Source organism: Dyella sp. (assembly GCF_036384435.1).
Classification (GTDB): Bacteria; Pseudomonadota; Gammaproteobacteria; order Xanthomonadales; family Rhodanobacteraceae; genus GSA-30.
In genome coordinates this window covers 1-44,301 of sequence record NZ_DASVMI010000002.1, presented here as the reverse complement: position 1 = coordinate 44,301, position 44,301 = coordinate 1, and the positions used below count along the sequence as shown (strand labels likewise).

The window sequence follows — 44,301 nt, the reverse complement described above, 5'->3', positions numbered from 1 at the left end:
GGAAAGGAGCATCCTTGTCAACGTCGATCAGATCGGACATACGCTCACGATAGAAGCGTGCACATTAAGTCAGTCCGACAACAGAGACGATCTGGTTCGCTGCATCGATTGGGGGGTGAGTTTTGGCGATCTTGCGTTTCGTTTTGAAGCATTTACGAGCATGTCGTGGGCACATCAATGTTTACTTCCGTTTTGGTCCTGCATGAGGGTGGCCAGGACCATCATGTTGTCGCGCTGGGAAAATGCCGAAGTATCGACGCGCCTGTTTATTGAGGTAGCGCACAAGGATCAAGCAACGTATGCAGCGATCACCCGCAAGGACGACTGGGGTAACGGCACGAACACGGCATTCCTGATCTATCTGACGGCCGATGCCTTTGGCATTCCCACGCATTACAAGCCCGCCAAGCCGTTTCTTCCTGCCTATCAATCCCTGCTGGAAGCATGGCGCACCACCGACGAAGCGATCTTTCAGGACGCGATGCTTGCGGCAATCGAGTTTCATATCAGTCGTAGTAAGAACGCGACAGAGCGAAACAACTACGAATTCGACGACTACTTTGACCGCATCTATCCGGCCGAACTGCTCGCCGTCCAGGCCTTGCGTCGCCGCGATGGCCTGCCGGAATTCCAGACAGGTCATCTGCTGGTCGATACGCCCTGGTCGATCATCCGCGACGCCGAGCCTGTCGAGCCGCATCCGGTCTTCGTGGCTGTCCAGGACCGCATGCGCCAGGACTATTCCGGGTTCGTGTAGATACCGCCTCGCGCCGATCTAAACAAGAGCGATATTGGGATCAAGCGGCTTGCCGGATCGGATGACACCCCAGGCGATGTGAAGGAGTGACTTCAGTCGCGAAGCCATCTGCGATTCAGTGGCAGATGGGGGTTTTAAAACCTCCAAGCCGCGACCTCGTTGCGTCCTGCTTCGCGAATGAATTCGCTCTTACGTGGTGACGCTACCGGCGATACCGTTGCCGATGAGGGGAAAACCGCCAGGACTCGACCTAAGCGGCGGCAAAACCGTGGCCGCGGGGCCTCAAGAACCCGTGTCCGCCACAAGATCGCGCTCTGTCAATCGAGCGCGATCTGTTCGAGCGGTTCTTTTTCGGCGGGAAACTCCGCCCACAGACTGGCCATGCTGCGACCACTCAGGGGATGGCGCAGCGTGGGCGCGATGTCGGCGATGGGACGCAGCACGAAAGCATGCCGCAGTTCCTTGCGGGGAATCTGCAAATGCCCTCCGCCTTCGAGCACGAGATCGTCGTAAAGCACGATATCCACATCCAGCGTGCGATCGCTATAGCGTGGCACATCACGGCGGCGACCGTGGCGATCCTCAAGCGCATGCAGCCAGTCATTGAGCGCTTGCGGCGTGAGATCGGTATCGATCGCGACGGCAAGGTTGACGAAGTCGGCGCCGTCGAAACCTACCGAACGGCTGCGATACGCGGGCGAAACGGCCATGTCGCCGAAACGCTCACGCAATTCGGCCAACGCAGCGGCGAGGTAACGCAGCGGCTCCAGGTTGGAACCCAGGCTCAAGTACGCGCGCGCCATCGCGATCAGTCCGGCCGCGTGCCGCGTTCGATGCGCACGCCCACCGCACGCGCGCCACGCACCGCACCGGGCTTGGACAACTTCAGGCGCACCCATGCGACACCGAATTCGTCGCGAATGATCGCCGCGCAACGCTCAGCCAGTGTCTCGACCAAACCGAAGCTGGATTGGCCGACGTATTCGATCAGCCGCTTGGAGATGCTCTTGTAGTTGAGCGTGTGCTCGATATCGTCGCTGGCGGCTGGGCGCGTGTTGTCGAATGCCATCTCGATGTCGAATGCCAGGGTCTGGCGCACGCGCCGCTCCCAATCATAGATACCGATGACGGTTTCGATGCGCAGGTCTTCAATGAAAACGATGTCCATGGGTAAACGGCCAACAGTCGGGGTTGAACGGAAAATCGAGCGCTGTCGCGACGCCTACGCCGCCGGGAGGCTTTCCAGGTCCCAGCGTGGAAATACCTGGACGGTCTCGTCCTGGTGCTGGCCATGGGCCAGCCGGATGGCTCCGGCCAACGCGATCATGGCACCGTTGTCGGTACAGAACGCCAGCCGTGGGAAATAGGTGCGGAAACCATCTTTTTCACCCGCTGCGGCCAGTTCGGCACGCAGGCGCTTGTTGGCGCCCACCCCGCCGGCGATGACCAGGCGACGGGCACCGGCCGCTTCGAGCGCGCGCCGACACTTGATGATCAAGGTGTCGACAATGGCTTCTTCGAAAGCGCGCGCGACGTCCGCTCGTGTCTGCTCGCTCTGGTCCGATTGCTGCCACGCGAGCAAGACCTGGGTCTTGAGGCCCGAAAAGCTGAAATCCAGCCCTGGCCGATCAGTCATGGGCCTGGAGAACCGGAAGCTGCCCGCTCGCCCCTGCTGCGCCAGCGCGGCGAGCGCCGGGCCCCCCGGATAGGGCAGGCCCATGAGCTTGGCAGTCTTGTCGAATGCCTCACCGGCCGCGTCATCCAGGGTATCGCCCAGGATCCGGTAGCGGCCGATGCCCTGCACTTCCACCAGCATCGAGTGGCCGCCGGATACAAGGAGCGCTACGAACGGCGGCTGCGGCGGGTCATCTTCCAGCAAGGGGGCCAGCAGATGCCCTTCCATGTGATGCACCCCGATCGCCGGAACACCCAACGCCCAGGCCATGGCTCGGGCCGCCGCTGCCCCGACCAGCAAGGCCCCGACCAGGCCCGGCCCCGCCGTATAGGCCACGCCTCCGAGGTCCTGGGGTGTCATTCCGGCCTGGGCCAGGGCTTCGCGCACCAGCGGCAGCAGCTTGCGCACATGGTCGCGACTAGCCAGTTCCGGCACCACCCCGCCATAGTCGGCATGCAGCTTGATCTGGCTGTACAGGGTGTGCGCCAGCAACCCCTCCCCCGGCCGCTCCGGCTCCCAGCGCAGCAACGCGACACCGGTTTCGTCACAGGAGGTTTCGATGCCGAGGATCGGCGGGTTGGGGGTTTGAGGCGACATGTGTGGCAGTTTAGCGGGGAATTAGGCACATTGTGCCTAGAAGGCCTGCTGCGCCCCGGTCTGGAAGACCAGCGGCTGCGCAGCCTTTGGAGTCACGCCACGGGCGCTGAAAAGGACAACAAAGGCCCGCTGCTTGCCGCTTGGGGCTGTTCCTGTTTACCCTTTCCAGGCCGCGCCAGCCACCGGCTGCCCAGGTTGCAGAGCGACCGACTTTACGCATAGACCCGACCGAGGCTATACTTAGCGGCTCGCCCGATTCCACGGGCCGTATTCAGTCACTCGGAGTTTCCATGCCCAGCGTAAAAGTCCGCGAGAACGAGCCGTTCGAGCTTGCCCTGCGCCGCTTCAAGCGCACCTGCGAAAAGGCCGGCGTTCTGGCCGAGACCCGCAAGCGCGAGTTCTATGAGAAGCCGACCCAGGAGCGTAAGCGCAAGCGTGCCGCCGCGGTGAAGCGCCATCTGCGCCGCCTGTCGCGCGATACCTCGCGTCGTACGCGGATGTACTGAGCTTTACCTGGCTCGGTGTCCTCGTGACGCCGGCCCTGGCGCTCTCCAGCGCCCCCAGGTAGCTTTGGCAGTCTGGCGCGTTGATCCGCCGCCGCTGCATTCAGCACATGCATAAGCCGGCGTTGCCTTGCGCAACGCCGGCTTTCTGCGTTTCCCCGATTTTTACTTTTTATTGTCCCTCGGAGCATCCGATGTCACTTAAGCAGCAGCTCACCGAAGACATGAAGGCCGCCATGCGCGGTGGCGACAAGGCGCGCCTGGCGGTCATCCGCCTGATCAACGCCGCCATCAAGCAGCGTGAAGTGGATGAACGCATCGAACTGGACGACAGCCAGGTGCTGAATGTGCTTGAGAAAATGCTTAAGCAACGCCGTGATTCGATCAGCCAGTATGAGGCTGCCGGTCGCCAGGATCTGGCCGATGTCGAAAAGTCGGAAATGGCAGTGATCGAGACCTATATGCCGGCCAAGCTGACCGATAGCGAGATCGATGCCCTGATCGACGACGCGATCGCCCAGACCGGCGCCACCTCGCCCAAGGACATGGGCAAGGTCATCGCCGCGGTCAAGGACAAGGCTGCCGGCGGGGCCGACATGGCCGCGGTGTCCGCGCGCATCAAGGCCAAGCTGGCTCTTCACATTTCAGCCACCGCGCCATATCGCGCCTGAATCACCACGCGGCGCGTGCATGGGTGATGCGGCTCCTTCACGTTGCGGGCTCTACAAGTAGTGCCTGCAACGTCACTGAGGGAGAACACCCATGCTCAAGTGGGCCATTATTTTCGGCATTATCTCGCTGCTTTCCGGCTGGCTGGGTTTCGGTACGCTATCAGGCGTTACCGGCACCATCGCCAAGGTCCTGTTCGTGATCTTCGTGATCATCTTCCTGGTGATCTTGCTGGGCCTGGTCGGCATCGTGCATCTGGTTTGACGGGCATGGCGAGTGAGGCCGGCTGCGGACGCAGCCTGTGAAGAGTCAAGAGCGCGGAGAGCTTCGGCTATGACCTTGCTCACTCCTTACAGCGAGCACCAGCGGCCGGCCTCACTTGGCGGAAGCCACAAGCAACGCCTTACGCGCCCGCTCCACCGCAGCATCCTTCCCGCGACGAACATCGGCTACCGTCGGCTTCACCTCGATCGTCGGCGCGATGCCGCTACCGACGAATTCACGGCCATCGGCGTAACTGTCCCACTTCACACAGATGCGCGCCGAGCCGCCACCGGGTAGACCGAACGACATCGGCATGCCGGTACTACCACCTGTCTTCTGGCCCACCAGGATGCCGCGTTTGAGGGTGTCGAAAGACATGACGAAATCCTCCGCGGCAGAGAACGTCTGCGGCCCGATCAAAAGCGCTACCGGTCCCCGGAAGATCGGCGAGGTGAGGTGCGGATAGGCTTGTCCGCTGTCTTCAAGCGGCTGCCATTCGAGGCTCAGGCCACCGCCAGCGCGAGTCACCGCCGATACTGACAATTGCCGTGAAGCCGGGCCCGGAATCGGCGCCTCGGTGAGATGACTGAGAATCTGGAAAGCGTAGCCATCCGAGCCACCGCCGTTCTGGCGCACATCGAGAATCAATCCCTTGGCCTGCATGATCTGCGGAAGGTGTTGCTCAAACGCCTTGACGGGGGCATCGCTCTCCAGGTCGTCGATGGCGAGATAAGCGACCTGTCCGGGCAACATGCGAAAAACGAACTCGTCCGGCTCTTTGCGATCGGCGTATTTGCTACCGTCACGCCAGACCAGAACGGTGCTGCGATGACCACGGCCATCGACCAGCGACAACGATACGGGCGTGTCCTTGTCACCTGAAAGCAGGCCGTAGCTGTACACGCGTACGTCCCGGTCCTGCGGGGTGGAGCTGCTTTCATAGGGAGCCACACGTTCGGTCGCATATTTGCCGACCTCGATACCGTCGATGGCAGTGATCTGGTCACCTACGTGGATGCCTTGGTGCTCCAGTGTCGAACTGCCGACGAAGGTTACCAGCACCCTGCCCTCGACCAGCGCCGTGCGCAAAGGCGGGCGCGCGTAGAAGTGCGCGCGCAGCTCCTTGGGAGGGTAGATGTTGGTGTGCCCGTCTTGCAGCAGCGGCGCGAAGCGCATCATCACCTCGTAGTACGAGGCGGTGTCATGCGCGGCGATGACTTGCGGCAGGAAATCCAGATAAGCCTTGTCCCAATCCAGGTTGGGTACGTTACCGAAATGCACGAAGTTGTACTTGGCTTCGGACCAGAACAGCGACAGGCCGGCAATGCGCAGGGATTCGTCCAACTGCGGCGTGTACGGTGTGGCAATGGCCTTGGCATGCCACATGCTGGCAGCCATGTCGGCGCGGGCCAGCATCGACTGGTAGCGCGGCTCATCCTTCAGCAGGGCCTGCGCCTTGGGTGTGCGGTACACCGCATCCAACGGTGCGCCATCCTGGGCCAGGTTCGCCGCCATCATGTCCAGCGCCTTGGTCTTCTCGCCCTCGTCGACGTACAGCGCGAACAGGTCGTCGCGGATGTTGAAGGCGCGATAGCGCAGCGCCTTGCTGCCCTCGCCAAGATCACGCGTGGCCGGCGACAAGGAATCGTCCAGCGCTTTGCGCAGGATGTCCTCGGCCTTGCGCCGCGTCTGCGGCGTATCGTTGTCCTTACGCGCCGCCTCGGCCTGTTCGCGCGCCGCCGAGAGCCTGTCGTATGCCTGCATGGCCGGCCGCTCCTGGGCCGCCACCGTGCCCGCTGCCAGCCAGCCCATCCCTATCATCCACACGCCTGCACGCACCATGCTGTCCCTCCTCCGGTTGTCACGACCGAGCTTAGCCCGGCTCTCGAGCGGACGGACCATTCCATCGACTAAACTGATGTCCTATGCGCGGCCGCATCCCTGACAGCTTCATTGACGAACTTCTCGCTCGCGTCGACATCGTCGACGTGATCGAGCGGCGCGTGCCTTTGAAGAAGGCAGGCCGCGAATGGACCGCCTGCTGCCCCTTCCACAACGAACGCTCGCCTTCGTTCTATGTCAGTCCGGCCAAGCAGTTCTTTCACTGCTTCGGTTGCGGCGCCCATGGCACGGCGATCAAGTTCCTGATGGATTATGAGCGGCTGGAGTTCCCCGACGCGATCGAGGAACTGGCCCAGGCCGTGGGCTTGAAGGTGCCTCGCGAGGGCGGCAACGAGGCGCCGCGCGAGGACAAGACCGATCTCTACGCCCTGCTCGATAGCGCCGCGCGTTGGTATCAGGGCGAGTTGCCCAAAAGCACCGAAGCCAAGGCCTACTGCAAGAAACGCGGCCTGGATGCCCAGACCATCGAGCGCTTCCGCATCGGCTGGGCGCCCGCCGGGTACGACGGCATCATGAAGGCGCTGGGCGGCAATGATCGCCGCATGCAGTTGCTCAACGAGGCTGGCATGGTCGCCAGCAACGAACGCGGTAGCAAGTACGATCGTTTCCGTGAGCGCCTGATGTTTCCCATCCTGGACCGCCGCGGCCGCGTGATCGCCTTCGGCGGACGCGTGCTACAAGCGGAGCAAGGGCCCAAATACCTCAACTCGCCCGAGACCCCGCTCTTCCACAAAGGCAGGGAGTTGTTCGCGCTGTGGCAGGTCAAGCAGGCCAACAGCAACTTGCAGCGTATCGTGGTGGTCGAGGGCTACATGGACGTGATCGCCATGCATCAGGCCGGCCTGCCGATTGCGGTCGCCACGCTGGGCACCGCGACCACGCCCGACCACACCGAGGTGTTGTTTCGCGCCGCCCCCGACGTGGTCTTCTGCTTCGATGGCGATCGAGCGGGCCGTGCGGCCGCCTGGAAGGCGCTCGAATCGGCGCTGCCAAGGCTGCGCGATGGCAGGCAGGCCTACTTCCTGTTCCTGCCCGATGGCGAAGATCCGGACACGCTGATCCGCAAGGAGGGCAAGGACGGCTTCGAGAAGCGCCTGAAGGCCGCCACGCCCCTGTCGGAATATTTCTTTGGCGAACTGGCCCAGGACGTCGACATGGGCGCCCTAGACGGGCGTGCGCGGCTGGCCGAACGGGCACGACCACTGATCGCCCGCCTCCCCGATGGGGCCTTCCGCGACTTGATGGCGCAGGAACTGGAAAAACGCAGCGGGGCGCGCGCCACCTTCGAACCCGACGTGCAGCAACGCCGGCCGCCGCCGCGGCCGGTCAACGTACAGCGCAGCCTGGTCCGCAGTGCCATCGCCCTGCTGCTGGTGCAGCCTGGCATGGCCCAGGACGTGGAGCGCCCGTACGGCTTCCTGCGCCTGGATAAACCCGGCGTCGCCCTGCTGGCCGACCTGATCGAGACCGCCCGGGCTCGCCCCGGTATCAATCCAGCCATGTTGGTCGAGCACTACGCCGAACGCGAGGAATACGGTGCATTACAAAAATTGATGACAACACCGGTGGTCGGTGATGCATCGATGCAGCGCCGGGAATTCTTCGACGCCCTGCTGCACATGGAGCAACAGGCCGCCGTGCAGCGGCGCGAATTCCTGACCGCGAAAAGCCGGGCCAGCGCGCTGGACAATGCCGAAAAGGCCGAACTGCGCTCACTGATGGGCATTCGCGTGCAACTGCGCCGTGACGACGATTGAACCGCCACATCCCCCTGAAAAGGGTTCTGTGGGATGATGAACCGTTTTTCTGCCCCGACGCTTGCAGATGAAGGCACGCACGTAGATGGACCTGCTTGAACGACTGGTGACACTGTTCGCGGAGAACGGCTATGCCGCCGTTTTCATCGCGCTGCTTCTCTGCGGTGCAGGTGCACCGCTGCCGGAGGACATCACCCTGGTAGCTGGCGGCGTGATTGCCGGCCTGGGCTACGCCAACGTGCACATCATGTTTGCCGTGGCGATGGTCGGTGTCCTGCTGGGCGACGCAGGCATGTTTCTGCTCGGCCATCATTACGGCGCGCGTATCCTCAAGTGGCGCGTAGTCGCGCGTCTGCTTACGCCCGAACGCTACGCCAAGGTGCAAGAGAAATTCGAACGTTATGGCAATCGCCTGATGTTCGTGGCCCGCTTCCTTCCCGGCATGCGCACCGCCGTTTACATTACCGCTGGCACCACGCATCGTGTGTCGTTCACCCGGTTCCTGCTGCTCGATGGCAGCGCGGCGCTGATCAGCGTACCGATCTGGGTATACCTGGGCTACTTCGGTGCCGACAATCACGAATGGCTGGTCAAATGGATACGCCGGGGCCAGAGCAGCCTTTGGGTGCTTGGCGGCGTCATCGTGCTGGCCGTGCTGATCCTGTGGTGGCGCCACCGCCGTCGCGCGGCACGAAACTCCAATTCGTAATCGGCGTCACAGGCACTCGGTCAATCCGTCGTAGATGCTCTTGTTGCCGCCGGGCAGCAGCTTATGAAGAACATCGTGAGGGCCGATAGGCTCAAGCGCCGAGTAGAGCTGCTCGATATGTGTGCCAGGATTGATGGGTGTACGGCATTGCCATAAGCGAGCATCAACTTTCACCTTGCCGTTGTCAGGATCGATGTCCTGATAACTGCCAGCGAAGGTCCACACGCATTCGCCGATGATTCCCGACGTGCGCTCCACTGAGCAGCGATAGCTCAATGGACGCAAGTTGCTGTAATCGCCCTCGCAGAAGGTATCGCCGCATACGCTGTCGAAACCACCCGCCAGGCTGGCCTCAAGATCGAAGAACCGGTCCCAGCCACCTTCCGGGCTGGGATAGTCGATGGCATCAACGTAGTTCCCCGTCGCTCCCGCCCGCGCCTGGCCATGAGCCATGGCCAAGCAGGAAAATCCCATGGCCGCGAGCAAACCACAAGCCCAAACACGCATATCGCTCTCCTAATAAACAGCCAATGGGAGTGGCAATATGCGCTTGGCCTGCATCGATAGCCTATGGGTCGATATCCCTGTGTGGCGCCGCCCGCGGCACCCGCACAAGTCGTCCATGGCCATACCGGTTGGCGGGGATAGGTCCAATGGAAATCCAGGACTGTGACCGGAGCGAATGCTCCGGCCGAGCTGCCTCCCTCTTGCCGCTCCGCGAGAAGCATGAAGGCAATGAGCCACGGAAGACCGTCGATTGATTCGTCGCTTACGTCGCCCCGGAAAGTGAGGCACAAGACTTGTCCGCGAGCCGCAGGCTGGCGCACCACACCAAGAACAGGCCGATCCGCAGCAAGGCAAACTGGATGACGATATTCCACACGCCATCCAATTCAACCACGCCAAGCAGGTAGTTAACCAAAGGTATCAATAAGAGTGGCACGCCGACGGCATAGAGAAACCACGACGGAAGCCGTTTGAATTTGCTGAACACAACCATCAGCAACAAAAGGCAAAGCACACAAAAGCATGCCTCGACAATCAACAAGAAAACAATCGACACCATGTCTCACCGGCGGTCAAGGCTGCATCCATATGCGAGGGCCGACCACCTGATATCGAGCCCTTGTCGCAGATGCCGCACGTCAAGGCCCGTGAAAGCATAAAGGCTCATATCGATATGGCCACGACCTTGTCACGAACAACACAAGCGGATCTGATCCGTAGGCATCAAGCTCAGAGTTGGTGAGCCTTACACTTCTCCTGGGAGAATTTTGCGCAAACGCATAGGCAAAGCCTGTAGTCCATCGCCTGCTTTCATGTCAGCGTGATACATACTCTATGGCACAGCCCGCAAAACCCGTTCGGCCAAGCGCCGAAATCGGTCAGCAACCACGCCACGCCAACCCACGGCGGCTCGTCCAACGCAGGGATGCATCCTTAACGTGTGACTTCACGCTTGATGGCGGCCTGCGCCGGCAGGCAAGCCAATAGTTCGCCCAGATCATTGGGACAAGCTCGAAGGTGTGGATAGCCGTGCTCGTCTTGACGCGCCATGCGCCCCCAGCGCAAGACACACATGGGGACCAACTCACAACCGGCACGACTCCGTCCGTTGGATCGAGGTATCTCAACTGGCTAGCACTTCGGCACGCAACCACTCGCAGAAAATGCTGACCTCACTCCTGTCGGCAACGCCCTGCGCCACCGTCAGATGATATGCGTGACGCCACGGTGTTGACGCGGCGAAGGGTTCGACCAGGCGCCCCGCCGCCACGTCATAGGCGATCAGCAAGCGCTGTGCCAGCGCCACGCCCTGCCCTTCGATGGCTGCCTGCAACATCATCGTGCCATCGCCGAGCCCCAGTTCGCGCGTGGTATCGGCCAGCACCGCACCCGCGTGCGCCATCCAGGCGTTCCAGTCCGGCGCGATCGCGCTGCGGCGACCGGATCTCTCGTAGAGAAGCGTCACGGCATTGAGATCTGAAGGCTGGGTCAGTTGGGATGCAAGCACCGGGCCGCACACGGGAACGTAATCGGTAGCCACCAGCACATGGGGACCCTCCTCCCCAGCGCGTTCCTCAATGGCGATGTCCCAGGCACCCGCCTCCAGTTGCGCTTCGGTCAGTACCGCCACGTCGATATCCGGGTGCTTGCCGAAGAAACGGAACAACCGGGGCACCAGCCATTTGGTGCCAAAGGTCGCGGGCACAGCCACGCGCAGGGAGAATTTCTGGTCCAGCAACTGGGCGGTGGCGTGTTGCAACGCACGAAAAGCCTCACGTACACGCGGGAAATAGCGCTCGCCGGCTGGTGTGAGGCTGAGTTTATTGTTGCTTCGCACAAAGAGCGCCATCCCCAAATGCTGCTCCAGCAATTTCACCTGTTGGCTGACCGCTGCCGCGGTCAACGACAATTCTTCCGAGGCTTTCGTGAAGCTCAGATGCTGCGCTGCAACCTGAAAGACACGCAGTGCATTGAGGGGGAGTGAGCGCTTCATGGCAAGCTCGTTTAGAAAAACTTGGGGAAACCCCGGCGAATTTCTAGTTTGCCACGTTCGCGCGCGCCGCCAACAATCCTGATCGATCCAACCGCTCAGTTGCGCATGAATATCCTCACGATCGATACCGGCACCACCAATACCCGCGTCTGCCTCTGGCACGACGGCGAGGTCGTGGCACACGCCGCGCGCCAGGTCGGCGTGCGCGACACCGCCATCACCGGTAGCCGCGCACGCCTGGAGGCTGCCGTGCGCGAAACCCTGCAGGAGACTTTGCAGGCCGCGCAGCTTGAGGCAAACGACATCGACCGCGTACTTGCCTCAGGCATGATCACCTCGAACATGGGCCTGTGCGAAATTCCGCACGTCAAGGCGCCGGTAGCCATCCAGGCGCTGGCAGGCGCCATGCGCGAATCGACCATCGACGAAGTCTGGCAACAACCGATCTGGTTCGTGCCGGGCGTGCGCAACGCGGTGGACCACATCGGCCTGCACAACAGCGAAGCGATGGACATGATGCGCGGCGAGGAGACCGAGAGCTTCGCCATCGTGCAGTGCCTGCGCCTGACCGAACCGGCAGTCATCGTGTTGCCGGGCTCCCATTCGAAGTTCGTCAGCCTGGACGCCTCTCAGCGCATCACCGGCTGCGTGACCACTCTGGCCGGCGAATTGCTGCATGTGATATCGCACGAGACGATACTGGCCAGTTCGCTGGGGGGCGGATTCGCCGAACGCATCGATGCGGACATGCTGCTGGCCGGCGCGCGTTCGGCCAAGCAGATTGGCCTGGGGCGTGCGTGCTTCAGCGTGCGCATCCTCGATCAATTCACCGTCTACGATGCCAATGCACGCGCCAACTTCCTGCTAGGCGCAGTGCTTGGCTCGGACCTCTTGACCCTGAAGAACTCCAGCGCGATCGAGGTCATGCCCGGCGTGCGTTTCGTCATCAGTGGCAAGGCCATTCTGCGCGAGGCGATCGCGTTGCTCGTGCAAGGCGACGATTTCTTCTCCGGCCAAGTCACCGTACTCGATGACCGGCAACAGGCCAACCTTGCCGGACGCGGCGCCATCGCCGTGGCGCGTGAGCGAGGCCTGGTCGCCGCCGATGCACACGAACGCGCCTGACCATGCCAAGACATGTCCCCACGCCATGCCAGCTCGCCCGGCTTTCCTTGAGGAAGGAACGATGAACCGCAAACTCACACACGTCTTTCATGCCATCGCCATCGCGCTCGCCATGGCCAGCGCACCGGCCTTCGCGGATGATCCTGTCAAGATCGGTTTCGTGGTCAAGCAACCGGAAGAACCGTGGTTCCGCGACGAGTGGCGTTTCGCCGAGCAAGCGGCCAAGGAAAAGGGCTTCGAGCTGGTCAAGATCGGCGCCGAGAATGGCGACAAAGTGCTCAACGCCATCGACAATCTCAAGGTTCAGCACGCCCAGGGATTCATCATCTGCGCACCGGACGTAAAACTTGGCCCGTCGATCGTGGCCAAGGCACGTATCAATCGCCTCAAGTTGATGACCGTGGATGATCGCCTGGTCGACGGCAATGGCAAGCCCATCGAAGGGGTGCCGTACACCGGCATTTCCGCGATCAACATCGGCAAGCAAGTTGGCCAGGCAATCGCCGAGCAGATCAAGTCCCGAGGCTGGAATCCGACGGAAGTCGGCGCATTGCGCGTTTCGTTCGATCAGCTGCCGACCGCGCGTGATCGCGACGACGGCGCGGTCGAGGCATTGCTGGCAAGCGGATTTCCCAAGGCCAATATCTTCAACGCACCTCAAGCAAAGTCCGACACGGAAAATGCGTTCAACGCCGCGAACATTGCCATCACCCAGCATCCGCAGTTCAAGCACTGGGTGGCCTTCGGCATGAACGACGAGGCCGTGCTAGGCGCAGTACGCGCGGCTGAAGGCCGTGGCGTCGCGGCTGCGAACATGGTCGGCGTGGGCATCGGCGGCAGCAATTCGGCTCTCAACGAATTTGCCAAGCCACAACCGACCGGCTTCTACGGATCGATCCTGATCAGTCCCAAGCGCCACGGCTATGAGACGTCGCTGCAGATGTACGACTGGATCAAGAACGGCAAGGAACCCCCGATGATCACGCTTACCGATGGCCGCCTGATCACGCGTGACAACGCCAGCGCCGTGCGCAAAGCCATGGGGCTATGAGACGACGATGATCGCCGAGCAAAGTGCTGCGCCTTATCTTCAGTTCGACGCGATCGGCAAGACGTTTCCGGGCGTGCGCGCGCTGTCGGACGTAAGCTTCGCCGTGCACGCTGGAAGCGTGCATGGCCTGCTCGGTGAAAATGGTGCCGGCAAATCGACCACAATGAAGATCCTCGGTGGCGAATACGCACCGGACGAAGGCCGCCTGGTGATCGGTGGCCAGCCGCGCCAGTTCCGCTCGGCCGCCGATGCTATCGAGGCTGGCGTGGCGATCATTCACCAGGAACTGCAATACGTGCCGGACCTGTCGGTGATGGAAAACCTGCTGCTTGGCCGCCTGCCGACCCGCATGGGCTTCGTGCAGCGCAGGCAGGCCCTGGCATGGGTACGCGAAAAACTCGAAGCGCTCGGCGTGGACCTGGACCCGCGCGCGAAGATGCGCCAGATATCGATCGGTCAGAGGCAGATGGTGGAGATCTGCAAGGCAATCTTGCGCGATGCCCGCATACTTGCGTTGGATGAGCCCACCAGTTCGCTGTCTCATCGTGAGACCGAGGTGCTGTTTCGCCTGGTGCGCGACCTGCGCGCACAGGGCAAGGCAATGATCTACATCTCCCATCGCCTGGATGAAATCTTTGAGCTGTGCGATGCGGCCACCGTATTTCGTGACGGGCGCAAGATCGCCAGCTTCGACTCCCTTGATGGGGTAACGCGGGAAACGCTCGTGCAGCGCATGGTTGGGCGCCAGCTCGATGACATCTTCGGCTATCGGCCGCGTGAACTGGGCCAGATCCGTCTGGATGTGCGCGACGTGACCGGCCACAAGATTCCCTCGCCGGTGCAATTCAACGTACGCGCGGGCGAAATCGTCGGTTTCTTTGGTCTGGTCGGCGCTGGGCGCAGCGAAACGATGCGCGTGGTCTATGGCGCAGATCGGCGTTTGGGCGGCAGCGTCGCGATCGATGGCAAGCCGCTGGCCGCCACCGATGTGCGCGCCTCGATTCGCGCGGGCCTGATGTTCTGTCCCGAAGATCGCAAGGAAGACGGCATCGTCGGCGTGCGCTCGGTCGCCGAGAATATCAACATCAGCACACGCAGGAACCACTTGCGTGCCGGCCTGTTCGTCAATGAAGCCGTCGAGGCGCACACCGCCGATGACTTCATCAAGCGACTGTCCATTCGTACGCCCAATCGACGTCAGGAAATCCGACTGCTGTCAGGTGGCAACCAGCAAAAGGCCATCCTCGCTCGCTGGCTGGCCGAAGGCGACCTGCGCGTACTGATCGTCGATGAGCCCACGCGCGGCATCGACGTAGGTGCCAAGAACGACATCTACAACGTGCTTTACGCCCTGGCCGAACGTGGCGTCGCCATCGTTATGGTATCGAGCGAGCTGCCCGAGGTGCTCGGTGTTTCCGACCGCATCGTGGTGATGTGCAATGGCCGTATCGCGGGGCAGTTCGCACGTGACCAGGCCAACGAAGAAAACGTCCTTGCATGCGCGCTTCCCGAAGGCGCTCCCAAGGCGAACCAGCGCAGGAACTAAATCGAGCCATGTCGCAGACTTCTCCCGCCGTTTCTCCCGCCCCCGGTGCCACGCAACCATCCTGGCTGCGCAACGCGATCGACGACTACAGCCTGGTGCTGATCTTCATCGTGCTGTTCGCTGTGCTCAGCGGCACCGTGCAGTATTTCTTTTCCTGGGACAACATCGTCAGCGTGGCCTTGTCGGTATCGCAGATCGGCATGGTGGCTTGCACCATGATGTTCTGCCTCGCCTCGCGCGACTTCGATCTTTCCGTGGGCTCCACGGTCGCCTTCGCCGGCGTGACCTGTGCCATGGTCGCCAACGCCACCGGCAGCGTGACACTCGGCCTGCTCGCCAGTCTGGTTGCTGGCGCGGTGATCGGCTTCATCAACGGCGCCATCATCGCCAAGCTCAAGATCAACGCGTTGATCACCACGCTGGCGATGATGGAAATCGTTCGCGGCCTGGCGTTCCTTGCCTCCAAGGGACAGGCGGTGGGTGTGGCCAACGAGGCGTTCTATGTGCTGGGTACGCAGATGCTGCTTGGCCTGCCGATTCCCGTATGGATCACCGCGCTGTGCTTCGTGGTATTCGGTGTGATGCTCAACAAGACCGCTTACGGTCGCAATACACTGGCCATAGGCGGCAATCCTGAAGCCGTGCGCCTGGCTGGCGTGGCGGTGGACCGCACGCGTATCGTGATCTTCCTGATCCAGGGCGTGATCGCCGCTTTCGCCGGCGTGATCCTTGCCTCGCGCATCACCAGCGGCCAGCCCAATGCTGGCGAAGGTTTCGAACTCGATGTGATCTCCGCCTGCGTACTTGGCGGCGTATCGCTTGCCGGCGGCCGCGCTACCATCAGCGGAGTCCTGGTCGGCGTGCTGATCATGGGCACCGTGCAGAACGCCATGAACCTGATGAATATCGATACTTTCTACCAGTATGTGGTGCGCGGGGCGATCCTGCTGGCGGCAGTGCTGGTCGACCAGCTCAAGAACCGGCAGGCGGCACGCTGATGTCCGCCAGCATCCGAGCTCTCACCGACACACGACATGCCCTGGGCGAAGGCATCGTCTGGGATGATCGCCAAGGCGTGCTGCGCTGGACGGATATCCTCGCGTCCACGTTATGGCAGTGCGACCCGGTCGATCGCTCCACCCGCCACTGGGCGTTGCCGGCCCGACTGGGTTGCATGGCCCTGACACAGGATCCCGATCGCCTGCTACTGGCGCTGGAGAAACAGCTGGTGATGTTCGATCTGCGCAACGGTGCGATGGAACCCCTGGCCGACATCGAACCCGGCCTGCCAGACACGCGCAGCAATGACGGCCGCTGCGATCGCCATGGCAACTTCATCTTCGGCAGCATCAACGAACATGGCAGCGAGCGCATTGCCTCGTTCTACCGCTATAGCGCCGACGGCGTGCTTTCACGCATGGCCCTACCCCGCGCGGCGATCACCAACAGCATCTGTTTCAGTCCCGATGGCAACACCATGTATTTCTGCGATACACCAACACGGCAGATCATGGCCTGCGATTACGACGGCGCGAGTGGCGAGGTCGATCGCATCCGGGTTTTTACTGAGGTTCCCGCGCAGTTCGGCACACCCGATGGATCCACGGTGGACGCCGAAGGCTTCCTGTGGAACGCCGAATGGGGAGCTTCGCGCGTGGTGCGTTATGCGCCGGATGGGCGCGTCGATACGGTGATCATGATGCCGGCCAGCCAGCCAAGCTGTATCAGCTTCATGGGGACCGGATTGGACCGACTCGCCATCACCTCGGCCCACGACGGTATCGATGCGGCAGAGCGCGAGCGACATCCTCTGCACGGCGCAGTATTTACGCTGGAAGCTCCACGTGGACGCGGCTTGCCCGAAAGCCGCTACGGCCGAACTGCCTGACGAGATGATCCCCATGACCGCAACACGCCCCGATCCTCGCACTACCCCGCTGCCACGCCTTGCCGGCAAGATCGCCATCGTCACGGGTGCCGCGCAAGGCATCGGTGCGGCGACCGCCAGGCTCTTCGCCGAACATGGCGCGCGCGTGGTGGTGAACGTGCTCGAAGATAACCGGCAGGCACGCGACACCCTGGCCGCGATCGGTGAAGACCATGGCATGCTGTTTCAGGCCGATGTCACCGACGTCGATGCCGTGCGCCGCATGGTCGATGCCACGCTCGAACGCTTCGGGCCACCCGACGTTCTGGTCAACAATGCCGGCATCAACGTGTTCAACGATCCCCTGAAGCTGACCGACGAGGAATGGCATCGCTGCTTCGAGGTGGATCTGAAAGGCGTATGGAATTGTTCGCAGGCGGTATTGCCGCACATGATCGAACATCGCCGAGGCTCGGTCGTGAACATTGCCTCCGTGCATGGACACAAGATCATTCCAGGCTGCTTCCCCTACCCGGTCGCCAAGCATGGCCTGATCGGCCTGACACGTGCTCTGGGCATCCAGTACGCAGCCCAGGGCGTGCGCGTGAATTCGATCTCGCCTGGGCTCATCCTCACCGCGATCGCCGAGGCCGGTTTTGCCGCTGCGCCCGATCCGGCCGCCGAGCGCCACCGTCAGGAGCAGATTCTGCCGACCAAGCGCATCGGCGAACCCGAGGAAGTGGCCTACACCGCGTTGTTCCTGGCCAGTGACGAAGCCCGCTTCATCAATGCCGCCGATATCCTGATCGATGGCGGCCGCTCACAGCTCTATCATGACAACTGAGATCGCACCCTGGCCTACCCGGTTGCCGTTGGTGGCGATCCTGAGAGGTATCGAGCCTGCTGAAGTGCTCGCTCACATGCGTGAGTTGGTGGCCGCAGGTTTCGATGCCATCGAAATTCCGCTCAATTCGCCGGGCTGGGAACGCAGCCTGCCCGATGGCGTACGCGAATTCGGCGCCCAGACGCTGGTGGGTGCCGGTACGGTGCTGACCCCCGAGAAAGTCGATCGTGTCGCCGACCTTGGCGGGAGGCTGATCGTCACGCCCCATACCGATACCGCCGTGATCCAGCGCAGCCGAGAGCGTGGGCTCTATACCTCGATCGGCTTCGCCACGCCCACCGAAGCATTCGCCGCGCTGCAAGCGGGCGCGCAATCACTCAAGCTGTTCCCCTCGACTGCGTTCGGCCCGGCTTACGTCAAGGCTATCCGCGCCGTCCTGCCCAGGGGGCTGCCTTTGCTGGCCGTGGGTGGCGTGACGCCTGAAAATCTGGGAGCCTTTCTCGAAGCGGGCTGCCAGGGAGCCGGGCTGGGCAGCGACCTGTACAAGCCCGGCCAAGCGCCCGAACTGACCCGCCAGCGCGCCGAAGCCTTCGTTCAAGCCTATCGCCAACATCACGCATGAAGATCACCAAGCTCACGACTTATCGCGTTCCGCCACGCTGGATGTTCCTGAAAATCGAGACTGACGAGGGACTCGTCGGCTGGGGCGAACCGGTGGTGGAAGGACGTGCACGCACGGTGGAAGCGGCTGTTCACGAGCTGGGCGAACTGGTGGTCGGCCGCGATCCAGCGCATATCAACGATCTTTGGCAAGCGATGTATCGCGGTGGCTTCTATCGCGGTGGCGCGGTGTTCATGAGCGCGATCGCGGGTATCGACCAGGCCCTGTGGGACATCAAGGGCAAAGCGCTTGGCGCACCGGTGTACCAGTTGCTCGGTGGCAAGGTACGCGACCGCATGAAGACCTATTGCTGGGTCGGCGGTGACCGGCCCGCCGATATCATTGCGCAGATCCACCAACGCCTGGCGCTGGGCTTCGATACGTTCAAGCTCAATGGTTGCGAGGAAATGGGCGTCATCGATTCCGCCCGCGCCATCGACGCGGCCGTGGCCAACGTCGCCGAGATTCGCGAGGCGTTCGGCACCAGCATCGAATTCGGCCTGGATTTCCATGGCCGCGTGGCGGCTCCGATGGCCAAGGCATTGATCAAGGAACTGGAACCGTACCGCCCCCTGTTCATCGAGGAGCCGGTGTTGGCCGAACAGGCCGAATATTATCCCCGCCTGGCCGCCGCCACGCATATTCCGCTGGCCGCGGGTGAACGTATGTTCTCGCGCTTCGAGTTCAAGCGTGTGTTGGAAGGCGGCGGCATTTCGATCCTGCAACCCGATCTGTCGCATGCCGGCGGCATCACCGAATGCGTCAAGATTGCTGCGATGGCCGAAGCCTATGATGTGGCGCTGGCGCCGCACTGCCCGCTCGGTCCCATCGCCCTCGCCGCCTGCCTGCATGTGGACTTCGTGTCATGGAATGCAGTGCTGCAAGAGCAGAGCATGGGCATTCATTACAACAAGGGTGGCGAGTTGCTCGACTATGTCGTCAACAAAAACGACTTCGCGGTGAGCGAAGGCCATATCCAGCCGCTCGACAAACCCGGCCTGGGTGTCGAGATCGACGAGGCCCTGGTAATCGAACGCAGCCAGCAAGCCGGCGACTGGCGCAATCCGCTGTGGCGACACAAGGATGGAAGCGTGGCGGAGTGGTGACGCTGCCCTAGCTGTCAGGAGCGATGTCAGTCGCGATGCAAGTCGTGATGGGGTGCGGCTTGGCGGTGGTGGAGCACCAATCTGCGACTGAATCGCAGATCGCTTCGCTAATGAATTTGCTCCTGCACTCTCGACCGATGCGGGCGGCGCCTCCGCGAAACAGGAAGGCGCCGTACCGTTCAAGCTATTACAACCACCGTCCATAGCGGCGGATGTAGATGACCTTCATCACTTGGGTCAGGCCGCAGTAGCACAGCAAGGTCACCGCCAACCAGGCAAAGTACATAGGCGGCAGCGGCACCATGCCGATCTTCGCACCGATACCGCTGAACGGAATCAGCATGCCGACGATGATGATCGCCGTAGTCAATGCCAGCACCGGTGCGCCGGCAATGCTCTGCACGAAGGGAATCTTGCGGGTGCGGATCATGTGCACGATCAGCGTCTGCGACAACAGGCCTTCGATGAACCAGCCCGACTGGAACAACGACTCATGCTGCGAGCTGTTGGCCCCGAATACATGCCACATCAGCCAGAACGTGGTGATATCGAAGATCGAGCTGATCGGGCCAATCCATACCATGAAACGACCGATATCACTGGCATCCCACTTGCGCGGCTTGCGCAGGTAATCCTCGTCCATACGATCGAACGGGATCGATAGCTGCGACAGGTCATACAGCAGGTTCTGCACCAGGATCTGCAGCGGCAGCATCGGTAGGAACGGCAGGAACGCACTGGCGATCAGCACGCTAAACACGTTGCCGAAGTTCGAACTGGCCGTCATCTTGATGTATTTCATGATGTTGCCGAAGGTAACGCGGCCCTCAAGCACGCCTTCCTCCAGCACCATCAGGTTCTTTTCCAGCAAGATGATGTCCGCCGCTTCCTTGGCAATATCAGTGGCGGTATCGACCGAGATGCCCACGTCGGCTTCACGCAGCGCTGGTGCGTCGTTGATGCCATCGCCGAGAAAGCCTACGGTGTGGCCCTGGCGCTGCAACGACTTGACCACGCGCGCCTTCTGCAAGGGCGACATCTTGGCGAACACGGTGGTGCGCGCCACGAGCTGATCCAACTCGCTATCTTCCATGGTCTCGATGTGCTTGCCCTGCACCGAGTGCTCGACATCCAGGCCCACTTCGCGACAGATCTTGCGCGTCACCGCTTCGTTGTCGCCAGTGATTACCTTCACTGCCACGCCATGATGATTGAGCGCGGCAATCGCCGTGGCCGCTGTATCCTTGGGCGGGTCGAGGAAGGCCAGGCAACCGACAGCCGTCAGGCCGCTTTCATCGGCCACACCGTAGGCACGGCCAACCGATGCCTGCTGCTTGATCGCCACCACCAGCACGCGCAGGCCATCTTCATTGAGACGACGCGTCATCGCCTTGATGTCGGTGCGCATGGCATCGGTCATCGGCAAGACCTCGTCGCCGGCTTTGGCGTAGGCACAGATCGAGAGCATTTCCTCGACGGCTCCCTTGCATACCAGCAGTTCCTGGGCGTCGCCTCGCCCCAGCACCACGGACATGCGGCGACGCTGGAAATCGAACGGAATCTCGTCGACCGTGCGGTAATGCGATGCTGCCGCTTCCAGGTCGCGGTGCGACAGTACGGCCTTGTCCATCAGGTTTTTCAGGCCGGTCTGGAAACGGCTGTTGAGGTAGCCGTATTCCAGCGCTTCGTCCGATTCTTCGCCGTACAGGTCCAGGTGACGCTCCAGCACGATCTTGTCCAGCGTCAACGTGCCCGTCTTGTCGGTGCACAGCACATCCATCGCGCCGAAGTTCTGGATCGCATTGAGGCGCTTGACCACCACCTTGCGCTTGGACATCGCGATGGCGCCCTTGCCCAGGTTGGCAGTCACGATCAGCGGCAGCATTTCCGGCGTGAGGCCAACGGCCACCGACAGGGCGAACAGGAACGCATCGAGCAGGCTGCCCTTGTCGATCCAGTTGATCGCGAAGACGATCGGCACCATGACCAGCATGAAGCGGATCAGCAGCCAGCTGACGCTACTGACGCCGCGGTCGAAGCTGGTCTGCACGCGCTGGCCGACGATGGTGTGCGCCAGCGAACCCAGATAGGTACGCGAGCCGGTCGCCACGACCACAGCACTGGCGCTGCCACTGACCACATTGGTGCCCATGTAGCAGACAGTACCCAGGTCCAGCGGACTTTCGCTGCGTGTATCGGCCTGTTCGATCTGCTCGCGTGTGGGCGCGGCCTTCTCCACGGGAATGGACTCGCCAGTAAGGATCGCCTGACTGATGAACAGGTCCTTCGCGCTGAACAGTCGCAGATCCGCGGGCACCATGTCGCCTGCGGCCAGGTGAACGATATCGCCTGGCACCAGTTCGCCCACCGGCACTTCGATGCGCTCACTGTGACCGTCCGATGCACGACGCGTCACGGTAGCGGTGTTGCGCACCATGGCCTTAAGCTTCTCGGCCGCCTTGGACGAGCGATATTCCTGGGTGAAACTCAGCAGCACGCTGATACCCACCATTACCCCAATGATGATGGGACCTGTCAGGTCGTCATCGGTGGCCAACTGCACGCCAGCCAGCACCAGCAGCACGATGATGAAGGGATTCTTGAACGCACGCAGCAACTGCCGCGACCAATGTGGCGGCTTCTCGTGGGAGACTTCATTGATGCCTTCGCGGTCCAGCCGCTCGGCGATCTGTTCTTCGTTGAGGCCTGCCGCGCTGGTGTCGAGTGCAGCGAAAAGTGCCTCGTTGGCACGGAAGGCTTCGACGGCTACCGCCACGTGGGCGGGCACCGTGCTCTTGCCGGCCGTCTTGCCCGAGACGGCCTGGGAGGAATGCTTGAACATGACACGCTTTCCAGTATGTCGTTGATATGGGCGAATCAGCGAAATACGCGGAGAAACCCCGCTTCGAACGCTCGACGCCTGCGCTTTGCACAGCGCCCGCGGCGTGGCGGGCGCTGCTTGTCGTCAGAGACTAGATACCAGCTCCAGATGACGGGGCGCTTGCGGAGGAACCTCTTCCCAGCGGGCAACCAGCAACTTGCGGGATTCGATCTTGCGGTCGAGCTCGATAGCCTTGGGCTCGACGACAGCCGGGGCCTGCAATGGAGCCGGCACGGTGATCGACATGGTTTGACGTGCGCCAGCACGACCGGCAAGGGGGAACCGGCCCGCAGTACGCATGCGGAAGAAATCGCGAAGGAGCTTCATAGCCCATCTCCTTGATACGGCGCCTTTGGCAGCCGTCAGGAGTAGGCCGGTCTTCCCTAGTCTAGGAAAGCGCCGGCCGACCGCAGGCGGTCGCCGCAGACAGTCAGCTTGTTATGCAATGCCGGCACCCGATGCTCGCGGATGTCGACGTTGCGACTAGGGTAAACGTCCATATGCCTTGGTTAGTAAGGACAGAGAGCCTTTCCAGAGCGCACGCGGCGCGCCGTAGGGCGCGCGTATTGTCTTGCTGCGGCGCGCAAGTGTCAAGTGGGTGTCATGGGGACAGGAGATGGGCCGTGGCGCGCAAGTTCGCTCGCAGGCGGCGAGATTGGCGCGTGGCGTAGAACGCCGCGACGAGGCTGGTTCGCCTTCGAGGATGGATGTCGCTCAACCCGAGCAAGGCCCCAGGGGATCGCTTGTCGCGCCCCCTGCCCGTCTCAACCCCCGCTTGCGCACCTCAAAGGGAACGCTCAAACACCAGCCCCGACTGCAATGCCGGGTCGAACAGGTAATGGTCTACGAGCAGGAAGGCGAACAGCGCCATCAGGTAGACGATGGAATAGTTGAATACCTTCATCGCGAAGAATTCGTCCGGTGGGTTGAGCAGGCGTGCGGCGTAGTAGAGAAACCCTGCACCCAGTACCACCGCGCCACCGAGATAGATATATCCGCTATAGCCGGTCAATGTGGGCAGCAAGGTCACCAGCACCAGCAAGATGGTGTAGAACAGCACGTGCCAGCGCGTATAGACCACGCCGTGCGTCACCGGCAGCATCGGTACCTGCGCGCGTGCATAATCGTCGCGGCGGAAGATCGCCAGCGCCCAGAAGTGCGGCGGCGTCCACACGAAGATGATCAGGCACAACTGCAATGCAAACGGATGTAGTTCGCCCGTGACCGCCGTCCAGCCGAGCACAGGGGGAATCGCACCAGCCAGGCCGCCGATCACGATGTTCTGCGGTGTCGCGCGTTTGAGATAGGCGGTGTAGATCACGGCATAGCCGATCAGCCCCGCGAAGGTCAGCACTGCCGTCAATGGGTTGACCAGCAGCACCAGCACGAGCATCGAGATCACGCCCAGCGTCAAGGCGAATGTCAGCACCTGCTGGGGACTCAGGTGACCGGTGGCCAGCGGGCGATGCGCCGTGCGCGCCATCAGTTTGTCGATGCGCTGATCGATCAGATGATTGAAGGCAGCCGCCGACGCGGAGGCCAGCCAGATACCTGCCGTACCGAACACCAGCGCGCGCCACGGCGGAATGCCGGGCACGGCCAGGAACATGCCGATCACCGCGCAGAACACCAATAACGCAACGACACGCGGCTTGGTCAATTCAAGATATTCGCCTGCCATGCTTCTCATCGCAGCGCTCCGGAAAAAAGATGATCGCCAGGGCGGCGCTGCGTTCGCGCCAACAAGGCAAGCAAGGTCGCCAACAAGAGAGCTGCCACGCCGTTGTGGAGGGTTGCCACCGGAAGCGGCAGACCGAAATGCACATTGCTGATACCCAGCAGCACCTGCGATACCAGCACGACGGCCAGCAGCAGGCCGAGCCCGCGCAAACCTCGCCGGGAGACCTTGTGGGCCAGGAAAGCCAGATAGCAGAACACCACCAGTGCACCGATGCGATGCGCGATCTGGATGGCGCTGCGTGCGGCCATGTCCAGAACGCCTCCTTCGTAGTTCACCCCAATGCCCCGCCACAGCACGAAACCCTGCCGGAAATCCGTCGGCGGCGCCCACTGCCCGAGGCAGGTCGGAAAATCGGTACCGCAGGCCAGCGCCGCATAATTGGCGGACGTCCAGCCGCCCAGGGCAATCTGCGCGATCAGCAGGACGACGCCCAGCACTACAAGTCGGCGCAGCGGCGCAAGCTGATTGTTGTCGGCACCCACGCCGGCATAACGCATCGCCGCATAGGCCAGTAGCGCAAACGTGGTGATGCCACCGAGCAGGTGTCCCATCACCACGATCGGCTTGAGCAGCAACGTCACCGTCCACATGCCCAGCATTGCCTGGAAGATGATCACCGCCAATGCCAGCACGCTGATGCGCCACGCGCCGGGCTTGTGCAAACCCAACGCAGCCAGGAACGGCAAGCCGATGGCAAACAGCGAAAGCACCGTGGACCAGACGTGCTCGCCGCGGATATAAAGCACGGTGCCCGCCACGGCAAACACGGCGCCAGCCATCACCGCAAACCGCGCCCAACGGGTGCGCCAACTGGCTACCAGCGCCAGCGCCAGCACCAACGTACCGAGCGTACCGGCAAGGAAGCGATGCACCTGTTCGCGCCAGGCCTTGTGTGTTTCGTAGGGTCGATCAGGAAAGGCCTCGTTGGCCTTGGCGATCTCATGCTGCTGTTCGGGCCAGGTCGCCTTGCCATAGCAGGTCGGCCAATCGGGACACGAGAGGCCCGCGTTGGACAGCCGCACGAAGGCACCGAACATCACGACACCAAAGGCAAATACCGCGGCCAGCAAGGCCAGGCCACGCAGCACTCTCACGGAACGGGCGGACATCAACGAATCACCTTCTGCAGGTCTTTGTGCAAGCCCATCGGGTCGAAACCCGCCGGATAAAGAGACAGCGCCGTGCCATTGGATTCGACCAGCAAGGCTGCCACGGTATCGGGTGACTGTGGCTGGTATGGGGAGAGCCTGCCATCGACATCGCGCCCGACCTGCCAGTAGTTGTCCATCGCTTCGCGTGCCTTGCCAGCCGGCGGCTCGCCGACATACACCAGACGCAGGCGCTTGGCATTCTGTGACAACGTCTGGCGCGACCACGCAATGCGTGTGAGCACGTCCAGGCAATGCGTAGCGCACCCCGGGCCAGCAAGCACCAGCAGCGTCCACTTCGGCTCACTCGCACGCCACGGCCAATCGCCACCGCTCGCCGTGGCGATGCGCACATGCTCGGCTTCGAAATTGCGTTGCGGCGAAATCGGCAGGCCATTGCCTTTCGCATCCGGCTGCCAGCCACTGAGCGTGAGTACACCGGCTGCGATGATCGGCGCCATGAATACGGCCACGATCAGCAGCAGCTTCAATCGGCTGGCTCGCAGCCCTGGCGAGGGAACGGGATTATTCATGCGTATCGATTCTCTTAGGTTTCCGTGGACGGTGCAGTACGGCAAGCATCACCACTGCCACCACCGCGAACGTAAACCACTGGAAAGCGTAGGCACGGTGCCGCGCCGGCGGCATCGCGGAAAAATCGAGCGTGTGCTCGCGCACGTAGATCGATGCCGGATCGGCGTCGAGCGCGAGCACGCGTGGGTAAAGTCGTTGACCGAGATCCTGCTGCACCTGCTTGAGATCCAGGTAGACCGTTGTCTTGGGCCAATGCGATTGCGCCGCCAGCGCATTGCCACCCATCGCAAAACCTACGCCCGGCGGTGGCAGATAAAGGCCTTGCAGGGTCAGCTCACCATCCGGCAGTGCCGGGGCTTGCGGCACTTGCCCCGTGCCATTGCCCGGCAGAAATCCGAGATCCACGAGTAATAACGCGCCCGCGCTGCTGCCATGCAACATGAAAGGCGCATAGACTTCCGCGCCACCGCGTTGATCATGCCTCGGGTTATCGAGCACAAGCACTCGATCGGTGAGATATCTACCTTGCACCCGCACACGCGGAAACGCATTTTCCGGCGGTTTTTCCGCGACATCGGCGAAAGCGCTCAACGGTGCCTGCGCCGATGCGGCATACCGCCGCAGAAGCGTGTCCTTCTCATCGGCGCGATGCAACTGCCAGATGCCCAGGCGCACGAAAACAAGGCATCCGGCCACCGTAAGCAGCACAGCCCACCAGCGCGGACGACGCCAGCCACTCACGCTGTCTCATCCCGCGCGAACGCTATACTCGCGATGTCAAACTCGTTCGGAACAATCACGTGGAAACCGTCTACAAGTGTGCGCTGGTGGTCGTGTTGTTGGTGGTTCTGTTCAATCTCGGCCAGGCACTGTTCTTCATGATGACCGACAAGGACGGTAGCAAACGCACGGTATGGGCGCTCACGCGCCGCATCGGCCTTTCCGTCGTACTGATCCTGATGGTCGTCCTGGGCATCTGGATGGGCTGGCTCCATCCGCATGACGTAGGCCGCTGATTGTAGCCGTTGGGGACTCAGGGCGCCCATGGCGCGACAATTAGGCCGGGCCCGAAGGACCTTGTGAGGCCGCTCGCTGCGCGAGCTGTGAGGTCGGGCCCGAAGGGCCCTGTAAAGCCGGTCGCTAGCGCTCCCTGTGAGGGGGAAAGCCGGGCTCTGCGAGCCCTGTAAGAGATAGATCCAAAGCGAGGACGCGCTCTCCCCTTTTACAGGAAGCGTCAGCGACCGGCTTTACAGGCGGCTTCGCCGCCGGCCTCACAGCTCGCACAGCGAGCGGCCTCACCCTCCATGAAAAAACCCGCCGAAAAGGCGGGTTTTTTCATGGAGCGGAGCGCACCGCGCCCCTCAAAGAATATAAACAAACATGAACAACCCGAGCCAGACCACGTCCACGAAATGCCAGTACCAGGCGACGGCTTCGAAACCGAACTGGTGTTCCTTGCTGAAGTGGCCCTTCAGCACACGGAACCAGATCACCGCCAGCATGATCGTGCCCAGCGTGACATGCAGGCCATGGAAGCCGGTAAGCATGAAGAAGGTCGAACCATAGACGCCGCTGTGCAGGGTCAGGTTGAGCTCCTTATAGGCCTCCATGTACTCGTGGGCCTGGAAGTTCAGGAACGTGGCACCCAGCAGCACGGTCAGGCCCAGGAAGACCAGGATCTTGCCGCGATGACCCGCATTGAGCGCGTGGTGCGCAATGGTGATCGTGACGCTGGAGGTCAGCAGGATCAGCGTATTGAGCAGCGGCAATCCCCACGGGCCGATGGTGGAGAAGCGACCGCCGATGGCTTCCGGGCCACCGCCGCCACCCGCGCCCCAGGAACCGTTGTAGTCGTTCCAGATGAACTGGTGGGTCAGCAGGCCATGGCCCTCGCCAGCCAGCCACGGCACCGACAACGTGCGGGCATAGAACAGCGCACCGAAGAAAGCACCGAAGAACATGACCTCGGAGAAGATGAACCACATCATGCCCATGCGGAACGAGCGATCCACCTGGGCGTTGTAGCTGCCGGCCAGCGATTCCCGGATCACCGAGTGGAACCAGCCGAAGAACATCAACAGCACGCCGAGGATGCCGATCGTCAGCATCGTCTTGCCGAAACCCGCCTCGCCCGGAGGCGCATTCAGCCAGTGCGCGGCGCCGAACACCGTCACGAACATCACGACCGCGGCCACGATCGGCCAGTAACTCTTGGTCGGAACGAAATAAGCGCCTTGCTGGTGACCCATGGTGTAACCCCGTGGATTTCTCTCGTTTACGTATCCGCCCCGCATCTGCACGGGGAACTGCAACCCGGCCGGGCCTTCAAGGAACCCGAGCCGGTGGGATAAAGCCTTCTGCGGTACTACTTGACCTTCAACATCTGCAGGATCGACAACGCGAAGATCGCACCAGCCACGATGGCGAGGATCAGCGCCGTGCGCCTGGCTGCCTTGCGTCGTGCCACTTCCATCGGATCGTTCGCCTTGCCCAAGTATCCGCTACCTATTCATGCGCAGCGACCGGTCAGGGCCACCGCGCCATCGCTATCAATCGTCGACGTGACCGTGTGCCAGTTCCGAATCGTGCACCACCGGCGGCACGTCGAAGGTGTGGTAGGGCGCCGGCGAAGGCACCGTCCACTCCAGGCCACGGGCACCTTCCCAGGCACGGTCGGCGGCCTTCTTCTTGGAGAACCACACCGCATGCACCAGCACGCCCAGGAAGATCAGCTGCGAGGCGCCGAACAGGAAGCCGCCAATCGAACTGACCATGTTGAAGCCGGCAAAGGCCACGTTGTAATCGGGAATACGGCGCGGCATGCCAGCCAGGCCCAGGAAGTGCTGCGGGAAGAACAGCACGTTGACCCAGATCACCGAGTTCCAGAAATGGATCTTGCCCCAGGTCTCGGAGTACATGTGACCGGTCCATTTGGGCAGCCAGTAGTACACCGACGCGATGATGGCGAACACGGCGCCGGTCACCAGCACGTAGTGGAAGTGCGCCACCACGAAATAGGTATCGTGATACTGGAAATCGGCTGGTGCCAGCGCCAGCATCAAGCCGGAGAAGCCGCCGATGGTGAACAGGATCACGAACGCCACGGCAAACAGCATCGGCGTCTCGAAGGTCATCGAGCCGCCCCACATGGTGCTGACCCAGTTGAATACCTTCACGCCCGTGGGCACCGCGATCAGCATCGTGGCGTACATGAAGAAGATTTCCCCGCCCAGCGGCAGGCCCACCGCGAACATGTGGTGTGCCCACACGATGAACGACAGGAAGGCGATCGAGGCAATCGCGAACACCATCGCCTTGTAGCCGAAGATCGGCTTGCGGGCGAAGGTGGGAATGATCTCCGAGACCAGCCCGAAGGCCGGCAGGATCATGATGTACACCTCGGGGTGACCGAAGAACCAGAAGATGTGCTGGAACAGCACCGGGTCACCGCCACCGGCGGCATTGAAGAAGTTGGTGCCGAAGTACTTATCGGTCAGCAGCATCGTCACCGCGCCAGCGAGCACCGGCATCACGGCGATCAGCAGGAACGCGGTGATCAGCCAGCTCCACACGAACACCGGCATTTTCAGCAGATCCATGCCAGGCGCGCGCATGTTCAGGATGGTGGCGATGATGTTGATCGCGCCCATGATCGAGCTGATACCCATCAAGTGCACCGCGAACACCACAAAGGCGATGGACTGGCCCTGCAACGACAACGGCGGGTACATCGTCCAGCCACCGGCGGGGCCGCCGCCCGGCATGAACAGCGTGGACAGCAGCAGCGCGAAGGCGAACGGCAGGATCCAGAACGACAGGTTGTTCATGCGTGGCAACGCCATGTCCGGCGCACCGACCATCAGCGGGATCATCCAGTTGCCAAGGCCTACGAAGGCCGGCATCACCGCGCCGAAGATCATGACCAGCGCATGCATCGTGGTCATTTCGTTGAAGAAGTAAGGCTGCACCAGTTGCATGCCCGGCTTGAACAGCTCCGCGCGGATCACCATCGCGAAACTGCCGCCGATGAAGAACATCAACAGCGAGAACACCAGGTACAGCGTACCGATGTCCTTGTGGTTGGTGGACATGCACCAGCGCACGAAGAAGTTCTTCGGTGCGCCGTGATGATCGTCGTGGTGGTCGTGGGTGGCTTCGTGGGCCATGGCCTTGCACCTCTACCTATACGAATCGGTTTGCTGAATTTAAGGAAGCGAGCGCGGACAGGCGCGCTCAGCCCTGCGAATGGACGGTAGCGTCGTCAGAGACCTGTGCGGTTTTGGGCGCGGCGGCGGTCGAGGCCGGAGCCGGAGCCGACGCAGGCGCGGCAGCGGGCTTCTTGGCCGCGGCCTGCTGCTGGGCAAGCCATTGGTCGAACTCGGCCTTGGGCAGTGCCTGCACCACGATCGGCATGAAGCCGTGATCCTGGCCGCAGAGCTCGGCGCACTGGCCGCGATACACGCCTGGCTCCTTGATGTTGGTCCAGGCTGCATTGACGATGCCCGGGATCGCGTCCATCTTCCAGCCCAACGCGGGCACCCACCAGGAGTGGATCACGTCACCGGCGGTGATCACGAAGCGCACCTTGACGCCCACCGGGACCACCAGCGGCTTGTCCACGTTGAGCAGGTAGGTGTTCTCGTTGCCTACCTTCACGGCGTTGGGGTCGAGCCCCGAACGCAACTGGCGCGTCTCGTCGCTTTCGCGGTCGAGCTTGGACATGAAGCCGACGCCGTCGACCGGCTTGCCCATATAGTCGACATAGTCATAGCGCCACTTCCACTGGAAGCCGGTGACCTTGACGGTCATCTGCGAGCCGGTGGTGTCGGCGAAGGTACGCAAGCCATGCGTGGCCAGATAGGCCAGCACGATCAGGATAACCACCGGAACGGTGGTCCAAACCACTTCAAGAGTGGTGTTGTGCGACCACTTCTCGGCCACCGCACCACGCGATTTGCGGAAGCGGAACATGGCGATGAACATCGCGCCGAAGACGAGGATGCCGATAACGACGCATACCCCCAGCGCGACGTTATTGAGGAAGTAAGCCTCGGGAGACCACTCGGAAACACCGCGGGTCATGTTGAGCTGACCGGGTTCCGGATTGGCCTGGGCGATGCCGCCGAACAGGGACAGGGCCATTACCGACCATGCCGTTACCGTCCGCTTGAAAACCCCAGGCCTGATGCCGCCAGATGTCATGCTGTTACGCCCTTTGTTGAACCTACCTGCGCGACCGGCCAGTGACGTCCGCCAGCAGCACCATGAGTTTCTTCGACAGCTCGACGCGTTCCTCATCAGCCAGGAATGCCCCGATTTCCAGCATGCGCCCATGCGACGTCAGCAGCAGACGGTGCCCTCCCCGGCTTGCCTTCAGCTGCACGCGCACCCAATAAGGCTGGAAACGCACACCGCGCCGGCCTGGCAGCATACGCACCTCCAACGACTGTTCGTCGAGGGTGATGCGTTCGCTGCGGTCCCCGGCTCGCCAGGCTACGCCCAGCGCGAATGCCACCGCAGATGACTCGACCAGGGCGAACAGCGGAGCAAACACATTGCCCTGCCACGCACCCAAACCGGCCGTCGTCAGTGCCAGCGCCGCCAGCACCCCGATCAAGCGACGCAGATCACGTCGGCTGAGTGCACGATTAGGCTTGAGCCACATCGTTACGCACGGCAGGCCGGCGGCAGCTGGTCGAAGCACGATCATGGGGGTCCGGCGTGCCTGGAACTTTCCCGATGATAGGCCGCAGCGGGGGGTAGGGGCAAGAATGTCGCAGGGGGTTGATCGATTGGCTGCGTCGGATGTGATGCCGTCGAAACTACCTGGCGCGCGGAAAGTGATCGGTTTTGTCAGTGAGGTCGCCCGCTTGCGCGGGCTGTGAGGTCGCTCGCTGACGCTTGCTGTAAAGGCTATAAAGCGAGTGCGTGAAAGCTTGCGGGCGTGATGGCTCATCCCCTTGACTCTTTAGAGGCCGCGCAGCAGCCGACTTCACAGCGAACCCCAGCAAGCGGCCCCATACGGATGCGTCCACCCCGCCCCAGCCTTACAATCGCCCTTTTCCCCCACCCCGCCGCATCGTGACCCAGCCCATCCTCACCCCCGAACTTCCGCCGGCGCCCGGCGCGGCCCGTGCCCGCATTACTGCGGCATGGCTGCGCGACGAGACCGAGGCGGTCAATGACCTGCTTGCCCAGGCCTCCCTGCCGCCGGCCGAACGCGAGAAAGTGATCGACCTGGCCGCCGACCTGGTCACGCGCGTGCGTGCGCGAGCCAAGGACCAGAGCGCCGTCGAGTCCTTCATGCGTCAGTACGATCTGTCCAGCGAGGAAGGCGTGCTGTTGATGTGCGTGGCCGAAGCCCTGCTGCGCATCCCCGACAAGGCCACCGCCGACAAACTGATCCGTGACAAGTTGGGGGACGCGAACTGGAAAAAGCATCTCGGACAGAGCGAATCCCTGTTCGTCAACGCCTCCACCTGGGGTCTGATGCTGACCGGCAAGCTGGTCAACCTGGCCGAAGAAACCCGTCACGACTTCACCAGCGCCCTGCGCCGGCTGGTTGGCCGCGCAGGCGAGCCGGCGATTCGCCTGGCCGTGCGTCAGGCCATGCGCATCATGGGCCACCAGTTCGTAATGGGCCGCAATATCAACGAAGCGCTGGATCGCTGCGCCAAGAAGGAATACGCCGTCTATCGCTATTCCTACGACATGCTCGGCGAATCGGCGCTCACCAGCGAGACGGCCGAGCGTTATCAGCAGGATTACCGCAATGCCATCGCCGCCATCGGTGCGCGCGGGCCGTTCGCCAACCATACGGATGCCCCCTCGATCTCGGTGAAGCTGTCCGCGCTGCATCCGCGCTACGAAGTAGCCAACCGCGAGCGCGCCCGCCGCGACTTGGCCGCCAAGTTGCTGGAACTCTCGCAATTGGCCATGAAACAGGGCATCGCACTGTCCGTGGATGCGGAAGAAGCCGATCGCCTGGAGCTGTCGCTGGACATCATCGGCGATGTATTCGCACACCCGTCCCTGGAAGGCTGGAACGGCCTGGGCATCGTGGTACAGGCCTACGGCAAGCGCACCCCGTTCGTGATCGACTGGCTGGTGGAGACTGCCCGCCAGGCCGGCCGCCGCTGGTACGTGCGCCTGGTCAAGGGCGCCTATTGGGATGCCGAGATCAAGCGCGCACAGGAAAACGGCCTGTCTGGCTATCCGGTCTATACCCGCAAGCCCAATACCGACGTGTCCTACCTGGCCTGCGCCCATCGCCTTTTCAATGCGGGCAACGAGCTGATCTATCCGCAGTTCGCCACCCACAACGCTCACACGATCGCCGCGATCCACCACATCGCCCAGGGCCGTCCCTACGAGTACCAGCGCCTGCATGGCATGGGCACCGACCTGTATGCCGAAGTGATCGGGCCGCAGAACCTCAATGTGCCCTGTCGCGTCTATGCGCCGGTGGGCAGCCATGAGGATCTGTTGCCCTATCTGGTCCGTCGCCTGCTCGAGAACGGCGCCAACACCAGCTTCGTCAATCGCGTGGTCGATGAAAGCGTGCCGGTACGCGAACTCGTTGCCGACCCTTGCGAAACAGTGCGCCGCTTCGCTTCCATACCCCATCCGCGCATTCCGATGCCGGTCAATCTCTACGGTGACCATTCCGCGCTTGCGCAGAATGCAAATTTTGTATCCAGGAAAAATTCCATGGGCATGAACTTCGCCAACGACAACGAACTGAAGGCCCTGGCCGACGCCGTCAACGCCGCACTCCCGCCGGGCACCGCCGGTCGGTGGAACGCCACCGCGCTGGTTCCCGGCGCCCAACCGGCTGGGCCCACCATCGAAGTGACCAACCCGGCCGATCGCCGCCAGCGCGTGGGCAGCTACGTCAGCGCCGACGCCGCCTCGGTCGACAAGGCCCTGGCCAATGCCGTTGCCGCTCAAGGCACCTGGGATCGCATGCCGGCAGCCAGCCGCGCCGCCATCCTCGAACATGCCGCCGACCAGCTCGAGGCACGTCGTGGCGAGTTCATCGCGCTATGCGTGCGCGAGGCCGGCAAGAGCCTGCCTGATGCCATCGCCGAAGTGCGCGAGGCCGCCGACTTCCTGCGTTACTACGCCACCATGGCACGCCGCCTGTTCGGTCACCCCGAACAGCTCCCCGGGCCAACGGGCGAAAGCAACCAGTTGTTTCTCCACGGCCGCGGCGTGTTCGTCTGCATCAGCCCTTGGAATTTCCCGCTGGCGATCTTCCTGGGCCAGGTCTCGGCTGCCTTGGCGGCGGGCAATGCCGTGATCGCCAAGCCAGCCGAGCAGACCACGTTGATCGGCTTCCTGGCAGTCAAGCTGCTGCATGAAGCGGGCGTACCCCCCGAGGTGCTGCAATACCTGCCGGGCGACGGCGCCACGGTGGGTGCCGCGCTGACCCGGGACCCGCGCGTGGCCGGTGTCGCCTTTACCGGCTCGACCGAAACAGCCTGGGCGATCAACCGTGCGCTGGCTGCACGCAACGCACCGATCGCCGCCCTGATCGCCGAGACCGGCGGCCAGAACGCGATGATCGCCGACTCGTCGGCACTGCCCGAGCAGATCGTCAAGGATGTGATCTCTTCGGCCTTCCAATCCGCGGGCCAGCGCTGCTCGGCCGCGCGCGTGCTGTTCGTGCAGGAAGACATCGCCGACAAGGTCTGCGCCATGCTTGCCGGCGCCATGGCCGAGCTGAAGATCGGCGATCCGGGTCAGTTGTCCACTGACGTGGGCCCGGTCATCGACGAGGATGCGAAGAAGATCCTGGTCGAGCATGCTGCACGCATGGACAAGGAAGCGAAGAAGATCGGCGAAGTTTCGCTGGACGCCGCCGCGACCGAGAATGGCACGTTCTTCGCGCCTCGCGCCTATGAAATCCCTTCGCTGGCCACGCTCACCCGCGAAGTGTTCGGCCCGGTGCTGCACGTGATCCGCTGGAAGGGCGACGAGTTGGACAAAGTGGTCGACCAGATCAACGCCACCGGCTTCGGCCTGACCCTGGGCATCCACAGCCGCATCGACGATACCGTGGAATTCATCCAGACCCGCGCCCGCGTCGGCAACTGCTACGTCAACCGCAACCAGATCGGCGCCGTGGTCGGTGTGCAACCGTTCGGTGGCGAAGGCCTGTCAGGCACCGGACCCAAGGCCGGCGGCCCGCATTACCTGCTGCGCTTTGCAGGCGAACGCACGCTGACAATCAACACCACCGCCGCGGGCGGCAACGCTTCGTTGCTGACGATCGGCGAGTAAGGTCGGGCGATTTGCTCGGCGGGGGATAGGACATGGGAGGCAGGTAGTGGGGCGCAAAAGCCCACTACCTGAGGCAAGAGCCGCACATTGCAACAGCGGCTTTTGCAATCTTTCAGCACAAGGCAAGCGATCGAACTGGCGCCCCTACCAGCCGCCTCCCGTCCCAAGGAAGTCAATAAGGCGCGGCCAACTCCAACACCCGCTCCGCTTCGCACTTGCCGCCATCCGGCTTCGGACCGCTCACCCGGTACGCATCCAGCTCCTTGCGTGCGGCGGCCAAATCGGCCTGGTAGGCCGGTGATCCCTGCAAACGCTGAAACACCACTGCGCCATTGATCGCACCGGCCTGGACGGCGCTGAGGTTGTGCGCCCCACAGATGATGCGGCTGTCCCCGAAGGCGCGGGCGCGCAGGTCGATCTCACTGGTGCGGTCAGGCGCCAGTTCCGCCAGGATCAGACCCGCTGTCCAACCCCAGGTGGTATGGCCGGAAGGGTAGTCGTAACTCTTGGCAAGCTGCTCCTTGGGCTGGCAAATGTTGCCTTCGTCGATCAGGAACGGACGCAAACGCTTGTTTGCCCGCTTGGGCGCTCGCGTGCTCTCGTCGGCATCGCGGTCGGCGCGTTCGAGCAACGCGGTCAGGCGCGGCAATGACTGCGCCTGCAAGTCGGCTCCCATCGCGCAACTGAAGTGGCGCAGCATCGCAGGCACGTTGAGTTGCACGTCATCTGTGGCCATGGCCCAGCGTGGCGTACCTTCGAGCTTGCGTGTAGCCAGGAACACCTGCCGGTCCGCCTCGTAACGCGCCGAGCCTTGTACCGGCGCGGCTGGCAAGATACGGGTGGTATCGGGCAACTGGGCCGCCGAGAGATAACCCATCGGCCGGCCCTTCGCGTCGACCGGCGTGGAAACAGGCGTTGTCGCGCAGCCAGCTAGTGCGACCAACAGGGCCACAGCCATCGCACGTCGCATCGGGGATTGGGCAATCATCGGGGAAACCTTCACGCAGTGGCCAGGGGCAAGCATAGCGTCATGGTGCGCCGTGCCAACCGCCAGAGGTCAGTGCGTGATAGAACGTGTGACTTGGCCAGTGGGGACTGGCCGGGGACAACACCATGACTCAAGCCATCCGCCATGTCATGCCGGCGACGCTGTCCGTCGACGAGAGCGATCCGCGTTACCTGATAGCGGATATTTCACCGAATGTTCCCGTCTACCTGGTCGAACGCGCGCGTCGCCTGGGCATCGACTGCAACCCCTGGTTCGCCGGCCTGGGCTTCCGACGCAACCAGCTCGACGATCCCTCGCTGCGCATTTCCTATCGCCAGGCGCGCACGCTGGTGCGGCGTGCCATCGCAAGTTTCAATGAGCCAGGCCTGGGGCTCATTCTCGGTAGCGAGGAGACCGTCGGCAGCTTCGGGCTGCTTGGCCTGGCGATGATGACCTCGCGCCACTTTGGCGATGCCATGCGTGTGGGCATCGCCCATCACCGGCTATGCGGCAGCTTGCTCGATGTCGATTTCGCCGTCGTCGATACCAGCACCGTCGCCGTGTGTGCGTGGCCACGTTTTGGTGAAACCGAACTGCTGCCCTTTCTCAGCGAAGAGCTGTTTTCCAGTTCGCTCAGTTTTGCACGCGAACTGGTCGGTCCGCAGTTGTTGCCCAAAGGCCTGGAGTTGAGCTACGCCGCGCCACCTTATGCGCACGACTATGCCCGTGTGTTCCAGTGCGACGTACGCTTTGGTTGCGCGCACAATCGTATCCTGGTCGATACCCGCTGGCTGGATTTTCCCCTGCCCGGCTACAACCCACTGACCTCACGTCAGTCGTTGGCGCTGTGCACTCAACAATCGCGCGGACACAAGGCGAACGACGAAATCGTCACCTCGGTCGAACGCCTGCTGCGCAGCCGCCTGGATGAACACCCACGCCTGACCGAAGTGGCACAGTCCCTGCACCTGAGCGAACGCTCCCTGCGTCGCCGTTTGGCCGAAAGCGGCCGCATCTTCCGCGAGATCCACGATCGCGTGCGTGCCGAACGTGCCCTGGAACTCCTGCAAGGCGGCAGCCTGAGCGTGGCCGAAATCGGCGCGCAGATCGGCTTCAGTGACCCACGCGAATTTCGTCGCGCCTTCAAACGCTGGACGGGGATGTCGCCGAGAGAGGCCGGCCGCTTACGCGACCCGTGAGGCCGCTCGCCAGGGCTCGCTGTGAGGCCGGCCGCTACACGGCCCGTAAGGAGGAAGAGCACGAAGCGGATGTCGTCATCGGCCTTGCTTCTGGCGTTTGCTCGTCACGCTTTACTTTTTACAGCGAGCCTTGGCGAGCGGCCTCACAGGCCGCATAGCGGCCGGCCTCACAGCGAGCTCAAGCGAGCGGCCTCACCCAAACAAACTGGCCTCTTTGCCCCCCATGGCGTGGCCGTTTTGCCCTCCCCCGCCTGCATGCATTGCGCAACAGTGATCGCCTCGGCCGCAGCCCGGTAAGCGGCTTTCCGCATCAACGATGCACGGGGAGGTTCATCGATGCGCAAGTGGATTCTGACTGCGGCAATGGCCGCGGCGCTGGCAGCATGCGGCCAGCAGGAGGCCGCCGATACCGCCTCCGGCGGGGATGAGTTTCAGGCCCGGCTGCAACAGCAGTTGCTTGATGCCAGGCCAGGCAGCGTGATCGACATCCCCGCGGGGCACTATCACCTCAAGCGGGGACTGAGCCTGCGCACCGATGGCGTGACCCTTCGCGGGGCCGGCGCGGACAAGACCGTGCTTTCGTTCAAGGGACAGGTGGTCGGCCCGGAAGGCCTGCTGGTCAACGCCAGCGACTTCACCATCGAAAACCTGTCCCTGGAAGATACCAAGGGTGACGCCCTGAAGATCAACCAGGGCAGGAACATCACCATTCGCGGCGTACGCGTGGCCTGGACCGATGGCCCCAGGACCACCAATGGCGCCTACGGCCTGTATCCGGTCAAGACGCAGAACGTGTTGATCGAGCATTCCACCGTGATCGGCGCATCCGATGCCGGCATCTACGTAGGGCAGTCGAACAACATCGTGGTGCGCAACAATCACGCCGAACAGAACGTCGCCGGCATCGAGATCGAGAACTCGGTCAATGCTGACGTGTATGACAACACGGCCACGAAGAACACCGGCGGCATCCTGGTATTCAACATGCCCAACCTGTCGCAGGCAGGGCACGGCACACGTGTATTCAAGAACAAGGTATTGGACAACAACACCGATAATTTTGCCGCCAGGGGCGCCGCCGTGGCCAGCGTGCCGCGTGGTTCGGGCGTGGTGATCAACTCCAACGACAAGGTGGAGATCTTCGACAACGACATCGGCGATCACAAGACCGCCAACGTGATTATCTCCAGCTACTTCTCCACCAACTACTACAACACGCGTGGCGTAGCTGCCGATTACAACCCGTATCCCAAGGGGATCTACGTCTACGACAACCGCTTCGGCCAGGGCGGCGATGCCCCCGATGGCATGAAGCTGAAAATGCTCAAGACCGCGGTCTATGGCATGGGTGGTCAATTTCCAGATGTGCTATGGGACGGCTACGTCGACAGTACGCATCTGGTCAACGGTTTGCCACCCGATGGCGATCGCATCTGCATCCAGGGAGCCAACGGTGTGCTCAATGCCGATGGCCCGCATGACTACAAGAACCCCAGCACCGATACCAAGGCCTACCAGTGCACGCTACCGAAGCTGCCCGCGGTGGCGCTGAATCCGCAGCCGAAAGCATAGAAGGCGTTGCGATGCGCATGATGCGATTCAAGGCGGAAAACCTTCTTGCCGTACTTTGCATGATGTTGGCCCTGTCAGCATGCCATCGCGGCCTGGACCCGGTGGTCTTTCATGCCGATGGGCGCCCCGCCCATCTCAGCGACTGGCATGTGCTGGAAGTGCGCGATGGCAAGCTGATGTTGAACCAGGGCGTCGTGCCCTATGACCTCAACACGCCATTGTTTACCGATTACGCGCATAAGCTGCGCACGATCTGGATGCCCAAGGGCGTTGCTGCCCGATACGACGCGAGCGATACATTCGACTTTCCCGTCGGCACGATCATCAGCAAGACGTTCTTCTACCCCAGGGGTAGCAAGCCTGGCGACGTGACACGCACCTACGACAGCTCGCACGACTTCGCCGGCCAGGGCCTCGATCTTGCGCACGTGCGCCTGGTCGAAACGCGCGTCCTCGTACGCCGCAGCGAGGGCTGGGTCGCCATTCCCTATGTCTGGAACGACACCCAGACCGATGCCAGCCTGGCACGCACCGGCGCGGTGATTCCACTCACGCTCGTGGCCAGCGACCAGACGCACGAAGATTTCAATTATGTCGTGCCAGACGAAAGCCAGTGCGCCAGTTGCCACGCGCAGGATTGGGTGACGCGGCGCATCCATCCGATCGGTCCGAAGGCGCGCCATCTCAATCGCGACTATCGTTACGCCGAGGGCGACGAGAACCAACTCCAGTACCTGATGCGCGTAGGCTACCTGACCGGTGCTCCCGCACCCGCCGTGGCGCCGCGCAATGCCAACTGGATGGATACACGTGCTCCGCTGGATGCACGCGCACGCGCTTACCTGGACATCAACTGTGGGCATTGCCATAACCCTGAGGGGGCAGCCAACACCACGGCGCTCACCCTGGACATCAGCGCGCCCGAAGACCGCCATCTGGGCCTGTGCAAGCCGCCGGTCGCCGCCGGTCGTGGCACTGGCGACCATTTGTTCGACATCGTGCCCGGCAAGCCTGAGGACTCCATCGTGCCCTATCGCATGGCTTCGAAAGACCCGGGCGAAATGATGCCCGAACTGGGACGCAGCACCGTGCACCAGGAAGGCGTCGCCCTCATCAAGGCATGGATCGCCACGCAATCCGGTGCATGCGTGGCCATGCATTGAAAAGAACACTTGAAACCGCATAGACGCGGTTCACCATCGCGGGGAGAGAACGGTGATGAGTATTCGTCCGTCGTTGTTGTCAGCCAGCCTGGGCAAGGTACTCAGCGGCGCCGTCATGCTGTGCGCATTCGATGCGGCTATGGCTGACGAAGCCGCACCACAGGATACGCCGTCCGCCAGCCAGCCCCAAGCTGCCGATCCAGTGAAAGCCAAGTTGTTAGGCAATATCACAGTCACCGCGCAGAGCCGCTCCCAGGAGATGCAGTCGGTACCGATTCCCTTGCAGATCGTCACCAGCCAGCAGATCGATACGCTCGCTGCCACCGACCTGAGCAAGATGCAATTGTTCGTGCCGGGTCTGGTAATCGATGCCGGTCAGCCGACCCAGGCGCGCTATCAATTGCGCGGCATATCCACCAGCGACTTCGGCGTCGGCACCGATCCATCCGTGGGCGTCTACGTCGACGGCGTCTATGCGGCACGCTCCGGTGGCGCCCTGCTGGCCTTTAACGACGTACAGCGCGTGGAAGTGCTCAAGGGGCCCCAAGGCACCTTGTTCGGGCGCAATGCCGCGGCAGGCGCCATCTCCATCGTCACCCATGAACCAAGCGACCACTTCGAAGCCAAGGCGCGCGTGCGCGTCGGCAACGAAGGCAAGCGCTATGGCGATGCGCTGATCAATCTTCCGATCAATCAGGACATGGCGTTTCGTTTCAGCGTGCTGGACAACCAGGGCGACGGATGGATCAGGGATGCGGCCACCGGCAAGCATTACGGCAAAGACGATGACTGGGGAGCCCGAGCAGCGTGGCGCTGGAATATCACACCCAATACGCGCGTGCTGCTGACCTGGGATCACGAGCACCTGGACCAGCCTCCTGAACCGGCGATCGGGCTGGTTCCACTGTCGAGCGATACGAATCAGCGCGCACCCTACCCACCGACCCCCTCCAGTTATCTCGACCCGTTGCATGCCCCGCTCTACAACGACGCGATCGGCGGCGCCGAGACGCGCCGCTTCAATGGCGTCACTTTGTCTATCGACCATGCCTTCACCTGGGGCAGCCTGACCTCGACTACCGCATGGCGTGGCTTCAACACCTTCAACCGTGGCGATTACGACGGTACAAACCACGTCGTCAGCTACCTGGATACCACCAATATCGAGCACAACAACAGTTGGTATCAGGAATTCAAGCTGGCGGGAAATACCGGCATCGCCGACTGGGTCGGCGGCATCAGCTATTACCAGGAGCAGGCGCGCCAGACCAGCCAGACCAATATCAACACCGACAGCATCGACACACTGGCCAACAATCTGATGGGTGTGGGCACGCCGCTGGCCGACATCAGCCAGGCACTTGCCTCATTCGGGCTGCCATATAGCTTGCTCGGCGATCCCTGGCACGAGGCAATCCGTAACACCGGCCACTTCAAGGCCTATGCCGCCTTCGGCGATGTGATCTGGCATATCGACGATCGCCTGGATGTCACCACCGGCATCCGCTACACACGCGACCAGAAGACCTTCTCCTGGTACAACATGCCACGCCAGGCGCCGGCCTACGACGCGACAGTGCAGGCATTGGCCCAGGCCGGCATCCTCGATCTGCTTCCGCCCGAAGCGCAGGGCGCACTGGCTGCCTTCAACAACAACCTCATCTTTACCGATGCCGTCGGCGTACCGGTGACGTTCCGCAACACATGGAGCAACTGGAGTCCGCGCGTGGTAGTCGATTACAAGTTCACCCCCGACGCCATGGGCTATGTCTCGGTCACCAAGGGCTACAAGGCCGGAGGCTACAACAGCGTACAGGTAGGATCACGCTTTGCGCCCGAGAAGGTCACCAATATCGAGGCTGGTATCAAGACGGTATTCCCGGAGCAAAACCTGTTGCTCAATGCATCGATCTATTACTACCGCTACGACAACAAGCAATCGCTCACCCTCGACCCCAATAGCGCCGGCTCGGGGGTGCCGCGCTATCTGGTCAGCAGCACCGATCAGGAAGCGAAGGGCCTGGACTTCGAAGCACAATGGCAACCGCTCGATGCGTTGCGCTTGAGCCTGACAACCGCCTATATCGATTCCACCTATCGCAAGGCCGTCGCCCTTTCTGGCGCCGACCTGGACGGCCAACCCACCGGCGAGCCGCTGTTCTCGTATACGGCGGGCATGTCATACACCTGGGGGCACGTCGCCAACGGCTCGCTGGTATTCGACCTCAACTACGCCCATCGTGGCCGCGAACGCTGCAATGCCGATTCACAGCTGCAGGGCGAATGCGTGGTCAGCCCGAATTTCCAGGTGGGCAGCGCCCAGCAGCGCACCGACGCCCGGCTGGACTGGCATGCTCCCGGCGACCACTGGGGCGTGGCACTCTATGCCAACAACCTGTTCAACAACCGCTACGTGACCGGCGTGAACAACATCAGCACTCCGGTGTTCGGTACGCCGTTCGCGAGCATTACACCACCGCGCACGTACGGTCTTGAGCTACGCGCGAAGTTCTAGGGATATCCATGCCATGAACGCACCGACCAGCGACCTGCACCAGACCCTGCTGCTGATGCGCAATGCACACATGCAGGATCCGACACCGGCCTGGTCGGTACGCTCCGGCTGGCTCGACCGACTCGAACGCATGCTGCTGGAACAACGCGATGCGTTTGCCGAGGCGATCTCTGCCGATTTCGGCACCCGGCCGCGCGAGGAAACCGATCTGCTGGAGATCTTTCCCAGCCTGTCGGGCCTGCGCCATGCCCGGCGACGCGGCCGACACTGGATGCGCCCTCGCAAGGGCATGGCCGACATGGCATTCCTGCCTGCCGGCACCACCATGCTGCCGCAACCACGCGGCGTGGTGGGCGTCATCGTGCCATGGAACTATCCGCTTTACCTGGCCGTGGGTCCGCTGATCGATGCATTGGTAGCGGGCAACCGCGTCATGGTGAAGATGAGCGAATTCACACCCGGATTCTCGTCCCTGTTCGCGCATAAGGTCGCCGAATATTTCAAGCCGGACGAGGTCTGCGTGGTCACCGGCGATGCCGATGTCGCGCAGGCTTTTTCCGCCTTGCCGTTCGATCATCTGCTATTTACCGGCTCCACGGCGGTAGGCCATCACGTCATGCGCGCCGCATCGGCGCACCTGACACCGGTCACGCTGGAACTGGGCGGCAAATCCCCTGCCATCATTGGTCCCGGCGCCCGTTTCGAACACGCCGTGGAGCGTATCCTTTACGGCAAACTGGTGAACGCAGGGCAGACCTGCATCGCACCTGACTATGTTCTGTTGCCCAGGCAACGTGTCGGTGACTTCGTGACTGCCGCACATCGTGTCACCGGACGACTTTATCCGCAGATCGCCCAGCGTGGGCAATTTGCCAGCATCGTCGCCGACCGCCACTTCCAGCGGCTGACAACACTGCGCGACGATGCGGTCATTGCCGGCGCGCGCGCCGAGCGACTGGGCGATAGCGACCAGGACCCCAACCGGCGATTCCTGCCGCCGACATTGCTGCTGCACGTGAATGACAACATGGCGGTCATGCGCGAGGAAATTTTCGGGCCGCTGTTGCCACTGGTGCCTTACGACAGCATCGATCAAGCGATCGACTACGTTGCCGGTCGGCCCCATCCCCTGGCGCTTTATCTGTTCGATGACGATCGCAAGACGATCGACCGCGTGCTGGCACGGACGCAGGCCGGTGGCGTGACGGTAAACGACACGCTGTATCACATCGCCCAGCATGGGTTGCCATTTGGCGGCGTGGGCAAATCCGGCATGGGTGGGTATCACGGAGAGGCGGGTTTTCGCACGTTCTCGCATATGAAGCCGGTATTCCGGCAAGCGCGATTCAATGGCGTGAGATTATTGAATCCGCCCTATGGGCAGCGCTTCCGGAACATGGTGCGGCTGCTTTTCAAACTAGGTTGAGCGTATCGTCAACGCCTCGGGCGCATGAGCGCATGCCTTGCCGAAAGGTAACAAGTCTTGCCGCACACCTCACATCCCACGTAGGGGCGAATTCATTGGCGATGCAAGACGCGACGAGGTCGCGGCTTGGAGGTTTTAGAGCCCCGATCTGCGACTGATGTCGCTCCTGCCAGGACGAGGGATCGGGGTTGGCACGTCACACCACCCATGCGCCCGTGCCACCGATACAAAAAAACCTCCCCGCTCGCGCGGGGAGGTTTTTCGTTCGTGCAGCGGCTTCAGATCAGAAGTGATACTGGGCCGAAATGCCGAAGGT

At 62.3% G+C, this 44,301-nt stretch carries 40 protein-coding genes; 21 read left to right on the top strand and 19 right to left on the bottom strand.

Annotation, left to right across the window (positions count from 1 at the left end; genetic code table 11):
• Positions 1 to 223: 223 nt before the first annotated feature.
• Entirely contained in the window at positions 224 to 757 is a 534-nt protein-coding gene (locus VF436_RS00230) for a hypothetical protein (RefSeq protein WP_330901945.1), read from the top strand.
• Positions 758 to 1,074: 317 nt separating this feature from the next.
• On the opposite strand, the gene folK is transcribed toward VF436_RS00230, so the two are convergent.
• From folK to tsaD, 3 genes are read right to left on the bottom strand one after another with little or no spacing between them, the layout of a single operon-like run.
• Complete coding sequence (gene folK, locus VF436_RS00225) at positions 1,075 to 1,560, bottom strand: 2-amino-4-hydroxy-6-hydroxymethyldihydropteridine diphosphokinase (RefSeq protein ID WP_330901944.1); 486 nt, start codon at positions 1,558 to 1,560, stop codon at positions 1,075 to 1,077.
• A gap of 5 nt (positions 1,561 to 1,565) precedes the next feature.
• Positions 1,566 to 1,925: a dihydroneopterin aldolase gene (gene folB, locus VF436_RS00220; protein ID WP_330901943.1), complete on the bottom strand. Its 360-nt coding sequence runs from the start codon at positions 1,923 to 1,925 to the stop codon at positions 1,566 to 1,568.
• Positions 1,926 to 1,979: 54 nt separating this feature from the next.
• On the bottom strand, positions 1,980 to 3,029 hold the full coding sequence (gene tsaD, locus VF436_RS00215; protein ID WP_330901942.1) for a tRNA (adenosine(37)-N6)-threonylcarbamoyltransferase complex transferase subunit TsaD: 1,050 nt from the start codon (positions 3,027 to 3,029) through the stop codon (positions 1,980 to 1,982).
• A 290-nt stretch (positions 3,030 to 3,319) separates the two neighbouring features.
• Here tsaD and rpsU point away from each other — a divergent pair, with 290 nt between their 5' ends.
• From rpsU to VF436_RS00200, 3 genes are all read left to right on the top strand, one after another.
• On the top strand, positions 3,320 to 3,535 hold the full coding sequence (gene rpsU, locus VF436_RS00210) for a 30S ribosomal protein S21 (RefSeq protein WP_330901941.1): 216 nt from the start codon (positions 3,320 to 3,322) through the stop codon (positions 3,533 to 3,535).
• Between the two features lie 191 nt (positions 3,536 to 3,726).
• Positions 3,727 to 4,203, top strand: a complete 477-nt coding sequence (locus tag VF436_RS00205) for a GatB/YqeY domain-containing protein (RefSeq protein ID WP_330901940.1) — start codon at positions 3,727 to 3,729, stop codon at positions 4,201 to 4,203.
• 91 nt (positions 4,204 to 4,294) lie between these two features.
• Entirely contained in the window at positions 4,295 to 4,465 is a 171-nt protein-coding gene (locus VF436_RS00200; RefSeq protein ID WP_330901939.1) for a DUF1328 domain-containing protein, read from the top strand.
• A gap of 111 nt (positions 4,466 to 4,576) precedes the next feature.
• Here the strand turns inward: VF436_RS00200 and VF436_RS00195 are convergent, their stop codons facing one another.
• On the bottom strand, positions 4,577 to 6,307 hold the full coding sequence (locus tag VF436_RS00195; RefSeq protein ID WP_330901938.1) for a S41 family peptidase: 1,731 nt from the start codon (positions 6,305 to 6,307) through the stop codon (positions 4,577 to 4,579).
• 83 nt (positions 6,308 to 6,390) lie between these two features.
• On the opposite strand from VF436_RS00195, the gene dnaG reads away from it, so the two are divergent.
• Together dnaG and VF436_RS00185 are read left to right on the top strand one after the other, a co-directional pair.
• A complete protein-coding gene (gene dnaG, locus VF436_RS00190) occupies positions 6,391 to 8,124 on the top strand; it encodes a DNA primase (RefSeq protein ID WP_330901937.1) in 1,734 nt (577 codons plus the stop codon).
• 85 nt (positions 8,125 to 8,209) lie between these two features.
• Positions 8,210 to 8,833 (top strand): DedA family protein, encoded by a 624-nt coding sequence (locus tag VF436_RS00185; protein ID WP_330901936.1) that lies wholly within the window; start codon positions 8,210 to 8,212, stop codon positions 8,831 to 8,833.
• 6 nt (positions 8,834 to 8,839) lie between these two features.
• Here VF436_RS00185 and VF436_RS00180 read toward each other — a convergent pair whose 3' ends face one another.
• From VF436_RS00180 to VF436_RS00170, 3 genes are all read right to left on the bottom strand, one after another.
• Entirely contained in the window at positions 8,840 to 9,340 is a 501-nt protein-coding gene (locus VF436_RS00180) for a hypothetical protein (RefSeq protein WP_330901935.1), read from the bottom strand.
• 262 nt (positions 9,341 to 9,602) lie between these two features.
• Entirely contained in the window at positions 9,603 to 9,899 is a 297-nt protein-coding gene (locus VF436_RS00175; protein ID WP_330901934.1) for a hypothetical protein, read from the bottom strand.
• Positions 9,900 to 10,463: 564 nt separating this feature from the next.
• Positions 10,464 to 11,333 (bottom strand): LysR family transcriptional regulator, encoded by an 870-nt coding sequence (locus tag VF436_RS00170; protein ID WP_330901933.1) that lies wholly within the window; start codon positions 11,331 to 11,333, stop codon positions 10,464 to 10,466.
• 105 nt (positions 11,334 to 11,438) lie between these two features.
• Here VF436_RS00170 and VF436_RS00165 point away from each other — a divergent pair, with 105 nt between their 5' ends.
• From VF436_RS00165 to dgoD, 8 genes are all read left to right on the top strand, one after another.
• Complete coding sequence (locus VF436_RS00165; protein WP_330901932.1) at positions 11,439 to 12,458, top strand: 2-dehydro-3-deoxygalactonokinase; 1,020 nt, start codon at positions 11,439 to 11,441, stop codon at positions 12,456 to 12,458.
• A gap of 61 nt (positions 12,459 to 12,519) precedes the next feature.
• Complete coding sequence (locus tag VF436_RS00160; RefSeq protein WP_330901931.1) at positions 12,520 to 13,509, top strand: arabinose ABC transporter substrate-binding protein; 990 nt, start codon at positions 12,520 to 12,522, stop codon at positions 13,507 to 13,509.
• Positions 13,510 to 13,516: 7 nt separating this feature from the next.
• Positions 13,517 to 15,055 (top strand): L-arabinose ABC transporter ATP-binding protein AraG, encoded by a 1,539-nt coding sequence (gene araG, locus VF436_RS00155; RefSeq protein ID WP_330901930.1) that lies wholly within the window; start codon positions 13,517 to 13,519, stop codon positions 15,053 to 15,055.
• An 8-nt stretch (positions 15,056 to 15,063) separates the two neighbouring features.
• Positions 15,064 to 16,053 (top strand): L-arabinose ABC transporter permease AraH, encoded by a 990-nt coding sequence (gene araH, locus VF436_RS00150; RefSeq protein ID WP_330901929.1) that lies wholly within the window; start codon positions 15,064 to 15,066, stop codon positions 16,051 to 16,053.
• Positions 16,053 to 16,943 carry an SMP-30/gluconolactonase/LRE family protein gene (locus VF436_RS00145; protein WP_330901928.1) on the top strand — a complete coding sequence of 297 codons (891 nt, stop codon included), beginning with the start codon at positions 16,053 to 16,055 and terminating at the stop codon, positions 16,941 to 16,943. The genes araH and VF436_RS00145 overlap by 1 nt, the downstream gene beginning before the upstream one ends.
• Positions 16,944 to 16,956: 13 nt before the next feature.
• On the top strand, positions 16,957 to 17,766 hold the full coding sequence (locus VF436_RS00140) for an SDR family oxidoreductase (protein WP_330901927.1): 810 nt from the start codon (positions 16,957 to 16,959) through the stop codon (positions 17,764 to 17,766).
• Positions 17,756 to 18,388: a 2-dehydro-3-deoxy-6-phosphogalactonate aldolase gene (locus VF436_RS00135; protein WP_330901926.1), complete on the top strand. Its 633-nt coding sequence runs from the start codon at positions 17,756 to 17,758 to the stop codon at positions 18,386 to 18,388. The genes VF436_RS00140 and VF436_RS00135 overlap by 11 nt, the downstream gene beginning before the upstream one ends.
• On the top strand, positions 18,385 to 19,533 hold the full coding sequence (gene dgoD / locus VF436_RS00130; RefSeq protein WP_330901925.1) for a galactonate dehydratase: 1,149 nt from the start codon (positions 18,385 to 18,387) through the stop codon (positions 19,531 to 19,533). The genes VF436_RS00135 and dgoD overlap by 4 nt, the downstream gene beginning before the upstream one ends.
• Positions 19,534 to 19,720: 187 nt before the next feature.
• Here the strand turns inward: dgoD and mgtA are convergent, their stop codons facing one another.
• The 6 genes from mgtA to VF436_RS00100 all read right to left on the bottom strand — a co-directional run bounded on the left by mgtA (position 19,721) and on the right by VF436_RS00100 (position 26,578).
• Positions 19,721 to 22,375, bottom strand: a complete 2,655-nt coding sequence (mgtA, locus tag VF436_RS00125) for a magnesium-translocating P-type ATPase (protein ID WP_330901924.1) — start codon at positions 22,373 to 22,375, stop codon at positions 19,721 to 19,723.
• Positions 22,376 to 22,498: 123 nt separating this feature from the next.
• The gene (locus tag VF436_RS00120) at positions 22,499 to 22,741 is read right to left on the bottom strand and encodes a hypothetical protein (protein ID WP_330901923.1); all 243 of its coding nucleotides are present in this window, start codon (positions 22,739 to 22,741) and stop codon (positions 22,499 to 22,501) included.
• A 457-nt stretch (positions 22,742 to 23,198) separates the two neighbouring features.
• The gene (cyoE, locus tag VF436_RS00115) at positions 23,199 to 24,104 is read right to left on the bottom strand and encodes a heme o synthase (protein WP_330901922.1); all 906 of its coding nucleotides are present in this window, start codon (positions 24,102 to 24,104) and stop codon (positions 23,199 to 23,201) included.
• Positions 24,101 to 25,264: a COX15/CtaA family protein gene (locus VF436_RS00110; protein ID WP_330901921.1), complete on the bottom strand. Its 1,164-nt coding sequence runs from the start codon at positions 25,262 to 25,264 to the stop codon at positions 24,101 to 24,103. The genes cyoE and VF436_RS00110 overlap by 4 nt, the downstream gene beginning before the upstream one ends.
• A complete protein-coding gene (locus tag VF436_RS00105) occupies positions 25,264 to 25,836 on the bottom strand; it encodes a hypothetical protein (RefSeq protein ID WP_330901920.1) in 573 nt (190 codons plus the stop codon). The genes VF436_RS00110 and VF436_RS00105 overlap by 1 nt, the downstream gene beginning before the upstream one ends.
• Positions 25,829 to 26,578 (bottom strand): SURF1 family protein, encoded by a 750-nt coding sequence (locus tag VF436_RS00100; RefSeq protein WP_330901919.1) that lies wholly within the window; start codon positions 26,576 to 26,578, stop codon positions 25,829 to 25,831. The genes VF436_RS00105 and VF436_RS00100 overlap by 8 nt, the downstream gene beginning before the upstream one ends.
• Before the next feature lie 59 nt (positions 26,579 to 26,637).
• On the opposite strand from VF436_RS00100, the gene VF436_RS00095 reads away from it, so the two are divergent.
• A complete protein-coding gene (locus VF436_RS00095; protein WP_330901918.1) occupies positions 26,638 to 26,853 on the top strand; it encodes a twin transmembrane helix small protein in 216 nt (71 codons plus the stop codon).
• Positions 26,854 to 27,198: 345 nt separating this feature from the next.
• Here VF436_RS00095 and VF436_RS00090 read toward each other — a convergent pair whose 3' ends face one another.
• The 5 genes from VF436_RS00090 to VF436_RS00070 form a co-directional block, all read right to left on the bottom strand.
• Entirely contained in the window at positions 27,199 to 28,086 is an 888-nt protein-coding gene (locus VF436_RS00090; protein WP_330901917.1) for a cytochrome c oxidase subunit 3, read from the bottom strand.
• Between the two features lie 116 nt (positions 28,087 to 28,202).
• A complete protein-coding gene (locus VF436_RS00085; RefSeq protein ID WP_330901916.1) occupies positions 28,203 to 28,331 on the bottom strand; it encodes a hypothetical protein in 129 nt (42 codons plus the stop codon).
• 55 nt (positions 28,332 to 28,386) lie between these two features.
• Positions 28,387 to 30,003 carry a cytochrome c oxidase subunit I gene (gene ctaD / locus VF436_RS00080; RefSeq protein WP_330901915.1) on the bottom strand — a complete coding sequence of 539 codons (1,617 nt, stop codon included), beginning with the start codon at positions 30,001 to 30,003 and terminating at the stop codon, positions 28,387 to 28,389.
• 67 nt (positions 30,004 to 30,070) lie between these two features.
• A complete protein-coding gene (coxB, locus tag VF436_RS00075) occupies positions 30,071 to 31,039 on the bottom strand; it encodes a cytochrome c oxidase subunit II (RefSeq protein WP_414649787.1) in 969 nt (322 codons plus the stop codon).
• Positions 31,040 to 31,061: 22 nt separating this feature from the next.
• Entirely contained in the window at positions 31,062 to 31,547 is a 486-nt protein-coding gene (locus VF436_RS00070; RefSeq protein ID WP_330901913.1) for a DUF2244 domain-containing protein, read from the bottom strand.
• A 371-nt stretch (positions 31,548 to 31,918) separates the two neighbouring features.
• On the opposite strand from VF436_RS00070, the gene putA reads away from it, so the two are divergent.
• Positions 31,919 to 35,122, top strand: coding sequence for a bifunctional proline dehydrogenase/L-glutamate gamma-semialdehyde dehydrogenase PutA (putA, locus tag VF436_RS00065; RefSeq protein WP_330901912.1), 3,204 nt, complete (start codon positions 31,919 to 31,921; stop codon positions 35,120 to 35,122).
• Positions 35,123 to 35,294: 172 nt separating this feature from the next.
• Here putA and VF436_RS00060 read toward each other — a convergent pair whose 3' ends face one another.
• A complete protein-coding gene (locus VF436_RS00060) occupies positions 35,295 to 36,110 on the bottom strand; it encodes a phosphatase PAP2 family protein (RefSeq protein ID WP_330901911.1) in 816 nt (271 codons plus the stop codon).
• Positions 36,111 to 36,235: 125 nt separating this feature from the next.
• Here VF436_RS00060 and VF436_RS00055 point away from each other — a divergent pair, with 125 nt between their 5' ends.
• The 5 genes from VF436_RS00055 to VF436_RS00035 all read left to right on the top strand — a co-directional run bounded on the left by VF436_RS00055 (position 36,236) and on the right by VF436_RS00035 (position 43,985).
• Positions 36,236 to 37,309: an AraC family transcriptional regulator gene (locus tag VF436_RS00055; protein WP_330901910.1), complete on the top strand. Its 1,074-nt coding sequence runs from the start codon at positions 36,236 to 36,238 to the stop codon at positions 37,307 to 37,309.
• Between the two features lie 336 nt (positions 37,310 to 37,645).
• Positions 37,646 to 38,881, top strand: coding sequence for a parallel beta-helix domain-containing protein (locus VF436_RS00050; protein WP_330901909.1), 1,236 nt, complete (start codon positions 37,646 to 37,648; stop codon positions 38,879 to 38,881).
• A gap of 17 nt (positions 38,882 to 38,898) precedes the next feature.
• Complete coding sequence (locus VF436_RS00045; RefSeq protein WP_330901908.1) at positions 38,899 to 40,044, top strand: SO2930 family diheme c-type cytochrome; 1,146 nt, start codon at positions 38,899 to 38,901, stop codon at positions 40,042 to 40,044.
• 55 nt (positions 40,045 to 40,099) lie between these two features.
• Positions 40,100 to 42,559, top strand: a complete 2,460-nt coding sequence (locus tag VF436_RS00040) for a TonB-dependent receptor (protein ID WP_330901907.1) — start codon at positions 40,100 to 40,102, stop codon at positions 42,557 to 42,559.
• Between the two features lie 13 nt (positions 42,560 to 42,572).
• The gene (locus VF436_RS00035; protein ID WP_330901906.1) at positions 42,573 to 43,985 is read left to right on the top strand and encodes a coniferyl aldehyde dehydrogenase; all 1,413 of its coding nucleotides are present in this window, start codon (positions 42,573 to 42,575) and stop codon (positions 43,983 to 43,985) included.
• Positions 43,986 to 44,301: the final 316 nt, after the last annotated feature.

Bases quoted from the DNA above. Each gene is read 5' to 3' on its own strand.
- VF436_RS00230 (WP_330901945.1), top strand. From the start codon at position 224: ATGTTGTCGCGCTGGGAAAATGCCGAAGTATCGACGCGCCTGTTTATT.
- folK (WP_330901944.1), bottom strand. From the start codon at position 1,560: ATGGCGCGCGCGTACTTGAGCCTGGGTTCCAACCTGGAGCCGCTGCGT.
- folB (WP_330901943.1), bottom strand. From the start codon at position 1,925: ATGGACATCGTTTTCATTGAAGACCTGCGCATCGAAACCGTCATCGGT.
- tsaD (WP_330901942.1), bottom strand. From the start codon at position 3,029: ATGTCGCCTCAAACCCCCAACCCGCCGATCCTCGGCATCGAAACCTCC.
- rpsU (WP_330901941.1), top strand. From the start codon at position 3,320: ATGCCCAGCGTAAAAGTCCGCGAGAACGAGCCGTTCGAGCTTGCCCTG.
- VF436_RS00205 (WP_330901940.1), top strand. From the start codon at position 3,727: ATGTCACTTAAGCAGCAGCTCACCGAAGACATGAAGGCCGCCATGCGC.
- VF436_RS00200 (WP_330901939.1), top strand. From the start codon at position 4,295: ATGCTCAAGTGGGCCATTATTTTCGGCATTATCTCGCTGCTTTCCGGC.
- VF436_RS00195 (WP_330901938.1), bottom strand. From the start codon at position 6,307: ATGGTGCGTGCAGGCGTGTGGATGATAGGGATGGGCTGGCTGGCAGCG.
- dnaG (WP_330901937.1), top strand. From the start codon at position 6,391: ATGCGCGGCCGCATCCCTGACAGCTTCATTGACGAACTTCTCGCTCGC.
- VF436_RS00185 (WP_330901936.1), top strand. From the start codon at position 8,210: ATGGACCTGCTTGAACGACTGGTGACACTGTTCGCGGAGAACGGCTAT.
- VF436_RS00180 (WP_330901935.1), bottom strand. From the start codon at position 9,340: ATGCGTGTTTGGGCTTGTGGTTTGCTCGCGGCCATGGGATTTTCCTGC.
- VF436_RS00175 (WP_330901934.1), bottom strand. From the start codon at position 9,899: ATGGTGTCGATTGTTTTCTTGTTGATTGTCGAGGCATGCTTTTGTGTG.
- VF436_RS00170 (WP_330901933.1), bottom strand. From the start codon at position 11,333: ATGAAGCGCTCACTCCCCCTCAATGCACTGCGTGTCTTTCAGGTTGCA.
- VF436_RS00165 (WP_330901932.1), top strand. From the start codon at position 11,439: ATGAATATCCTCACGATCGATACCGGCACCACCAATACCCGCGTCTGC.
- VF436_RS00160 (WP_330901931.1), top strand. From the start codon at position 12,520: ATGAACCGCAAACTCACACACGTCTTTCATGCCATCGCCATCGCGCTC.
- araG (WP_330901930.1), top strand. From the start codon at position 13,517: ATGATCGCCGAGCAAAGTGCTGCGCCTTATCTTCAGTTCGACGCGATC.
- araH (WP_330901929.1), top strand. From the start codon at position 15,064: ATGTCGCAGACTTCTCCCGCCGTTTCTCCCGCCCCCGGTGCCACGCAA.
- VF436_RS00145 (WP_330901928.1), top strand. From the start codon at position 16,053: ATGTCCGCCAGCATCCGAGCTCTCACCGACACACGACATGCCCTGGGC.
- VF436_RS00140 (WP_330901927.1), top strand. From the start codon at position 16,957: ATGACCGCAACACGCCCCGATCCTCGCACTACCCCGCTGCCACGCCTT.
- VF436_RS00135 (WP_330901926.1), top strand. From the start codon at position 17,756: ATGACAACTGAGATCGCACCCTGGCCTACCCGGTTGCCGTTGGTGGCG.
- dgoD (WP_330901925.1), top strand. From the start codon at position 18,385: ATGAAGATCACCAAGCTCACGACTTATCGCGTTCCGCCACGCTGGATG.
- mgtA (WP_330901924.1), bottom strand. From the start codon at position 22,375: ATGTTCAAGCATTCCTCCCAGGCCGTCTCGGGCAAGACGGCCGGCAAG.
- VF436_RS00120 (WP_330901923.1), bottom strand. From the start codon at position 22,741: ATGAAGCTCCTTCGCGATTTCTTCCGCATGCGTACTGCGGGCCGGTTC.
- cyoE (WP_330901922.1), bottom strand. From the start codon at position 24,104: ATGAGAAGCATGGCAGGCGAATATCTTGAATTGACCAAGCCGCGTGTC.
- VF436_RS00110 (WP_330901921.1), bottom strand. From the start codon at position 25,264: ATGTCCGCCCGTTCCGTGAGAGTGCTGCGTGGCCTGGCCTTGCTGGCC.
- VF436_RS00105 (WP_330901920.1), bottom strand. From the start codon at position 25,836: ATGAATAATCCCGTTCCCTCGCCAGGGCTGCGAGCCAGCCGATTGAAG.
- VF436_RS00090 (WP_330901917.1), bottom strand. From the start codon at position 28,086: ATGGGTCACCAGCAAGGCGCTTATTTCGTTCCGACCAAGAGTTACTGG.
- ctaD (WP_330901915.1), bottom strand. From the start codon at position 30,003: ATGGCCCACGAAGCCACCCACGACCACCACGACGATCATCACGGCGCA.
- coxB (WP_414649787.1), bottom strand. From the start codon at position 31,039: ATGACATCTGGCGGCATCAGGCCTGGGGTTTTCAAGCGGACGGTAACG.
- VF436_RS00070 (WP_330901913.1), bottom strand. From the start codon at position 31,547: ATGATCGTGCTTCGACCAGCTGCCGCCGGCCTGCCGTGCGTAACGATG.
- VF436_RS00060 (WP_330901911.1), bottom strand. From the start codon at position 36,110: ATGATTGCCCAATCCCCGATGCGACGTGCGATGGCTGTGGCCCTGTTG.
- VF436_RS00055 (WP_330901910.1), top strand. From the start codon at position 36,236: ATGACTCAAGCCATCCGCCATGTCATGCCGGCGACGCTGTCCGTCGAC.
- VF436_RS00050 (WP_330901909.1), top strand. From the start codon at position 37,646: ATGCGCAAGTGGATTCTGACTGCGGCAATGGCCGCGGCGCTGGCAGCA.
- VF436_RS00045 (WP_330901908.1), top strand. From the start codon at position 38,899: ATGATGCGATTCAAGGCGGAAAACCTTCTTGCCGTACTTTGCATGATG.
- VF436_RS00040 (WP_330901907.1), top strand. From the start codon at position 40,100: ATGAGTATTCGTCCGTCGTTGTTGTCAGCCAGCCTGGGCAAGGTACTC.
- VF436_RS00035 (WP_330901906.1), top strand. From the start codon at position 42,573: ATGAACGCACCGACCAGCGACCTGCACCAGACCCTGCTGCTGATGCGC.